This window comes from Soonwooa purpurea, assembly GCF_053891095.1.
The window spans coordinates 115,344-162,185 of record NZ_JBSSMA010000007.1; the positions used below are offsets into that span (position 1 = coordinate 115,344).

The following is a 46,842-nucleotide window of genomic DNA, read 5'->3' on the forward strand; positions in this document are numbered from 1 at the left end:
CGTAAGATAATGTACTACCAACCGCAGCATCATTAAAACCATTATATAAAGCTTTGTTGAACGATGTTCCGCCTAATAATGTCGCAGCATTGGCTTTCAAATAAGTATAATAATCATTAGCAGGACTTCCTTTACCGTTGATCCAAACTAATAATGATTCTTCAATTTGTCTTGATTTATAAATCTTTTGAATCGTTGGCTGCATTAGCGCGTAAGATCCAGTTTCTGGAGCGATGTCACCCCAAGATTCTAGCCAATGTGCTGCAGGGATAATTGCCTTCGAAGCTTTGAAGATTTCGTTCTTCTTATCTGTAATAGCAATTGTACAAGCTACTTTTGCCATAGCACTTTTGAAAGCTTCCGCTTTAGCAAAAGAGTATAAAGGATTCGTTCTATTTGAAATTAAAACCCCAACTTGACCAGCATTCATTGAAGCGATAAGCTCATTGAATTTTGCATTGTCATAATCCTTAAGAAGATTCGCTTTCCCAGTGAAAGCAACTGAACCTAATTTTTGATTGATTAAATGCGCTAAAACGTAAGCCGCTTTTGATCCATCAGCAAAAACAACCGCTTTGTTTCCTTTAGCTTGAAGTTCTTTAACGATTTCAGCAGCTACTTTATCAGAAGTACCGCCGTTAAGACCATTGTATACTTCAACTAAAGTTTTATTAACTGCACTTGGTTTAAGTCTAATTCTTGAGTCTGCGTTAGCACCTGTCAAAGACATGTTAGATTCCACTTGGATGTGTCTCAACATATTCTCTCCCGGTTTTCTTGCAGCGGCATAAGAGGTTTCTAAACTACCAGCATTATAATCTGCTAAAAAATCTGCTTGGAAAGACACTACCAATTCTGAACTTGAAAGATCATAAACTGGTAAAGCTCTTTGTCCAAATACTTCTGTTGCGGCATCCAAAGCTGCTGCATAAGGATAAGTATCATAAGTTACTAATTCCGCAGAAGGATATTTTGTTTTAAAATCAGCAAACAACTTTTTGAAAGTTGGGCTTGGCATTGAGTGTGACAAGATTACAATCTTTTTACCCGCTGCCTGTGCTTCGTTAAGACCTTTGATAGCATAGTCATCAAGCTGATCGAAAGAAACATCGCTTCCATTAAGTTTTGGCTGCTTTAGTTTATCATTGTCATAAAGGGACAATACATTTGCCTGTGCTCTAGCATTAGTTTTACCCAAGTTACCAGCAGCAGGATTTGGTTCAATTTTGATAGGGCGACCTTCTCTTGTTTTAACTAAAACACTTGAGAAATCGAAACCATCGAAATAAGCTGAAGCATAATAATTAGGAACTCCAGGAATGATGTCATGCGGTTTCACCACATAAGGAATCGTCTTAATAACTGGTGCCTCACAAGCTGCTAAAGTAACAGCTGCAGTCGAGAATCCTAATAATTTAAGGAAATCTCTTCTGGAAGTACCGGAATTATTCATTTTTTCCGCATCTCCTAAGAATTCATCAACTGGAATTTCATTCTGAAACTCCTTTTGAGCCAATTTCGCGTTAAGCGATTGGTCTTTTAGTTCGTGAATACTTCTGAATTGTATTTTATTTGAAGCCATTGATACTTCTAATTTTTGTTATTAATAATGACACTTACCACACTCTAGACCACCGATAGCATCTACCGTAATCTTTGTTCCTTCGCCGTATTGTTTTTTCAACTTATCGTGAAGGTTTTTGAAATACTCTTGGTTGTAACCGTTTGACATATCAACTTCTGTAGTACGGTGACATTCGATACACCATCCCATAGTAAAGTCGTTTGCCATCTGCACAACATTCATTGTATCTACTTTACCGTGACAAGCTTTACAAACAACATCGATTTGGTTGTTAGGATTCTTCTTGTTAAATGCTGAGATAATCGCTTTTTCACCAGCTACAACGTGTTGAGAGTGGTTAAAGTAAACGAAATCTGGCATATTGTGAATTCTTGTCCATTCGATTGGAGTGGTTTTCCCAGTGTACTGTTGCTTGGCTGGATCCCAACCTGCTGCAGCATAAATCTTCTGAATTTCTCCGTCGTAGAATGCCTTGTCTTTTCCTGGCTCCATGTAAGCACCATTGTATTCAGAGATACTTCTGTGACAGTTCATACAAACGTTAACAGATGGGATTTCTGACACTTTACCATACTTAGCTCCAGAGTGACAAAGTTGACAATCAATCTTGTTATCTCCAGCGTGGATTTTGTGAGAAAAATGAATTGGCTGCTCAGGCGCATAACCTTTGTAAACCCCAATCCACATTAATGAATTCCAAACACCATACAAAGCAAGCATCGCCAAAATTGCTATAACACCCTTACCAACATAGTTGTACTTTTTGTATAACTCGGAGAAAGAATTAATTCTTGTAGAATTAAGATCCGACAATTCTGGTGTCTGCTGAAGCTTCACCAACTGTCTTATCTTCACTAATAACCAAAGTAACAAACCTGCAATAACAACAAAAGCTGCTAAAATCGCCTGCGAGTTAAGTTGACTTTCTTGGGCTTTTTGCGCACCAGCAAGATCACCTCCCGTGGCTGCTGCCGCATCAGCCTTTGGTTCTTCTTTTGGCGGATCTGTCGTATAGGCTAAGATATCATCGATATCCTGATCTGACAAATTCGGGAATGCCAACATTTCTACTTTGTTGAATTCCTCATAGATTTGGTTAGCGTACTTATCACCAGAAGCTCTAAGTGCTTTGTTATCCTTAATCCATTTGTGTAACCAGTCTGTTTCCAGACCTTGCTCCTTTTTCAGTTTATCGACAACTCCTCCCAAAGCAGGTCCAATCATCTGTTTGTCTAAGGCGTGACAAGCCGTACAATTGGCCTTAAAAAGGTCAAGACCTTTCTTTGGATCTCCTTGTGCATTAATAGAAGCGCTAGTCAATAATAGCAAACCGAGTGCTATCAGACTTTTTTTGTAATGCTTTCTCCAACTAATCATTTAATTAATCTTGGGTTAGTAAAAAATATTGAGTATACATTCAATTGCGCAAAAATAAGACTTTAACATAAATTTATGAGAACCTTTATTCTGCTTTTTCTCATTTGTAAACAATTTGTAATGTTTCTAAATAAGAAAGTTTGGCATTTTTTTTATTTATCCTAAATTTGTGAAAAATAAAATAAATGAAAATCCTTTCAAAAGTTTTGTGCTTATTAGTTTTTATAACAGCTTACAACATTGATGCTCAATACATTGTTAAAAAAGACACCATTTCTGGAACTCCAGTTACGATAACTATGGATACGAGAATTGATAACCTTATAACTAAACAAGAAGAAACTTGTGCCCGTCCAAAAGAAAATATTTCTGACAACAACAAGCCAACAAAAATTGTTGTACCAAGCAGAGAACTAACAAATACTGAAATTTGTCGCCAAAATCCTAAAATCATGGGATACAAGATACAAGTTGCCGTTGTTAAAAGCAATGACGAAGCTCGAAAAATTGGCGCAGATTTTAGAAAAAACTTCCCTTCTCTTAAAGTAGAAATCGACGCTTCATTGAGACCGAATTACAAAATTTTAGCCGGAAGTTATTTTAACAAACAAAGTGCATCATCTGACCTCAGCCGCGTAAAATCCGTCTATAGTACGGCCACACCAGTGCAGTACAGAATTTTCTGTGTCGAGGCAAAATAGAAAAAACATCACTTTCAAGAACCATAAAATCCCGAAGCTTTTCGGGATTATTTTATTTGTAGAAAAGGTTTAAAAATTCTATAAATTCTCCTAAACGCCAAACATTATTAATGCCAATATACATCGTAAGAACAATCAAAACACTGGTTAACGCGGAAATTATTTTCGCTTGTTTTCGATAGGCATAAAAAAGCCAGCCGATCATCAATGGGAAAACAAAAACAAAATGTCCTCCATAAATGTAAGACGTATGCAAGCCAAATTTGAGAACACAATGTATTATAACATCGATCATTAAAGACCAAAACAGAATCTGAACAAGTCTGTTTCTAAAATTTTTAATAAAACTCCAAAAAATTAAAACAACAACAATTCCGACAATGATGTAGGAAAAAACACTCGAATACACATCCATGAAAATAGCTTTGTAGTCGAAGCCTTTTTTGTTGTGGTAATCACGTAAAATAAAAGATGGAAACATTATATTTCCTCCAAAAAACCAAGAATAAATCATATCCCAAAGCGGCGTAACTTTCGGGTTAGAAAACTTCTCGTATTGCTCTCCGGTTTTATCAAAAAAATTTTGAAATTTAAAATCAATTCGGTTTAAAAATAATAACGCAAAAACAGCGACGGAAACGAAAATTTTAGAAATTTCGATACTTATTTTTTTCAGATTCCAATACAGTTTTGGTTGGAAAAGCATTGGTAAATAGACTTTAACAATATTTGTAATCGTCAAACCGCCCACACCAACGCCAAATAATGTAATCGCTGTAAAAGACAAATCTTTGTCCGCCTGATATTGTCGCGCCACATAATAATTAAACAAACACAGCAAAAACAAGGTGTAGGTATAATTTTCTGGCGTGAAAGACAGCAAAATATTAGTTGTAAACAACGAAAAGAAAAGTGTTATCAGCAGAGCTAAAAACAAAGGAAGCTTGATAATTTCTTTTAAATATTTAAAAATCTGAACGATGCTAAGGCTAATGATAAAACTAGAGCATAACGCCAACACCACTCTAAAATCGGCATTCAGTTTTCCATTGGAAATCCAAAGTGCAAAATCCCGAATCATATCGAAGAAATAATTGGAAAGCGGATGCCTCTCAAACCCGCCGCCAGTCATAACAATCGCGCGATTATCGAAACTAAAATACGCATCCCAAGGAATTCGATCGTCAAAAACAATTCGGAAATTCTTAGCAATAAAATATGCAAAACTAGAATAACTAATAAACACGATAGAAAAAACAATCCACTCCCATTTTTGGGAAGGGAAAACTAACTTCAAAGTGTTAAAAAAAGTCGTTTTAAATTTCAACTGAAAATTTTTTGCAAAAATAAGAATTCAGAGTAGAAATTGCTTTAGAATTTTAAAAATTACGAACTACACGATAATTGCGAGCAGCCATAGACCATATTATATTTTTGCGGGCGTTTTGCCAAAAGCACATCATCATGATGTCCATAAGGCGTTTGCAAAGCTTTCCACAACGCATTGAATTTAGTATTATCGCCGTTTTCTAAATCCTGAATCGCTTCATACAACAAATAATTTCGAAGAATAAATTTAGGATTGTTCTGGGACATCAATTGTTGACTTTCTGGACGCGATATAAGATTTTGATTTAGTCGTTCTTGATAATTTTTAATAAAATCAGAAATTCGGGCGACATCTTCGACACTTGGTTGGTGATAAAAACAATTATTAAAATCTTTTGCATCAAGATTTTCTTTTAAAACCAAATCCGTTAAAGTGTTAAAAAATAAAGTATGATCCAATTTTAAATCCTGCATCATTTGTTGCCAAGTTGTAAAAAATGGCTCATCGATTTTTAATAAAGTATCAAAACCAAATTTTTTACACAACATCTCATCATGCAACTTCCAAAAATCAGAAGCGTAATGTTCTAAAATCTCTTGTAAAGCGGTTTCATTTTTAATTATTGGAAACAGCGCATTTGCGAGTTGCAAAAGATTCCAATGTGCGATTTGTCCTTGTTTTCCATAAGCGTATCGACGTCCTGGCAAATCTGTGGTATTGGGAGTGAATTCCAAATCATATTCGTCCAACATCGAGTATGGCCCGTAATCTATCGTTAAACCGAGAATCGACATATTATCGGTATTCATCACCCCATGCACAAATCCAACACGATACCATTCGATAATCATTCTGGCGGTGCGATCCGCGACAGCTTGGAAGAAATCCAAATTTTTTGTTTCTGAGTTGACATCCACTTCTTCAAAATAATTTTCGATGGCAAAATCAATTAATTTTTGAAGCGTATCAAACTCTTTTCGTGCAGCCAACAATTCAAAATGCCCAAACCTCAAAAAAGATTCCGCCACGCGAAGAACAGTAGCGCCTTGTTCTTGTTTTGGGTTTCCATCATAAGCAATATCTCGGGTTACCAATTCGCCAGTTTTCACAAGACTCAAAGCTCTCGTTGTTGGCACACCAAGATAATACATCGCTTCACTCATCAAAAACTCACGGACTGAAGATCTGAGAACTGCACGTCCATCAGCAAAACGGGAATAAGGCGTCGCGCCGACGCCTTTCCATTGCAATTCGGAAGTTTGGTTTTTTTCATTTTTAATTTCGCCTGCATAAATGGCGCGTCCATCACCTAATTGTCCAGCCCAATTTCCAAATTGATGTCCCGCGTAAGCTGTTGCATAAGTTTCGATATTTTTTGGTAAATCTTGGGCTGCAAGAAATTTTAAATCATAATCTAAATTCCCAAGTCCAATTTCTTGACTTAACTTTTCATTAAAAGCAATTAATTCTAAATTTTCAAAATGTGCTGCAGAAACTGTTGCAAACAAAAATCCTGGTGTTTGTCTTTGGTGTAAATCCCCTGAGAAATCTCCTGGAAACCTATCAACAAAGTTATGTGTAATGTTATGAATATTCATTGTTAAAAAAAGCCCACAAAAAGTGGGCTGTAATTATTTGTTAAAATCTATTTCGTCTCCAGAATTTAGTTTCTCGTTGAGATTCTCTTCTTTCTTGGGACTATTGTTGTTATTGCTTGGCGGTGGCGTTGGATTTTTAATTTCATCCATCGTTCGGAGTCCGCCTTCGTCACCGTAGCCGCCGCGCAAACCACTCAGATCCGAGCAGCTTCCTGTCCAATCTGTTGGTTTTATAAATTTATCTTCTGGTGAAATCCCTAAAGATTTATCAGCATAAACTTTCTTCATAAAAATCGCCCAAATAGGAAGCGCCATTTTGGCACCTTGGCCTTCGCCAGTACTTCTAAAGTGGGTGGCACGGTCTTCCCAACCAACCCATACTCCAGTTGCTAATTTAGGTGTAATACCCATAAACCAACCATCGGAGTTTTTCTGCGTTGTACCCGTTTTACCTGCAATTTCGGCAGCCACGACACCACGACGTTTCAGTTCTCCAGAAGCAGTACCAAATTCGGTTACACCTTTCATTAGGTCAATCATGGTGTAAGCATACATTTCGTTCATCACTTCTTTCACAAGAGGTTTCACTTCTTTAATAACGCGACCATTAGCATCTTCAATACGCCAAATCATCTCTGGTTTGGTATAATTACCGAAGTTAGCAAAAGTACTATAAGCGCCTAACATTTCGTAAATCGTAATATCTGATGTCCCTAATGCCATTGGCAAATGTGTATCAATAGGATCGGTTACACCCAAATCGCGAGCTGTCTGAATAACATTCTTGGTACCAACCATTTCGGCCAAACGAATAGCAACTGGGTTTTTGGAATGTGCAATGGCATCTCTCAAAGTTAACATTGCACCATTACCTGGTACAGACCAATTTCCTTTAGTATAAGTCGCATTAGAAACTTGCGAACAAGGCGTCATCCCCAAATGCATAATTGCTGTTGCATATACAAAAGGTTTAAAAGTTGATCCAACTTGACGTTTTCCTTGTTTTACGTGGTCGTATTGGAAATGTTGCCAATTGATACCACCAACCCAAGCTTTGATATCACCTGTTAATGGATCCATAGACATTAGTCCTGCTTGTGCAATTTGCTTATGATAACGGATAGAATCCCAAGGTGACATTTCTATTTCTTCTTCGCCACCCCAAGTGAAACGTGTCATCTTCGTTGGTGTTTTGAAATCCAGCATAATAGAATCTTCTGGCATACCTTCGGCTTTCATTTGCTTATAACGTCCTGTACGTCTTACTGCAGACATCATAAGGTCATTAATTTGCGTCTTGCTCAAGTTGTAATAGGGCCTATTCGCATTGTATTTCATTTCGTTATCGAAATTTTTCTGCAAACTTGTCAAATGTTCCTTAATGGCTTCTTCTGCATACACTTGCATTTTAGAATCTAAGGTTACATAGATTTTCAAACCATTTTTATAAAGATTTAGCTCTTTACCGGTTTGTTTTTCGTATTCGTCTAAATATTGCTGAATTTCTTTTCTTAAATAAAATTTATAATAAGCAGAATAACCTTCTTCCACCCTTTCAATTGGATGAAAGTCCACAACTATTGGTTCCTGAATTGCTTGCTCATAAGTTTGCTGATCCAGATAACCTGTATCCAGCATTTGTTTTAGAACAACGTTTCGTCTTTCTTTTGCTTTTTCAGGCTTGCGATAAGGATTATTTTTACGCGGGTTTTCTAGCATTGCTACAAAAGTCGCTGCTTCTGGAAGTGTTAAATCCTTTGTTGATTTATTAAAATAGACTTTAGAAGCCATCTCTACACCTTTTGCATTGAACAAGAAATCGAACTTATTAAAATACAAAGTCACGATTTCTTCTTTGGTATAGCGTTTTTCCAAACTAACAGCCACGCACCATTCTTTAAGTTTCTGGAAAGCACGCTGAAATTTGTTTTGAGAAGCCTGACCTGTGAACAAAAGTTTTGCTAACTGCTGAGAAATCGTAGAACCTCCACCTCTATCTCCACCGAAATATATGGCTCTTGCAACCGACTTAAGGTCTATCCCAGAATGTTCTTTAAAACGTTCATCTTCTTTAGCTTGCAATGCATAAACTAAATAAGGTGGCAATTGTTTATAAGTAACAGGAATTGTCTTTTCTTTCTCAAACTTTCCAAGCAACTGATTGTCAGAAGAATAAATTTCTGAAGCAACGTAGATATCTGGATTATCCAACTCTTTCACTTCGGGCATATCGCCCAAAAAACCTTGAGAAACTGCAAAAAACAAAGCAGAAATCCCTAAAACGACTGCAATAAGACCTATCCAAATAAATTTAATCCATTTTCTAGTTCCTGAAGAGTTTTTTTTCTTTTTTGGTGGCAATGGAAATCCAGTGGTAGGTTTTGATTTTTTATTGTTTTCCATATTATATTTATGGCTTTACATTTACAATTTTAACTCCGACGTCTTCAATTCCTGCGAGTTGGTCATTTCGCATAGCTTGTATTGCGCCAATGCTGTATTTGCCATCTTTTGGAAATTTGAAATCTGTTTTGTATTGGAACATGATTTCTTTAGTATCACCAAAACCACTTCCTAACCATTGTCCATTAGGTTTTGCCAAAACATAGTTAAGCGTATCTTTTGATAAGACTTTGTTGGTGTCATCAAAAATCGTCCCAATTAATCTCAAATTACTATAAGGATAGCTGTCGTTATTTCTAATAACAAAGATAATATTTTTCGGAGTTTGATGATTTTGAACATCAAAACTTAATTCGTACATTTTGTTTTTAGCCCAAGTAGCCTTATCTAAAGACTGCATTGCAATAACCTCATCCGGATTACTACAACTAAAGACAATAAGCACCAAAGTCATTATTCCTAAAAACTTACGCATTGTTGGAATTATTGGAATTAGGATTTGTTGGTTTTTTATTAAATTTTTTCTTATTGTTAAATGGCTTTCTCGGCTTTTTTTGTTCATTAGCGTTACCATCAACATTTTCTTGAGATTTAACTTCTTTTTTTACCTCTCCTTTAGGATTGTTTTGAGATGTTTTTTGATTATTAGCTCTTGCATTCTGCGGGTTAGGATGATTAGCATTTCTATTATCCTTTTTATTATCGCGCTCATTACGAGGTCGGTTGTTATTCTTTCTATTATTTGGTCTAGATTTTTTTTCAAATCGATCCAAACTACTTTCCTGAATCAAATCCACCTTAACACTTGGTGAGGTTTGTGCTTTAAAATCTTCAAGCGCTGGCGCAGGTTTTCCTTCGTTATTGATGGCAATCATCTTCTTGACATCGTCAATATCAATATCATACCACGCCATCGAATTTTCCACGTAAGCAAACCACATTTTGCGTTTGAAAACGTCAATTTTAATACAAAAAGCTTTTCCTTTTTCAGTATTTAAAACCGTGTTGGTTGCTGGAAAATCCTTCAAAGTATCCACATAACTGTCGAGCTCGTAATTAAGACAACATTTCAGTTTGCCACATTGTCCTGCTAATTTTTGAGGATTGATACTCAATTGCTGATAGCGCGCCGCATTGGTATTAACCGAGCGAAAATCTGTCAACCAAGTAGAACAACACAACTCTCGACCACATGATCCGATACCTCCAACTTTGGCAGATTCTTGACGGAAACCTATTTGTTTCATATCAATTTTGGTACGGAACGCGCCAGCAAAATCTTTAATCAATTGTCGAAAATCGACGCGACTATCTGCTGTGTAATAAAATGTGATTTTGGATCCGTCGCCTTGGTACTCAACATCTGTAATCTTCATTTCCAGATTAAGCGCATAAGCCAATTTTCGGGCTTGGACTTTTATATCGTTTTCTTTTTTACGAAGTTCTTGCCAAACTTCTACATCTTTTTGGGAAGCATGTCTATAGACTTTAAGAAGAACATCTGTAGGGACTTTTTTCTTTTTCATCTGGATTTTCACCAGTTCGCCTGTTAAACTAACTACGCCAATATCGTGACCGGGATTCGCTTCTAGTGTAACAATGTTGCCTACCGAAAGGGGCAAGTTATTTGTGTTTTTGAAAAAATATTTTCGGTCGTTTTTAAAACGCACTTCAACAAATTCGTTGGAAGTATTGCCAGGATTTTTAACATCTGACAACCAATCGAAAACACTTAATTTATAGCTATTTCCACAAGTATCTACACTGCTACATCCATTCGAGGATTTTGTTCCACATGAATGTCCTGAATCTCCGGATGTTTTACATCCACAACTCATATTAAAAAATATATTATTCTCGCAAAGTTAACATATTTTTGATTAAAGTCATCTTGAAGATTCTTTAAATGTAAAATATCTGTAATTTTTAAGATTTTACTAAAAAACAAACCCTTTTAATAAAGATAAAGCAAAATATCCATGAAAACACAAATGCAATTCACAGGTAATTATTATGGTTCGCATTGCAATGTTTAATATTAAACATTTTTAAAATAAAACTTTTAAAAGCTTAAAAAACAGCTATAAAATTAGATTTAAATACATTTATAAAAATTAAACAGATTAAATTATTAAATGATTGTTTAACAAAATTTACAAAATTTTAACATTGATAATAAAATTAATTTTATATTTGAGCATAATATAACATTACTTCTATGAAAAAATTACTTATAACAACGGCTTTAGCAGCAGGTGTTTTATCATACGCAGGTGGATTCCGTGTTTCTTTACAAGGAGTTAAACAACTTGCGATGGCACACACAAGTGCACATGCTGAAGACGCAAGTGTAACATTCTTCAACCCTGCGGGGATGTCTTTCATCCCGGCTAAACTAAGTGTTGTTGCAGGTGGTTTCGGAGCATCCAATAAAGTGACATTCCAAAACTTGTCAACCTTAGAATCTACACAAACTGACAATCCACTAGGAACGCCTCTGTACGCAGCGATCGCCTATAAAGTAACCAATGACTTTTCTGTTGGTTTCAATTTCTCAACGCCTTTTGGTAGTACAATCCAATGGCCTGAAACCTGGGAAGGCGCGGAGCTTGTGCAAAAGATGGAACTTAAGAGTTTCTATTTCCAACCTATGGTTTCTGTAAAACTTGCACCTTGGGCTTCATTCGGCGCTAGCTACATCTACGCTAAAGGAAAAGTTGATTGGGACAAAGCGGTTACACAATTTGGCGGAACGCTTAACATCAATGATGAAAAAGCTTCTGGACATGGATTTGGATTTGGTTTTTATTTCCAACCCAATGAAAAATTAGATGTAAGTGTTGCTTATCGCGCACCTATTGACATGAAAGCTAAAAATGGAACTGCTACCTTTAACATTCCTAAATCTCTATATCCAAATCTTGGAGTCGACGCAAATGGTCAGGATAAATTCAAAGCAACATTACCATTGGTTGACGAATACACCATTGGTGCAACTTTTAAAATTACGCCGAAATGGTTGGTATCTGCAGATTTCAACTACACCGGATGGTCTAGATACGAGCGTTTAACATTAGACTTCGAAAATGCGCCTGTCGGCAACCAACCAACAGACCCAACAATTTTGGTTACACCAAAGAACTTTAAAAACACTAAAACTTTCAGACTTGGTACGCAATATATGATTAACGATATGATTGCTGGTCGCCTAGGTGCATATTATGATGAGTCGCCTTATTCTAATGACTATTTTATCCCAGAAACACCATCATTTAACTCGTATGTTATTACTGCTGGTCTTGGATTCAAATTCAATAAATTGGGTGTAGACATCGCAGGTGCTTACGCAATGCCACAAAGTCGTCAGGTTAATAACACGTATTATAACTTTATTGGACAAGCTAAAGCTAAGGCTTATTACTTTGGACTTGGACTATCTTATAACGCGTTCTAAAATTTTAAACTATTATGAAAAAGATATTATTTTCAATATTTAGCATTTCAGCTTTATTTGTAACACAAAGTTGTAATACAGATTTCGACAACGATGTAACAGATATAAAAGTAACCAACGGAGAAGTAGATTTTACCAGATATGTTGCTTTAGGAAACTCGTTAACATCTGGCTACAGAGACAACGCACTCTATATAGATGGTCAAAACGAATCTTATCCATCGATGCTTGCCCAACAAATGAAATTAGCTGGTGGCGGCGAATTCTTACAACCATTAATGGCTGATAATAATGGTGGTCTTTTATTGGGACCTAACAAAATAGCGGATACAAAACAATACATTAGCGCAATGGTTAATGGTGTGCCTGATATTAAAAACGCTAACGACAACAAACCAACAACTAATGTTCTTAACAAATTAACAGGCAATTTCAATAACATGGGGGTTCCTGGTGCAAAAGTAGCACACCTATTAGCTCCTGGTTACGGAAACCCTTCTGGTATTGGAACAACCGCCAACCCCTATTTTGTAAGATTTGCATCTACTCCAGAAGCATCTGTTATCGGCGACTTCTTATCCCAAAAACCGACATTCTTTTCTTTGTGGATCGGAAACAACGACGCTTTATTATATGCATTGGCTGGAGCTGACAGCAACTTAGAAACACTAACACCGACCGACCAGTTCAAAACATATTACAACTTATTGGTTAGCCAAATTGCAACAACAAAAGCAAAAGGCGTTATTGCAAACATCCCAGATGTCACAACTATCCCTAACCTTACAACTGTACCTTACAATCCTTTAACTGCAGCAGTTTTAGGACAAGGCAATGCGACTATAGGGAATGCAACTATCGATCAATTGAATGCAAATCTTTACGGACCATTAACCCAAATTCTAAAAGCGGTTGGTGCTGGAGACAGAATTCAATTATTAAGCAAAACAGCAGCTAATCCACTTTTAATAAAAGACGAAAGCCTCACAGACCTAAAACAAGCTATTACTTTTGCTGCAGCTAATTCTGGCAATCCAACTTTAGCCGCACTAGCAAATTACCTAGGTGCAACCTATGGACAAGCGAGACAAGCCAAAAAGGGCGACCTTGTCCCATTAACAGCAAAAGCAGCAATTGGAACAATAGAAACTTTACCTCCTGGTGTTCCTGCTGAATTAGGCGCAAGAGGTATTGCCTATCCATTTGCTGACAGATATGTTTTGACAAGTACAGAAGTTACAGAGGTAAACTCAGCGATTGCCAGTTATAACGAAACGATAAAAGCTGCTGCTACTGCTAACGGCTATGCATTTGTAGATGCCAATGCAAAAATGAAAGAACTTGCGCAAAAATCTGGCATCCAATGGAATGGTGTAAAATATACCGCAACTTATGTGACAGGAGGCGCATTCTCATTGGACGGTGTCCACCTAACAGGTAGAGGTTACGCCATCGTAGCCAACGAATTCATGAAAGCCATAAACACCAAATACAAATCAACTTTACCAATGGTAGATGTCAACAAGTATTCTGGCGTAACATTTCCTTAATTAAAGAAACACCAATTATTCTTTATAAAAATAAACCACTTGAATTTCGAGTGGTTTATTTTTTATTAAATTTGCACAAAATAAAAAGTAAAATGCTAGATCAACAACCCAGCTATCTATTTTCAACTAGAACAAGTAGAGTTTTAGCTGAAAAAATTGCTGAAAACTACGGCCAAGAATTAGGGAAAATCATTATCCAAGATTTTAGTGATGGAGAATTCGAACCTATTTTAGAACAATCTGTCAGAGGTGGACGTGTATTTTTAATCGGGTCAACTTTCCCCCCTGCAGATAATCTTTTAGAATTACTTTTAATGATTGACGCAGCGAAAAGAGCTTCTGCCAAAAACATTACTGTTGTACTTCCTTATTATGGGCTTGCAAGACAAGACAGAAAAGACAAGCCAAGAGCACCAATTGGAGCAAAACTAGTGGCCAATCTTCTTACTGCCGCAGGCGCTACAAGAATTATGACAATGGATCTACATGCGGATCAGATACAAGGTTTCTTCGAAATTCCAGTAGATCATCTTTATGCTTCAACTATTTTTGTTGATTATATCCAACAACTTAATCTTGAAGATTTAACAATTGCCTCACCAGACATGGGAGGCGCCAAAAGAGCAAAAAATTATGCAAGCCACTTGGGTGCAGAAGTTGTAATCTGCTATAAAGAAAGAAAAAAAGCCAATGTTGTTGAGGAGATGCTTTTGATTGGCGATGTTACTAACAAAAATGTTATTCTTATCGATGATATGATAGACACAGCAGGAACATTGTGTAAAGCAGCTGACATTCTTGTGGAAAAAGGTGCAAAATCTGTAAGAGCTATTGCAACACACCCTGTATTATCAGGAAAAGCATACGATAATATTCAAAATTCTAAAATTTCTGAAGTTATCGTAACAGACTCTATCCCTATCAAAGAAGGGCTATCTCCAAAAATAAAAGTATTGACTTGTGCGCCTCTTTTTGCTGACGTTATGAAGAGCGTGCATGAACATCATTCTATAAGCGATAAGTTTATCATATAAATTAAATTTTACAGAACAAAATTTTTCTGTATATTTGCACACTTAAAATTTAAACATTTTTAAAATGAAATCTATTACAATTCAAGGTACAAAAAGAGAAAACGTGGGCAAAAAGTCTACTAAAGCTTTGCGTGATGCTGAATTAGTCCCTTGTGTTGTTTATGGAGGTGCTGAGACTTTGAACTTCTCTACTGAAGAGAAATCATTCAAAAACTTAGTATATACTCCTGAAGCACACACGGTATCTATTGAGGTTGATGGTCAAACAATTGCTGCTGTACTTCAGGACATCCAGTTCCACCCAATTACTGACAAAATCTTACACGTTGACTTCTATCAATTATCTGCTGACAAGCCAGTTATCATGGAAGTTCCTGTAAGAATTACAGGTCGTTCTAAAGGTGTTGTTGCTGGTGGTGTATTAAGACAAACTTACCGTAAGTTAAAAGTTAAAGCTATCCCAGCTAACTTACCAGACGAAATCGTTGTTGACGTTACGCCTCTTAGAATCGGTAACAAACTTTATGTTGGCGCATTGAAAAACGATAATTACACTTTCATGCACCCAGACAACGCAGTTATCGTAGCTGTTAAGATGTCTAGAAATGCAATGAAAGCTGGCGCATCTGCAGCGCAAGATGATGATGACGAAGAAACTTCTGAAGCAGCAGAATAATATTTGCATAACAATATTTATAAAACCTAGAGCATTAGCTTTAGGTTTTTTTGTTTTTAAAACTTAAAAATTGGCAAAACAACTTAGCACAATCTATTCAAAATTATTATATTTGTTGACATGGCAACCAAGGCATTGTTCAACACTGTAGTCAATTGGTTTATTCGACAACGAATAGACCAAATCACCAATTTCATAGACCATCCTATCGAAACCCAAGAAGGTGTTTTGTTTTCACAACTTTTTCATGCGGAAAACACAGTCTATGGAAAATGCCACGGCTTCAAAGATATCTCCAGCTATAGAGATTTCCAAAATAATGTTCCGATTGTTACCTATGAAGATTATGAGCCTTATATAGAAAAATCCCGTCAAGGGATGAAAGACATTATCTGGCCAGGGCAAATTCGACATTTCGCAAAATCTTCGGGAACAACCAATGCGAAAAGCAAATTCATTCCCATTTCTGATGAAAGCTTAGAAGAATGCCACTACAAAGCGGGAAAGGATTTAATTTCTATTTACGTTAATAATCATCCAGATAGCGGCTTATTTCAGCATAAAAACCTAAGACTCGGCGGCAGTGCAGAGATGTATGAAAATTTTAACACCAAATTCGGTGACCTTTCTGCAATATTAATTGAGAACCTTCCTTTTTGGGTAGAAATCATCAATACGCCTAGTAAAAAAGTGTCTTTGATGTCCGAGTGGGAAAGCAAACTAAAAGCAATTGTCGAAGAGGTTACAAAACAAGATGTTGGCAGTTTAACTGGTGTCCCAAGTTGGATGATGGTATTGCTACGCCGCGTTCTTCAAGAATCCAATAAAGAATTAATTACTGACCTTTGGCCTAACTTGGAAGTATTTTTCCATGGCGGAATTAGTTTTAAACCTTACCGCGATCAATACAACCAAATCACAGGAAACAAAATTCGTTACTACGAAATCTACAATGCGTCCGAAGGCTTTTTCGGCATCCAAGATCGTTCTGACAGCGACGAGATGTTGCTGATGTTGGACTATGGAATTTTCTATGAATTTATCCCGATGGACACTTTTGGAACAAGCCAACAAAAGGCTATTCCGCTTTCCGAAGTAGAACTCGGAAAAAGTTACGCCATGGTGATTACGACCAATGGTGGACTTTGGCGTTACATGATTGGCGATACCGTTAAATTCACTTCCCTAAGTCCATTCAGAATTAAAATTTCTGGAAGAACCAAACATTACATCAATGCTTTTGGAGAAGAATTAATGATTGATAATGTGGAGTTTGCGATTGCTAAGGCCTGTCGCGAAACCAATGCTTTTGTATCAGATTTTACAGGTGCCCCAGTTTTCATGACAGATAAAGAAACTGGCGCTCACGAATGGATTTTTGAATTTACATCAAAACCCGAATGTCTGGACAGCTTTGTCAATATTTTTGATGAAACGCTAAAAACACTAAACTCCGACTACGAAGCAAAACGCTACAACAACATCACGCTAAAACGACCTGTTGTTCATGTGGCTAAACCTAAATTGTTCTATCAATGGATGGCAAATCGTGGTAAATTGGGTGGCCAAAATAAAGTGCCACGACTTAGTAATGACCGAGAATATATTGATCCTTTGTTATTATTAAACCAAGAGATGTCATTATAAAAATTGGGCAATGCTATAAATGATTAACCCGACTAATCCACCAACAATTGTCCCGTTAATCCTGATAAACTGAAGATCTTTCCCCACTTCCAATTCTAGTTTTCGACTAAGCTCTTTACCTTCCCAATTTCCGACTGTGCTGGAGATAAGATTACCGGCTTCTTTGGTATTTTTCAAAATATATTTGTAAGCTGTCACACGTATCCAATGGTCAATTTTCTTCTGAAGGCCTTCATCATTTTGAAGATTGGTCGAAAGTTCATTAAGGTTTTTAAATATATATTTTTTAAGTGCCGAATTTTCTTCCATCAATTCGGTTTTCAAGGTTTCTTTTATAGAGAACCAAATATCGGCCGCATACTCATTAAGTTTATCAGCATTCAAAAACTCATTTTTTATTGTCTTAAATTCGTTTTCCCACTTAACTTCTGTTTTAATTTCGTCTGCAAAAACCAAGAGTTTCGAAGTAATTTCTTTACGCAAAGGATGATTAGCGTCTTGTTCTATTTCTTCAAAATAATGGCTCAAACCCGATACAATTTTTTCGGAAATTCGTTTATCAACAGATTTAGGAACAAAAAAATAACTTTCTTTTTCGACACGTTCTTCGACCATTTGCTGATTTTCAAGAATATAATTTTTTATTTGACCACTCAGATTTGTCATCAATTGCTGATGATCATTTTTCTCTATTAAATACTCGAGCCCATTTCCAAGAAACTTATTGACTTTAATATTCCCAGTCATTTCTTGAAGTTTTCGTGACACAAAATCAACAACTTCTTTGTCATCCAATTTCAACAAAATATCCAAAGCCATATTGGAAGCTTCGTTCACAAATAGGTTTTGATTTTTCTCTTTCCCAATCCATTCACCAACAAATCCCGATATTTTTAATTTCAAAATATAAGGCCGAATATTTTCTGGCGCTAGAAAATTATCAACTACAAAATTGCCAAGATTGTCCCCAATTTTTTCTTTACTTCTTTCAATAAGATTGGTATGTGGAATTTTTACACCCATCGGATGATGAAACAAAGCTGTAACCGCAAACCAATCTGCCAAAGCCCCAACCATAGCTGCTTCCGAGAACGCCCGAATGTAACCTACCCAATGTGAGGGATTCGTTTTTTGAACATAAGTCATGATTACAAATGTTATCGCCATCAAAATAAATAATCCTGTGGCAAGCATTTTATAGTTACGAAGTTGTATTTTTTTCTCAGAATCTGTCATAGTTTTGATGCATCAAATAGCTTTCCAAACAAATGTAAACCAATTTTCTATTACTATTTTTAAATATGATTTAAAACCAATTTTAAGTTCATTAATAATATTTGCCGTAACTTTGAAACATTCTAAATAAACAAAATGCTAGACATTCAAAATATACGTACACAGTTCCCAATTTTGGCTCAAGAAATCAACGGAAAACCCCTTGTCTATCTGGACAACGCCGCTTCATCACAAAAGCCGATTTCTGTTATAGAAACTTGGGAAAACTATTATAAAACAATTAATGCGAACGTACATCGCGGCATCCATACTTTAAGCCAATTGGCAACAGAAGAAATGGAATTGGCGCGAAAAAAGGTACAGAAATTCATTAATGCCAAACACGATTACGAAATCATTTTTACCAAAGGCACCACCGAAGGCATCAATCTTATCGCCTACGCCATTACGAATTTGATTAAAAAAGACGATGAAATCATCATTTCGTATCTTGAGCACCATTCGAATATCGTTCCGTGGCAAATGCTTTGTGAAAGAACTGGCGCGAAGCTTCGTGTGATTCCTATGGACGACCAAGGTATTTTGCAAACTGATGTTTTGAACACTTGGCTTAACGAAAAGACAAAAATTGTTTCGGTTAACCAAATATCTAATGCGTTGGGCGTTATAAATCCTATTGATGGGATTATTGCTAAAACACGTCAATTATCGAATGCTTTTGTGATGATAGACGCTGCACAATCTTCACCACATTTAAAACTAGATGTTCAAAAAATGGATTGTGACTTCTTAGTATTTTCAGGTCACAAAATGTATGCGCCGATGGGGACGGGCATTCTTTACGGAAAACAGGAATCTCTTAAACAATTACACCCCTTCCACGGCGGTGGCGAGATGATTGCGACTTGCAGTTTTGAAAAAACAACTTACGCCGACTTGCCATTTAAATTCGAAGCAGGAACACCAAATGTCGGTGGCAATATTGCTTTGGGAGCCGCTATAGATTTCATGGAAAATATTAGATTGGACAACATCCAGCAACACGAACATGCTTTGATGGAATATGCGACAAGACATCTTTCAGAGATTGAAGGATTAAAAATTTATGCTCAAAAAGCCAATCGTGCAGGTGCCATTTCATTTAATTTGGAAGGCGTTGGCATTGCATCTGATGTTGGAATGATCCTTGACAAAATGGGAGTTGCCGTGAGAACGGGTCATCATTGCACACAACCTATTATGGCTTATTTTGATATCGCAGGAACTGTCCGTGCGAGTTTTGCCATTTACAATACTTTTGAAGATATAGACAAATTGGTGGAAGCTGTGAAAAAAGCACAAAGAATGCTTTCTTAAAATTAAAAAATACTACAATTCAAGTCCTCTGATTTTTCAGGGGATTTTTCTTTTTCATGACAAAATTTCGTATGGCATAAGAATTGAGAATTCTAAAGCCACAACTTATAAAACGCTTGTTTTCTGCAATTTAATTCTAGAAAACATTTTTAAACTTAAATCAAATGACAATTTGTCATTCCTATACATTATGACAGAATTCGAAGATATAAATATTGACGCCATTTTAGAAGATGGATTTGGAATCGTTGCCGAAGAAATCAATCTTTCTGAGCCAGAAGAAAAGGATTTTGAACAACCAAGTTACCCCATCTTGCCCGTTCGCAATATGGTGATGTTTCCAAAAGTTGTAACGCCCATAACTGCAGGACGCGAAAAGTCTAAAAAACTTCTGGAAGATGCACAAAAAAACAACCAGTTAATCGGGATTATTGCACAAAAAAATCCTAACGAAGATAATCCAAAGGAAAAGGATCTATACAGCATCGGGACTTTGTCTAAGATTATTAAAATCATCAAACTACCAGAAGGTAATATTACAGCCATTACACGAGGCGTTGCAAGATTCAAGGTTAAAAACTTCCTTGATCATAACGCGTATCTTTCCGCTGAAATTACGATGCTAAAAGACACCAAAACGCGCAATAAAGAAGAATTTTCAGCTTTGATGGAGAACATCAAAGATCTTGCAGGAAAAATTATTGAACTAGATCCCAATATTCCAAATGCTGCAGGATTTGCGCTTAGCAACATTCCAGAAAACGAAGATTTATTAAACTTCATCGCGGCCAATGGCAACTTTTCATATAATCGCAAACAAAATCTTCTTGAGGAAAAAAGTTTGGGCAAACGCGCTGAGCTTCTGTATGAAATGATGCATGAGGATTTCCGTTTATTGGAGTTAAAAAATCAAATTCATCAAAAAACATCACGTGATCTTGACAAGCAACAACGTGAATATTTTTTAAATCAGCAAATCCGTACCATTCAGGAGGAATTAGGAGGTGGTCCAGATTCTGACGTTGACGAATTTAAGAAAAAAGCAACCAAACTGAAATGGCCTGCCGAAGTAGAAACGCATTTCCAAAAAGAATTGCAGCGTCTGCAACGTCAACATCCTAATTCACCAGATTACAATGTACAAAGAAATTATCTTGATTTCTTCACAGATTTACCTTGGCAGAATTATTCCAAAGATGTTTTTGACCTTAAAAAAGCTGAGAAAATTTTAGATAAAGAACATTTCGGATTAGAAGATATTAAAAAAAGAATTTTGGAACACATCGCTGTTCTCAAACTTAAAAGCGATATGAAATCGCCGATACTTTGTCTTTCTGGTCCTCCGGGAGTCGGCAAAACCTCTTTAGGGAAATCTATTGCTGATGCATTGGGAAGAAAATACGTTCGTGTATCTTTGGGCGGCCTTCATGACGAGTCCGAAATACGTGGCCATCGCAAAACCTACATCGGTGCCATGGCGGGACGAATTCTTCAATCTATCAAAAAATCTGGAACGTCAAACCCTGTAATTATTTTAGATGAAATCGACAAACTAGGAAAAGGCATGCATGGCGATCCGAGTTCTGCAATGCTTGAAGTTTTGGATCCAGAACAAAACAGCAATTTCTATGATAATTTCTTAGAAATGGGTTACGACTTATCCAAAGTGATGTTTATTGCTACAGCTAATAATCTCAGCGAAATCCAGCGTCCTTTGCTAGACCGTATGGAGCTTATCAGCATTGCTGGCTATACTTTAGAAGAAAAGATCGAAATCGCAAAACGTCATTTAATAAAAAAACAAATTTCGGAAACTGGTTTAGATGCAAAATCGTTTAAACTTGGAAACGCGGAAATAAAACATATCATCGATGCGCATACATCAGAAAGTGGCGTAAGAACTTTGGAAAAACGTATCGCTTCCATCGCGCGTTGGGTAGCATTACAAATCGCTATGGAGAACGATTATGATCCCAAAATTTCTATAGAAAAAATTGACGATATACTGGGCGTTCCACGACCAAGCACTTTATCAGAAGTCAGCAATGTTCCAGGTGTCGTAACGGGCTTGGCATGGACCAGCGTTGGTGGCGATATCTTGTTTATCGAAAGTATTTTATCGAAAGGTAAAGGCACATTAACCATGACTGGTAATCTTGGGAATGTGATGAAAGAGTCCGCCACAATTGCTCTGGAATACATCAAAGCGCATTACGAAGAACTGGGCATCAGTCTGGAAGATTTAGAAACTAAAAACATCCACGTACACGTACCAGAAGGCGCTACGCCAAAAGATGGCCCTTCTGCGGGGATCGCCATGTTAACATCAATGATTTCGAGTTACAAAAACAAAGCTGTAAAACCTCATTTGGCCATGACGGGCGAGATTACACTTCGGGGAAAAGTGCTTCCTGTTGGCGGTATCAAAGAGAAATTGCTGGCTGCTACACGTGCGGGGATCAAAGAAGTCATCCTTTGCGAAGCCAACCGAAAAGATGTTGAAGAAATCAACAAAGACTATCTCAAAAATCTAAAAGTTAACTATGTTTCCCAAATGAGTGAAGTCGTTAACATCGCATTAGATTAAATTTTTCACTATTATATTAAAGAAGGATTCTAAAATTTTTAGAGTCCTTTTTTCTAGGGCGCCATTTCCGCCTTCGTCTCCCACTCTTTTGCTCGGCATAGCCTCTCGCAAAAGGAGTTCCGCCTACGTCGGGGCGCACCCATTTTAGAGATTCTTAGCATTCAAAAGACAAATTGTCACTTTATCTTGGATGGTATTTTTTTTGAGTTTTTAAACCCAAACAAAAGATATGAGTCAACAACATTGGGAGAAGGTCTATGAAAACAAAACACCAGATCAAATGAGTTGGACACAAGATGAATATACAAGTTCATTACAACTCATCCAGTCGATTAATGCTGATAAGAATTCAAAAATAATTGATGTCGGTGGCGGCGATGGAAATTTTGTGAAAAGACTTTTAGAATTAGGATATCAAGACATTACTGTCCTTAACATTTCCAAAACGGCCATCGAAAATGCTAAAAAAAATTTGGGAAAAGATGCTTCAAAAATAAAATGGATAGTTTCAGACATCAAACAATTTCAGCCAACAGAAACTTATGACATCTGGCACGACCGAGCAACTTTTCATTTTTTAACAACAGAAAAAGATATACAGACTTATATTAATTTGCTAAAGAACAACCTCAAAGGCAATCTAATTATTGGAACTTTTTCTACCAATGGTCCATTAAAATGTAGTGGGCTAGACATCACACAATATAGTGAAAATAGCATGCAACATCTTTTGAAAAACCATTTCGAAAAAGTCGAATGTTTTACAGAAGACCATACCACACCGTTTGACTCAACTCAAAATTTTTTGTTTTACAACTTCAAAAAAATTAACTCATAAAATAAACACAATTATGTCAACAGGAAAGATTAATGTATCTGTGGAAAACATTTTCCCACTTATTAAAAAATTTCTTTATAGCGATCACGAAATATTTCTACGAGAACTTATTTCTAACGCAACAGACGCTACAACCAAACTAAAGCATCTTATTAACATTGGTGAAGCCAAAGTAGAATATGGCAATCCAAAGATTGAAGTTAAAATTGATAAGGATGCAAAAACTATTAGCATAAAAGATCAAGGTCTTGGGATGACAGCTGAGGAAGTGGAAAAATACATCAACCAAGTGGCTTTTTCTGGTGCAGAAGAATTCTTAGAAAAATATAAAGACGCTGCGAAAGACGCTGGAATTATTGGACATTTTGGACTCGGTTTTTATTCTGCTTTTATGGTTGCTGATAAAGTAGAAATTTTCACCAAATCTTTCAAAGACGAGCCTGCCGTACATTGGACTTGTGATGGAAGCCCAGAATTTACATTAGAACAAACCGACAAAACAGACCGCGGAACAGAAATTATTCTTCATATTGCTGAAGATTCAACAGAGTTTTTGGATGATTTCAAAATCCGTGAGTTGCTTTTAAAATACAATCGTTTCAACCAAATTCCAATTAAATTCGGTACAAAAACTGAAACTGTAGCTTTGCCTGAAGATGCTGCTGAAGATGCTAAACCAGAAACTGTAGAAGTTGACGACATCATTAACAATCCCAATCCAGCATGGACCAAAAGCCCATCTTCCTTAACGGATGAAGATTATAAAAAGTTCTACAGCGAGTTGTATCCAATGCAATTCGAAGAGCCATTGTTCAATATCCATCTTAATGTTGATTATCCTTTCAATTTGACGGGCATATTGTTCTTCCCAAAACTGTCGAACAATCTTAATATCGAAAAAGATAAAATTCAGTTATACCAAAATCAAGTTTTCGTAACCGATGAAGTTAAAGGAATTGTTCCCGATTTCTTGATGTTATTGAGAGGCGTCATTGATTCTCCAGACATTCCGTTGAATGTATCAAGATCCTATCTTCAAGCAGATGGTGCTGTTAAGAAAATCTCATCTTATATCACCAAAAAAGTTGGGGACAAGATGGTGGAACTTATCCGTGATAATCGTGAAGATTACGAACAAAAATGGAACGACATCAAAGTTGTTATCGAATACGGAATGGTTACAGAAGATAAGTTTTATGAAAAATCGGATAAGTTTATGCTATATCCAACAACGGATGGCAAGTATCTACTTTGGGACGAACTCATCGAAAATATCAAGGATAAACAAACCGACAAAAACGGAAAAAGGGTTATTCTTTATGCTTCCAATACAGATTTGCAAGACGCATACATTCAAACAGCAAAAGCCAAAGATTATGAAGTATTGTTATTAGATTCTCCATTGGTTCCGCATTTAATTCAAAAAATAGAAAGCTCAAAAGAGAATATTTCGTTGGCAAGAGTGGATGCGGATCATATTAATAAATTAATCGAAAAAGACGAGCCGATCATTTCAAAATTAAATGATGGCGAAAAAGAAAATCTCAAGAAATCTATTGAAGAAGCTGTTAATTCGCAAACTTACACAGTGCAATTAGAAGATTTGGATAGCGAAGATGCGCCGTTTAGCATAACGCAGCCAGAATTTATGCGCCGTATGAAAGATATGCAACAAATGGGTGGACCATCGATGTTTGGAAACTTTCCAGAGATGTACAATCTCGTGGTTAATGCCAATAGCCATCTTGCTTCTGACATTTTAAAAACAGAAAACTCTGACGCTAAAAACGCAAAAATCCAGCAAGCCTTAGATCTTGCAAAACTCTCTCAAAACCTCTTAAAAGGTAAAGACCTTACTGATTTTATCAAACGTAGTTTTGAGCAGTTAAAATAAATTTTCACTTCATATCAACAAAACACCACTTTGGATTTTCAAAGTGGTGTTTTATATTATTTTTTAAATATAATATTTTAAATAATCAATCTCTCAATCTTGCAATAACGTCAAGACCGCCTTTGGTTTTGTCGCCAATTTTACAAAGAATCTCGGTATCGAGTGGCAAGAATACGTCCATTCTGGATCCGAATTTTATGAAACCAAACTCATGTCCTGCTTTGGCTTTATCTTCGATATTACAATAGAAAACGATTCTTCTAGCAACATAACCCGCAATCTGGCGGAATACCACAAGATGATTGGTTTCTGACTTAACAGCAACGGTCGTTCTTTCGTTTTCTGTAGAAGATTTTTCATGCCAAGCTACCAAATATTTTCCTGGATGATACTTTTTGTAAGTGACATCACCAGAAACTGGATAACGACAAATATGAACGTTAAGTGGCGACATAAATATCGAAACTTGAATACACTTTTCTCTAAGAACTTCGTCTTCAAAAACTTCTTTTATCATAACCACTTTCCCGTCAACTGGGGCTATCACATTTTCGACATGATCCAGAATATTTCTGTTTGGTACGCGGAAAAACCAAAATACCAAGCCCAAAATAACCAACAACGGAATGATGATGATCAACGACCAGATTTTTAAAAAGTAAATAGAAATACCTCCTATAATAAGGATTGCAAGCAAAGCTACCGTTAAAGTGCCTTTAGATTCTTTGTGAAGTTTCATAGTATTTGGAACTAAAAGTTCTTAAATAAATTTTTCTAAAATAAAATACAAATATACAACAGGCGCGCAAATAATAAAACTGTCTAATCTGTCTAGTACACCGCCGTGTCCTGGAATTATATTGCCGCTATCTTTAACCCCAAAACTTCGCTTAAGCTGGCTTTCCACCAAATCGCCTAAAGGTGCAAATACAGACACCAAAAAGCCTACAATAATCCAATTGCCTCTTAGCTCTGGAAAATATTTCTCAACGAAAAAACCAAGAATCAAAGTAAAAAATACGCCACCAGCAAAACCTTCCCATGTTTTTTTGGGACTAATTTTGGGTGCCATTTTATGTTTTCCAAAAAACTTCCCTGTGAAATAGGCGAAACTATCGCTGCTCCATATTAAAATAAAAAGCATCATAATTTCTAAAGTGAAAGGCTTATTCTCGGGATCTAAGGTGCTAAAACTCGGTAATCCTAATGCAAAACCAAACGGCAAAGCCGTATAAATTACAGTGAAAATAAATTTTCCATTTTCTTGATAAAGTTCTTTTGGGAATTTGAACAGGGTAATGCACGCAATGAGAATTAAACTCAATGCTAAAATCTCTGATAAATTAAAATTAAAGAAAAAACCGTGATAGAAAAAACGTTTTGAAAATTGATAATAAATAAAAACCACCAAAGGCAATACCAACCATTTGAAAATTCCATTCTCGAATTTCATAATACGTATACATTCCCAAACTCCGACTAATAAAAAGAAAGACATCAAGCCATAAAACAAATATTTTTGCTGAACTTGTGGAATAATAGGTTTTAACCAAGATTCGCCCAAAGGTGTTGTGCACAAAATAATTACTAAGCCGTAGATAGCTCCAGAAATTAAACGCTGAATGAGATTTTTATCCAAAATTTGAATTTATAAAATTAATCTTCCAGCAAAAGTAAGAAAAGTTTGGTATTGTCTTTATTAGGCGTATCCAATTTGGAACTACTTCCGCTAATTGACGTAAGATTTTTAAGATTTCCGGCACGTTTCACCTTCATCATGGCTTCCCCTAGATTATTAACAATCTGGGAAACATTCGCAATAATAATAATTTTCTCAGGCAAACGTGACGAGTGATAATGCTGGATATTATTGTGAGATAACATTATTCTACCATCGAAAGCGATAAGATATTCGCAAGTGATAAAAGCGGCATCGTTGGATTCTAACAGTTGTGGTGTGTATGTCGTTTTCACAACATCTAAAAACTTCTGGAGTTGTTCGTCACAACAAAAAACTGAATGAATGCCTTCGATTTTGAGAATCTGATTTAAAGTTTGTAGTGCTTCGCTCTCGTCCGCACAATAATTAAAATACCCACCAGAATGCGTGAATAGCTGGGCAAATTTGTAGTCCAAATCCGCATCGCGCAATTCATCAGCCAACTTCGTAATATTAGAGTTTTCGTCCTCTTCGGGCTGATTAAGTATTTTATTTACAATTCTCTTAAAAAGACTCAATTTTTATCAAAATTTTGATACAAATACAAATGTAAAAAATTAATGTAATATTTAAAATTTTACATACTAAAAAATATGAAAAATCCTGTTTAAAACACAATCTGCATATTTAATCAGGATTAATTCATTCAATTATTTTAAAAACTCAGAAATTAATGTTGCACTTCTGGAGTTTCGTTGGTTGTATTAACTTCTTCTTCAACCTGTGTTGCTGGCAGTTCTTCTGCATTGCTAACAGGCTTCTCGGTTAATTCAGGATCCCAAGCTCTTTTCCCAAAAATATCTTCAAGATCTTCCCGGAAAATAACTTCTTTTTCCAATAGTTTTTGCGCTAAAGCTTCTAGTTTATCTCTATTGGCACTCAAAATGTCGATAGCTCGTTGATATTGTGTTTCTATCAAAGTAGAAATCTCTTCGTCAACTACTTTCGCAGTTTGCTCAGAATATGGTTTTCCAAAGTTATACTCTTGTTGACCAGAGCTGTCGTAATAAGAAATATTTCCTAATTTTTCGCTCAAACCATAGATTGTAACCATCGCTTGTGCACGTTTTGTAACTTTTTCAAGATCAGATAACGCACCTGTAGAAATGTTATTAAAAATAACCTGTTCTGCTGCACGGCCACCCAAAGTTGCACACATCTCATCCAACATCTGTTCGGTTGTTGTCAACTGTCTTTCTTCTGGAAGATACCAGGCTGCCCCCAAAGAACGTCCTCTCGGGACAATCGTTACTTTTAATAATGGCGAAGCGTGTTCCACCAACCAAGAAATCGTTGCATGTCCTGCTTCGTGGTAAGCCACTCTTTTTTTCTCAGATGGTTTGATGGCCATATTTTTCTTCTCAAGACCGCCGATAATTCTATCAACTGCATCCAAGAAATCTTGCTTGGTTACCGTTTCGTGGTTATTTCTTGCTGCAATAAGTGCGGCTTCGTTACAAACATTGGCGATATCTGCACCACTAAATCCTGGTGTTTGTTTTGCTAGGAAATCTCGGTCAACACTCGGATCCAATTTGATTTTAGCTAAATGAACATCAAAAATTTGACGTCTTTCATGAAGTTCTGGAAGGTCAACATAAATCGATCTGTCAAAACGTCCCGCTCTCATCAAGGCTTTATCCAAAATATCTGCGCGGTTGGTTGCTGCCATTACGATAACATTGGTATCTGTGCCAAAGCCATCCATTTCTGTCAAGAGCTGATTAAGTGTATTTTCTCTTTCATCATTACCACCAGAGAAATTATTTTTCCCTCTTGCGCGGCCAATAGCATCAATCTCATCGATGAAGATAATTGCGGGTGATTTTGCTTTAGCCTGAGCAAACAAATCTCTCACTCTAGAAGCGCCAACACCTACAAACATCTCAACGAAATCCGAACCAGACAACGAAAAGAAAGGCACTTTGGCTTCACCTGCAACGGCTTTTGCCAATAAAGTTTTACCAGTTCCTGGAGGACCAACAAGCAATACACCTTTCGGGATTTTTCCGCCCAGTTTGGTATATTTTTCAGAATTTTTAAGGAAATCCACAACCTCCTGTACTTCTTCTTTGGCACCTTCTAATCCAGCAACATCTTTAAAAGTCACATTGATTTTATCTTTATCATCAAAAACTTTGGCTTTTGATTTTCCAATGCTAAAAATTTGTCCTCCTGGACCGCCACCGCCGCCCATTCTTCTGAATAAGAAAAAATAGAAAAGCGCCATAATTGCTATCCAGAATAAAGCTGTTACCAATAAATCTGAGAAAGGACTTTTGCTCGTCCCAAATTCCATTTTTGCTTTTTTATCGGACGGAGCCTCAGCATTGATTTGGTTAAATCTTTCTTGAAAATATCTAAGATCTCCATAGGTCAAAGAATAGTCTGGACCGGGTTTCATGTCCAACATTGACAATGGATTTTCATCTTTTTTTGCAGTGGTTTTCAATTCTGATTTTGCGGCTTTATTCAAAAAAACCTCAGCTTTATAAGAATCTCTAAACACCATAACTTCTCCAACTTTACCAGACTGGACAAGCTTGTAGAAGTCATTCTCATCAATATTTTTAGCATTAGAATCTCCGAAAAGACCAGGTACCAAAAATAGCACCATCACCAAAATTATAATGGGAATAAACCAATTAAAACCTTTATTGTTATTCATTTAATTTAATTTGAAAAATTTGGAAATAATATCTTAGAAGTTGGGCTGTGCATCTTCTATTCTTGTAACTTTTGCATCACCCCAAAGTGTTTCGATATCGTAGTATTCTCTAACTTCTTTTTGGAAAACGTGGACAACCACAGAAACATAATCTAATAACACCCACATATTGTTTTCGCTACCTTCTACGTGCCAAGGACGATCTTTCAATTCGTTTCTGACTTTTTTTTCAACATTACCTGCAATAGAAGAAACTTGCGTGTTTGAACTTCCACTGCAAATGATGAACGTCTCTGCAACAGCATTTTCAATATTGGAAAGGTCGAACACTAAAACGTCTTCGCCTTTTGTATCTTGGATTGCTTCTATTATTTTCTCTACTAATAGTTGTTTTTCTGTATTTTTACTCATTCAAAAATTATATATCTGCAAATTTATTGATTTTAATCTATTTAAGCTTTGTCTTATGAGCTTAGGATGTCTTAAAGTTTTCTTAAATGACCGATTTAATATACAAATCTGAAGTTACCTCAACCAATGAATCGATTTTGGAACTTCTAAATACCAAACCCGAAATCTTGGCTCTCTACAGTTTTAATCAAACTAAAGGTCGAGGCCAATACGGAAATGTATGGAACATACACGCCGACCAAAATCTCGCCTACACCATCGCTATAAAAGCTGGGATAATCAATCTTGACGATGTGAGCTTCAATTATCATACCGCGTTAATAACACGTAGTTTTATAGCCAAAATGACCCAAAATGATGTCAAAATAAAATGGCCGAACGATCTTATTATTAATCAAAAAAAAATATGCGGCATTCTTCTCGAGAAGAAAAAAATAAATAACGAAAACTACTACATTATTGGCATCGGTATTAATATTTTACAAGAAAATTACGCCGACCTACCAAAGGCTGGATCTATCCTAACAACGACTGGACAAGCTTTTGACCTAAAAAACTTCGTTCTAGAATTTCATAGTTATTTTAAAAATGAAATTTTAAAATGTATTTCTAAAAATGAAATTTTGAAACAGTTCAATGACAATTTATTTAGAAAGAACGAAATTTCTGTGTTTGTAAAATCCGACACAAGACAAAATGGCATAATAAAGCAGGCCGATGACGAAGGTTATCTTTGGATAGATTTTGAAAACGACGGCTTACAACGTGTTTTCCACAAGCAAGCTGAATTACTTTACTAAAATTATTGATTCGCTCTTTTGAGGTACAAATAAATGGCAATTGGCCCAAACACGATATTCGGCAACCACATCGCAAGAAGTGGTGACATGGTTTTGTTCTCGGAAACCACGCTTAAAGCTTGGAACGAAAACACGAAAACAAACGCCAAAGCAATACCAATGGCCAAGTTAATTCCCAAACCGCCACGTTTTTTTTCAGAAGAAAGTGACAGTGCTAAAAATGTTAAAATAACAATGGATATAGGCATCGAAGTTCTCTGATGGAGCTCGTTATAAAAAGTGTTCACATTGCTATTCCCTTTTATCTTTTCGCGTTCAATAAGCTTGATAAGTTCTGGCGTCATTTTATTTTGTCCCACCAATTTATCTGGAAAAAGTTCTTCGGGAGGCAAGCCAAAACTTTGTTTCTTTTGCTCGCCGTTCGCTATTTTTTCTGAGTCATCTTTTTGAGGCCAACGTTCTACATAACTTGTTAACAAGAATGATTTTGATTTTGGTTCCCACACAACATCATTCGCAATAATCTGATAAGTCAGCTTTTTGTCTTTATCAAATTTTTGATACATATAGCCAAAACCTTTTTTTTGCTCTCGGTTATAATTATTTATAAAAATATATTCAAAAGGATTAAGATTGGTCGCAATCGTCGTATTACCCAGAAGCGCTTCTTTATTAACTTGATTATAAGTATAGGCTTCGAGTTTATTCTTTTTGATATTAGCCCAAGGCAGAACAAAATGGTTGGTCAACAGCGCAAATCCCGCAATAATAAGCGACGCTATTAAATATGGTTTTGCAAATCTATGAAAACTAGCACCACTACTGACAATAGCAACGATTTCGGTATTATTAGCAAGTCTCGATGTGAAGAAAATCACCGATATAAAGACCAAAATGGACATAAAAGTGATGACAAGGTTAAGAATCCAAAATGGATAAAAATTGACTAAAAAATAACCCACCGTAAAACCATTGTTCTCAATACGAGGCGTTTTACTTTGCACATCAATCACCAAGACAATTATCGACAAAAGCCCTAACATAAAGAAAAGGGTTCCCAAATATTTTTTGATGATATATTTGTCAATAATCTTCATAAATCCAACCGAAGTTTTAAAGTCTTTGTTTCAATTGCGGAATGACAGAATCTTTCCATTCGTAAAAATCACCCGCAATAATATGTTCGCGTGCAACTTTCACTAAATCTAAATAAAATGCTAAGTTATGAATTGATGCAATTTGTTTTGCCAAATATTCTTTTGCTACAAACAAATGTCGAACATAAGCTTTGCTGTATTCTTGATCTACAAAACTCGTCCCGAATTCGTCCAAAACAGAAAAATCATTTTTCCATTTTTCATTTTTCATATTGATAACACCTTGCCAAGTGAACAACATGGCATTACGTGCATTTCTGGTTGGCATAACGCAATCCATCATATCCACACCAAGACCAATACTTTCCAAAATATTCCAAGGGGTACCAACACCCATTAAATATCGAGGCTTATCGGTTGGTAGTATGTCGGTAACTTCGTTAGTAATACGATACATTTCTTCCTCTGGTTCCCCAACAGAAAGTCCGCCAATAGCATTACCTTCGGCTCCAGCTTCTGAAATAACTTCAGCCGAAATTTTTCTTAAATCCGAATAAGTAGAGCCTTGAACAATTGGAAACAAACGTTGCTTGTGTCCGTACAATTCTTCGTTCTCTTTGGTATAATCCACACAACGTTTTAGCCAACGATGCGTCAGCTCCATAGACAATTTGGCTTGATTATAATCGCAAGGATAAGGCGTACATTCATCAAAAGCCATAAAAATATCTGCGCCTATTTGGCGTTGAATTTCCATTGATTTTTCAGGAGAAATAAAATGATAACTCCCATCGATATGCGACTTGAATTTAACACCTTCTTCGTTCATTTTTCTACTTTTAGAAAGCGAAAAAACCTGATAACCGCCGCTATCTGTCAAGATCGGAAGTTCCCAGTTCATGAATTTATGAAGACCGCCCGCCTGTTGCATAACCTCCATACCTGGACGCAACATCAAGTGGTATGTATTTCCTAAAATAATTTGGGCTTTTATATCGTCGCGTAATTCGCGTTGATGTACTGTTTTGACACTGGCCACTGTACCAACAGGCATGAAAATAGGTGTCTGAATATCACCATGATCTGTATGTAAAACACCTGCTCTAGCTTTGCTTTGGGATGTTTTTTCGATTTCAAAAAACTTCGACATTGTATTTCTTCTAATTCGTCTTTTCTGGTTGCGTTACAGGCTGTTCTTTTTTCTTAATATAAGCTTCTAATTTAGGATCTTTAGAAAGTAAAACTTTTTGTGCACGGTCAATAATATTGTCTAGCTCGCCTGTCGCCGTGTAATATGTATAACTATTGTTAAAAGTCTTTGCTGAGACTTTATACTTTTGTAGAATAAATTTGGTTTCGCCTTCTTTATTATCTTTATGATTAACCATATAGCTTTGGTCATTAACGGCAAAGTCTGCCATGATAGCCGCCATATTGTCTTTAGAAATAATATCTTCGGGCTTATCTATTAATTTAGAACAAGCCATCAAAGTCAACAATAAAAAAAACGCCCATTTTTTCATAAGATTATAACTTATTGAAAATGCTTTTTAATTTTAAATCCAAAACCCCGAAAATGGCTTCTTTGATAATACCACCATTCATTTTGCTTTCGCCTTCGGTACGATCTGTGAAAATAATGGGAACTTCTTTGATTTTGAATCCTTTTTTGAAAGCACGGAATTTCATTTCTACCTGAAAGCCATAGCCTTTTAATTTCACATTATCTAAACCAATACCTTCCAAAACGCGTCTTGAAAAACAAACAAATCCCGCTGTGGTATCATGCACGGGAATTCCTAAAATAAACCGGACATATTTTGACGCAAAATAAGAGAGCAACACGCGTGACATTGGCCAATTAACCACATTAACACCTTTGCTATAACGCGAACCTATCGTCATATCGGCCTCGAGGCAAGCTTCATATAAATGCGGTAAATCCTTTGGATTGTGTGAGAAATCGGCATCCATCTCAAAGATATAATCGTAGCCATTTTCTAATGCCCATCGAAAACCATGTATGTAGGCTTTGCCTAAGCCATCTTTAACTTTTCTAACACTAAGATGTAATCTATCAAGATATTGCACTTGTAAAGATTTAACAATATCCGCCGTTGCATCTGGTGAAGAATCGTCCACAACCAAAACTTCAAAATCGCCTTCCAAAGCCATAACTGCCGCAATGATGCGCGCTATATTTTCTTTCTCGTTATAAGTTGGGATGATGACAAGTTTCTTCATTAAAAAAAATCAATGTGCAAAGATAGTATTTTCGACGCATACAATAATCTTATGCGACCAAAATCAATTAGCAGTATTTGGCTTTGATTATTTCCTTATTTTTGCAAAAAATCTGCTGTGGTAAGATTGTATGAACAACATGACTGGGTTATATTTTGCATTTTAGGTTGTGTTTTTATCTTCATTTTCAGTTTTATATTCCTGCATCGCGATGCTACGATTAAGGAGTTTTTGCTTTTGAAACAAGATGAAAGCAGCAATATTGTATTGTCTTGGCTGATGACTTCTGTTGCTTTTTCGATAATGGTAAGTGTGACGCTTTCGCAGTTTCTACCTGTTATTCCACAATTTATCGCGGATTTACAACTTGGCGGTTATACTTTAAATAAATTCGGGCTTACACTAATAAGTATATGTTTGTTTTTTACTACTAAAAGTATTCTGACTTACTTTTTCTACACCAGTTTGGGCTACAACAAGTTGTTAGTTAACCTTTATATGTTAGCAAATAAGTTCTATTTTTTGGGAACAATAATCCTAATTATCACCTCTTTTACATTTTTTTATTTCCCAATTGACGGCTTAAAATTTCTTTATATCACAATTATTTCTGGAATATTTTTATTTATTTTAAAATTATTCTTGTATTGGTTTAACAAACCTCAAATAATGCCAAACGAATGGTATTATAAAATTTTGTATATTTGCACCCTCCAAATTGCACCCCTAGTTGTGCTTTGGAAATTTCTTTTTAACTAATTATTAAAAGACTTCAAAAACACATGAAAATTAAGTCTATTTTGGTTTCGCAGCCAGCTCCAAAAGAATCATCCCCTTATTTGGAAATTGCGAAAAAAGAGAAAATAAAAATTGATTTTCGTCCATTTATTCACATTGAAGGCGTAGATGCTAAAGATTTACGAACTCAAAAAATTGACCTTTCTCAATATACGGGTGTTATTTTCACGAGTAAAAATGCGATTGACAACTATTTTCGTCTAGCACAAGATATGCGTTTCACAGTACCAGACAGCATGCGTTACATTTGCCAATCAGAGGCAATTGCTAATTTTATGCAAAAACATATTGTCTATAGAAAACGAAAAATCAGCTTTGGCGAGAAAACATTCTCTGATCTTTTACCATTACTTAAAAAACACAGTACAGAAAAATACCTTCTTCCTTCTTCAGACGTTCTTAACGACGACATCCCAAGAACATTGGACAGCGCAGGTGTAGAATGGACACGTGCTATTATGTACAGAACTGTGTGTAGTGATTTGACAGATATTGATATTAACGACTACGATATGTTGGTGTTTTTCAGCCCACAAGGTATAAAGTCTTTGAAGCAAAATTTCCCCAACTACAAGCAAGGCGACAAAAAGATCGCGGTTTTTGGAACAACCACACAAGCTTCTGCGGAAGAGCACGGCTTTAGAGTAGACGTTATGGCCCCTACGAAGGAAGCACCTTCAATGACGATGGCTATTGAAAAATATATTAGAAGTTTGAATAAATAACAACAAACTTATTTTGAAATCTATAACCACTTGTCCTATTTTGGAAGGTGGTTTTTTTATTAATTTAGAACTTTATTTTCTCTATGAAAGCACCTATAGCAAAGAAAATTAATCATAACATCGAAAAACATCAAGACCAACGTAATGACGTTTATTACTGGATGAATCAGCGTGAAAATCCCGAAGTCATACAATATTTGGAGGACGAAAACAAATATGCGGATTTCATAATGGACGATACGCAGAGCTTCCAAACTGAATTATTCGAAGAGATGAAGGCGCGCTACAAAAAAGATGATGAGTCTTTGCCATATTTTTTCAATGACTATTGGTATATTGTCCGATATGAAGAAGGCAAAGAGTATCCTATTTTCACAAGAAAAAAAGACAGCCTGGACAATGCCGAAGAAATTCTTTTGGATGCTAATCTTCTTGCAGAAGGTTTAGAATATTTTGAAATCGCAAGCTTAACAGTTAGTCCAAACAACAAAATCCTCGCTTATTCTTTTGATAAAGTTGGTCGCAGAATTTATGAGATTAATTTTAAAAATCTTGAAACTGGTGAAACTTTCGTTGATAAAATTGATAACAATACAGGGAAAATCGTTTGGGCAAACGACAACCAACATGTTTTTTACATCACCAAAGATGAAAGCCTAAGAGCCGATAAAGTTTTCCGTCATCAATTAGGCAACAACAATGATGTTTTGGTTTATCATGAACAAGATGACACTTTTGATGTTGGCTTGTTCAAGACCAAATCTTTAGACTATATTTTCATAGCAACCTCTAGCACCAACGAGGACGAACAACGCTTTATCCCAGCAAACAATGTACACGCAGAATGGACCATCGTACAGCCAAGAACAGAGGATTTAGAATACTCGGTGGAGCATTATGGCGATTTGTTTTACATTATAACCAATGCTGATGATGCTACCAATTTTAAAATCGTAACAACCCCAGTTACAAAACCCAGTATCGAAAATTGGGAAGATTACATTCCGCATCGTGAAGAAGTTTTATTGGAGGGTTTTGAAATTTTTAAAAACTTTTTCGTTATTGAGGAAAGGGAGCAAGGTCTTTTACAAATCAAAATCATCGATCATAGCAATAACACATCCCATTATTTAGAATTTTCGGATCCCACATATACGGCTTACATCGGAATCAACCTTGAGTTTGATACCAAAATTTTAAGATATGGTTATACCTCTTTGACCAAGCCCAATTCCACATTCGAATATAATATGGAAACGCAAAATTCGACTTTACTAAAGCAACAAGAAGTTTTGGGCGGAACATTTAATTCTGAAAATTATATTTCTGAAAGACTTTGGGCAACCGCGCGCGACGGCAAGAAAATTCCAATCTCGCTAGTATATCATAAAGACACCAAAAAATCCGAAAAAACCCCTCTATTATTATACGGTTATGGAAGTTACGGCGTAACCATCGATGCTAGTTTTTCAAATGTAAGATTATCGCTTTTGGACAGAGGTTTCATCTATGCAATTGCCCATATCCGCGGTGGCGAATATCTTGGTCGCGAATGGTACGAAGACGGAAAAATGCTCCAAAAGATGAACACCTTCACCGACTTTATCGATGCTGGACAATATTTAACCAATATTAATTACACTTCTCCAAAACATCTATATGCCATGGGCGGAAGTGCTGGAGGACTTTTGATTGGCGCTGTGATTAACATGCAAAGCGATCTTTTCCACGGTATTGTGGCGCAAGTACCTTTTGTTGACGTGGTTACCACCATGTTGGACGACAGCATTCCTTTAACAACGGGAGAATATGACGAATGGGGTAATCCAAACGATGAAAAATATTACCAGTATATGAAGTCTTATTCGCCTTATGATAATGTTGCGGCACAAGATTATCCGCATTGCCTTATCACCACAGGATTTCACGACTCGCAAGTACAATATTGGGAACCTGCAAAATGGACAGCCAAACTGCGCGACATGAAAACCGACAACAATATTTTAATCTTCAAAACCGATATGTCGTCTGGTCATGGCGGCGCCAGTGGAAGATTCGAAAGCTTAAAGGAAATTGCATTAGAATATGCTTTTTTACTAAAAATTGATAAAATGAACTAATATGAATGAAGCAGAATATTGGAAAAAAATAGAATCATTTTTCGAGACCCAATTTGATACCGAAAAACATCCACCTATAGAAACCATGCTTTTTTTAATTGGCGTGCAAGAACTTGGCAGTGGGCAACAGAAGTACACCAAAGACGACAAGCTTAACCTTATCCATATCGCGGTTTGCAGACTTTTGGAACCTTTTGGTTATTTTAAGTTCACGCATTACGTAGATGGTTGGCCACAATATGACATTTTGGATGATCTTCCAGAGTTAAAACCCAATGAGCAAAGCATTTTAATGAAAAAAGCAATCATACAATATTTCCAAGATGAGGAAATTTTGAATGACTAAGTCACAGTTTTTCAACTCATTCTAATTCGATACATTTACAATTCACGAAAAAATGTTAAAAAAATAAGATTTAAGAAACAAAATTTATTTTTTTAGCACAATATTTGTTATGTCTGTATGGAATCGTTTAATTTTAACTTTTCAAAAACAATTCAATGAACAATAAATTCATTCCGATTATCTCTGTATTTATGACGATTTCTTTAATAGTTTTCGTCTCTTTACAATTGTATTGGATTAAAGAATTATATGGTGCTTTAGAGCAAGATTTTTCCAACAAAGTATATTCGGCTTTAGAAACCTCTTCACAAAAAGTACAAGAAATCGAGGTTGACAAATATTACAACCAGAATTTCGCCAACTTAAAAAGCGAGATTGTAAGCAGCAACCAACCCACGCAGACCTACATCCAACAGACCAAAGACTCAGCTAACAGAACCTCTATATTGTTCCAAAAAAGCATTATCGAAAAACAGCAAATTCCGATTTCGAAACACGGTGACTCACTTAATATCACCAAGTTGTACAAAGACGAAGGACTTTATAAAATTAAAAAACAAACGCCAGAACCACTGACTTCACAAATTAGTAAAGACCTGGACAACAGCACTTTTCAATTAAAAGAATTTGCAAAACTCAATGGTAATAATCTTCCGATTGAAAAACGAGTTGATAACAAAACAATAGATTCTGTCCTGACAAAAGAACTGAAATTAAAAGGTATCGACACCAAATTTGGTTTCGGTATTATTGACAAAACCAACAAGTTAACAAGCCTTAGCAACAACACCTATCTGGATCAAAAGGACAAAACCAATTACACTTATCCACTTTTTACAGACAGCAAAGATCATACGTTGTACACCTTGGCATTGGTATTTCCAAGAAAAGATTACTCTTTGGTAAGACATAATCTACCGATGTTGGTGGGGACTTTTGTTTCGCTATTAACAATTTTGGGCATTTATATTATTTCCATTAATTATATGATGCGTCAGAAAAAAATTGCAGACATCAAAACAGATTTTATCAACAATATGTCGCATGAGTTCAAAACCCCATTAGCAACGATTTCTGTGGCAACAGACTCTTTATCAAACGACAAAATAGCAACGGATGCCGACAAAGTTAAATACTATGCAGGCTTGATAAAGCAGGAAAATCTAAGAATGAAAAAGCAAGTAGAAAACGTTCTAAACATGTCAAAACTAGAACGCAACGAAATGCAATTGTTTTTAAAAGAAACCAATGTCCGTGAGTTGATAAAAAAAATCACAGAATCTTTTAGGCTAATTGTTGAAGAGAGAAACGGAATTTTGAGCACCAACTTTACCGCCGAACAATATAATTTTAAAATTGATGAATTCCATATTTCTAATGCTTTGATTAATCTCCTAGACAACGCGAACAAATATTCGCCAGATACTCCGGAAATCAACATCAAAACCAGAAACGAAGGCAACTGGTATGTTATCGAAATTTCCGACAAAGGCATGGGAATGGATGCGGAAAATAAAGCTCGAATTTTTGAAAAATTCTTCCGCGAAGAAACCGGAAATATCCACAACGTAAAAGGACAAGGTCTTGGTTTGTCCTATGTTAAAAAGATTATAGAAATCCACAAAGGACAAATCCTAGTGGATTCGCAAAAAGATAAAGGCAGCACTTTCACCGTAAAACTGCCAATGGGTTAAAGAAATAAACAATACAATAAAGGAATTAGTATTCCAATAACCATTAAATAATAAAGCTATGAGCAACAGAATATTATTAGTAGAAGACGATCAAAGTTTTGGTGCAGTATTAAAAGATTATCTTAGCATCAATAACTTCGAAGTTACATTAGCCACAGACGGCGAGATGGGCCTAAAAGAATTCACAGAAAAAGAATTCGACATTTGCATCTTTGATGTGATGATGCCTAAAAAAGATGGTTTCTCATTAGCAGAAGATGTCAAAAAAATAGATAAAAACACACCAATTATTTTCTTAACGGCGCGTAATATGCGCGAAGACATCCTGAAAGGTTATCAGATTGGGGCGGATGATTATATCACAAAACCTTTTGATACGGAGCTTCTTTTATACAAGATTAAAGCAATTCTGCAACGCAGTGCTGTTTTGGAAAACGAAGATCAGGAACAGTTCAAAATCAGTGATATTTTCTTCGATTCTATGTTAAGACAATTGCGTGTAGGCGATAAAGAATACAAACTTTCTCCAAAAGAAAATGAACTTCTCAAACTACTTTGTCTTCACAGAAACGACTTTATGCCCAGAGATTTAGCACTTCGTAAAATTTGGAAAAAGGAAAACTATTTCACCGCCAGAAGTATGGATGTGTATATCGCTAAACTGAGAAAACTTCTTAAAGATGATGAAGGTTTAGAAATCATCAACGTGCATGGTGAAGGTTTCCGATTGCTAGTTAAAAACTAGATATTTTTAGAGAATAAAAGAGGCTGCCTCAAAAGGCAAACCGATGCTCTGCGAATCTTCTAAATGACAAAAGTTGTCAGACAGGAGTCCGAGAGAGGGAGTGCTTTTGAGACAGCCTCTTTTTTATGCTTGTGGTTGTTTTAATCCAAATGTTATGGTTCTTTTTGTAATATAACAAAAGCTGGGAAGTGGTCACTAAATCCTCCCGTAAACTTATCCCCACTCCAAGACCTAAAAGGGTAGCCTTTATAATTTCCTTCTTTATTAATTAAATAATCTGGGGCATAGATTTCTGTTCTTAAAACAGTATAATCTTTTTTAACTTCATTTGTAGGAGCATAAAGATTTCCAGAAACTATTATCTGATCGAATAAGTTAGGTGCATCTTGATAAGCTAAAGAAGCAACACCTTTTTTATATAAAGGATACATTAAGTTAAGATATGGCATAGACTCCGACAAATCTTTTGGAGATGCAACTGCTTTTAAAACATTTTTCAGACTTGAGCTTACAGGATCATCGTTAAAATCTCCCATTGCAATAAGTTTTGTATCTGGTGCTTTAATTCTAATGCTGTCCATTTGTTGTTTTAATACTGCTGCGGCCGCATTCCTTTTAGGCAAAGAGACAGCTTCTCCTCCTCTTCTTGATGGCCAGTGATTAAGAAATAATGCCACTCGCTCATTGTCTAACATCCCAGTAACGACTAATATATGACGTGTATATTCTCTTTTACCGTCTTCACCATAAATTTTAACTTCTTTCTTTAAAGAATTAGTAGGTGTAAATCTTCTTTTTTGATAAATAAAGGCAGGATCAATACCTCTATAATCATAAGAATTATAATGAATAATTCCATAATCATATTTTGCAAGTTTCGGTTGCTTAACCAGATCTTCAACAACTTGACGGTTTTCTACTTCCAAAAGTCCAACAATTGCAGGAGCCGTTCCTGTTTGCTTTAACCCCAACTCAGAAATAACTCTTGCTGCATTTTCCAGTTTTTGCTTATATATTTTATGATTATAATTCTTAGCACTTTTAGGCGTAAACTCTTCAGAACCTCCTTGATATTTAACAACACGTTTGCCTTTTAGTGCTTCATCACTCCATTCCCCTTTATAGCTTTCATCAACCTGTAGATATTTAATAGAATCTATAGGAATGCTTCTATGAAAAGATGGATTACTCTTATCTTTTGTCCCGTCGATATAATCAGCAGACTGAATAGTATCCCAAAGGTTTTCAACATTTAGAAAACCAACGGTTGCTACTTTTCTTAATTGCCCTTTTTGTTGAGCAAAAATTAAACATCCAAGAGCTAAAGTAAAAATACTTAGATATTTTTTCATTGATATAAGTTTTAATAAATTTTAAAGGACGACAAATGTACTATATTATTTTATAGCTTGTTAGCAAATCTAAAAATTTTATAAGATTAAAAAATCTTTATTAACTAAAATTAATCATAAAATGATATTAATAATTATTAAATATATTTTTTTTAAGTACATTTGTGCCCCCGATTCATAATGTATTGAAAATTAAGTATTAAAAAGAGAATATAAATAGTTCAAAGTATGATTAAAAAATTATCATTAATCTCCTTGTTCTCATTGATGCCCGCATCATTTTACTATGCGCAAACAACTGTGTTTGCGTATCTTAAAGACTCTGAAGGCAAACCAGTAGAAAGGGCTAATGTAGACCTAAAAGGAGAAGGCAATGATGTAACGGCTGATAAAATTGGATATTTCCAATTTGTTGATCTTAAGCCAGGTCATTATCAGATTGTTGTTTCAAAATCCAATTATGAATCCAAAGTATTGGAATTTGACGTTACGACTGAGAAAAGAAAAGATCTAGGTGTGATTACCCTGTATTCATCCCTAACTGGTGCAGACCAGGGACTTGCAATTATTGAAAACTCTGGAGACGAAGAAAACTCAAGCCAAGGTTCAACTGTTGGTTTATTACAATCATCTCAAGATGTTTTTAGCAGGTTAGCAAGTTATGACTTAGGAGCTTATTGGTTCCGCCCAAGAGGAATTGATGGAAGAACTGGCGAAACTATGCTAAATGGTGTAAGCATGGTAAAAGCTGACAATGGGAATGTGGACTTTTCTAACTGGGGGGGGCTTAATGAGATTACCCGTTATCCAGAAATCGCAGCAAATCACGCGCCTTCCGAATATACATTTGGCGGGGCTAGTTCTGTTCTTAATAAATACACAAATGCTTCTGAATATAGAAAAGGTTTCCAAGCGACCTATTCTTTAACGAACAGAAACTATCGTCATAGAGCTTCTTTAAGATATTCTTCCGGTATGTCAAAAAATGGCTGGGCAATTACAGCAATGGCAGCGAGACGTTGGGCACAAGAAGGCATACAAGAAGGAACTTTCTATGATGCTTGGGGAGGCTATTTAGGAATTGAAAAAAAACTATCTGATAAGCACACTATTACTTTCAATGCTATTGGCGCCCCCTACAGAAGATCTACAGCGAGTCCAAGTACTCAAGAAGTTTTTGATTTAAGAGGTGTCCATTACAACTCTTATTGGGGATGGCAAAATGGAGAAAAAAGAAGTGAAAGGGTTCGTTCTGGCTTCCAGCCAATTCTACAATTAACTGATTTCTGGAAAATCAATAAGAACTCTAGCTTAACAACAACTTTATCTTACCAATTTGGAAAGGATAAGAGTGCTAGACTTGATTGGCAAAATGTAAGCAATCCTTCTCCAACATATTATAGAAGACTGCCTAGTTACTTCTTATCAATGGATCCATCTATGGAAGTTATTGATCCTAATGATCCTACTAAATGGGCAACAGCAAGAGATGCTTACAACACAGCTACACAACTTTGGCAAAATGGAGATCCTACATACACTCAACTTAATTGGGATGCGATGTATCAGGCCAACATGAACCAAGCTCCCGTTTCACAATACGGAACAACTGGTCGTAGAGCATTATACTTCCAAGTCAGTGATGTGAGCGATGATAAAATCTGGAATGCTAATACTCATTACACATACAACTTTAATGACAAAACTAGGTTTATTCTAAACTTGTCATATCAAAATTATAAATCTGAACTATATCGTGAAGTAAAAGATCTATTAGGCGCAGACTTTGCTTGGAACAAAGACTCTTTTGCTGCAACCAACCAACCTGGGACATCTGGTTTATTAAACGAATTAGATTTAGAAAACGGTTCTGTTGCTAAAAAAGTAGGTGATAGAATTGGGTACAATTATATTTTTAGTCGACAAGATATTAAAGTTAATCCTGGATTAAAATTCTCACCAGGAAATTTTGATGTATTTGTTTCTGCAATGGCAGGATACACTACTTCTAGCAGAGAGGGCTTATTTAAGCATTATTTATATAAAGACTCTTATGGAAAGAGTGGCGATCAAAACTTTTGGAGTTTCGGAATAAAAGGACAAGCTATTTATAAAATTGATGGTCGTAACTTCATAGTGTATAATGGCTCTTATTTTTCGCAAGCACCATTCTTAGAAGACCTATACATCAACCCAAGGCTAAATGCATCTACTGCCCCGAATATCAAAAACACAATTGTAAATGCAAATGACTTAAGTTATGTTATGTCAACTCCCTTCCTGAAGCTAAGACTTACAGGCTATTGGGTTGACACACAAAACGAAACTAACATCCAGAGATTCTTTGCAGATGGATTGCAATTTGATAGCGAAGATGCATCAAAACCAATCCAGAGCGCATTCTTAACACAAGTTATGTCAAATGTTGAAAAGAGAAACATTGGACTAGAGCTAGGTGTTGATTATAAAATTACACCAACTTTATCTTTACAAGGTTTGGCTAGTGTGGGACAGTATACGTATCAAAACGATCCAACAATCTATTTTGCATCAGACGCAATCGGAGAGTTTTCTAATGGCCAACCATATATTGATTTTGGAAAGGCAAACCTTAAGGATTACAAATTAGGAGGAACCCCTCAACAAGCCTACTCTTTAGGATTTAGATATAATTCTCCAAAATATTGGTGGTTTGGTGCTAATTGGAACTATTTAGATCAAAATTTCTTAGATCCTTCTGCAATATTGAGATCAGAAAACTTTGTACAAAATAGTACATCACATACACCTGATACAGATGTTACACCAGAAGGCTTGCGCAGGTTAATGGCTCCTACAAAACTACCTTCTTCTTTCTTTATTAATGCGAATGCTGGCAAATCTTGGATGATAGGTAAATACTATGTCTTAATTTCTGCAACAGTTAATAATATCTTAGATAACAAAAAATATATTACTGGAGGATTTGAGCAGAGTAGAAACATTAAATATGATGGATATGTTAAGGATTATGATAGAGCACAATCTCTATTCTCACCTAAATATTGGTATACACAAGGACGTTCATATTTTGTAAATGTACAATTCAGATTCTAATCTATTTAAAAATATCGTAATGAAAATAAATTCACTTTTAAAAACCGTAATTTTTTCTGTTTTTACAGCAACAGCACTTACATCTTGTGTAAAGAATGATGACTGGGAAACACCACCGATTGTTTGTAATAACAAATTCGATGCACCTACTATGTCTATGGCTGATTTTGCAGCTTTAGCTCCATCTGGAACATACAAAATCCCTGTAGATGGACCTGCTGTGATTTTTGATGCTTATATCGTATCATCTGACGAATATGGTAACTTCTATAAAACAATTTCTATTCAGGATAAGCCGGAAAATCCAACAGTTGGACTTTCTATCGAGGTAGACAAGTCTTCCAACTATGCTGACTTCCCAATTGGAGCACACGTTAGAATCAAGGCAAACGGTCTAGTATTAGGAGTAGATAGAGGTACCAAAAAAATAGGATCTGTAGATCCACAATATGCAATTGGTCGTATACCTAGCATATTATTCTCTCGATATATTGCTGGTGTATGTAATGGTAATGGGCTAGACATTGCAAAGCTAGTTCCCACAAAGGTAAAAAATCTAACTGATGCTAAAGCCGATAAATATCTTAATACACTTGTAACTGTACCAAAAGTACAATTTGCAGATACTAACACAACATTTATAGACTATTCTGCTGGTATTGGTATAGATACAGATCGCAAAATTGTTGATGCTACTGGAGGCTCTACAGTATTAAGAAATTCTGGATATTGTACTTTTGGATCTCAAATAATTCCTTCAAAGAGTGGAGATGTAACATTTGTTGTTAGCCGTTATAACGCTAACTTCCAAATGTATATTAGAGGTCTTAATGACATTAACTTTACTGAAGATCGTTTCGTTCCAACTGAAGGTGGAGGCAACGAAGAAGGAGGTAATACAGAAGCCGCTAATTTCCTCTTCAAAGGTGCGGATTTTGAAAGCTGGTCAGAATTTATTTCTTCTATTAATAGCGGATTTGGCATCAAGCCCTATGCTACACAAGGTGTTGGCCTTGGAAGAGAGAACTCAAATGCTTTGCAAATTAAAGGTACTCCTGCAGGCAACGACTATGTATTTACAGCGATTGTTAATAATCCTATTCCTGCTAACGCGAAAAAAATTACATTCTACGTTAAAGGTACATCTGGAAAATCCCTTTCTTTAAATGTTAATAAACCTTCAGGAACACCCGCTTACACTCCATTTAATGTTGGGGCACTTACAGATAAAAATGTTATTCTTAAACCAGCTATTGCCGATGGAAACCAATATAATGGTGCTATTGACACTAAAGGCAAATGGGTTTTAATTACGTTAAATATTGAAGGACTAGAAATACAAACAGCCGCAGGTAAAGATCTTTTCTCTCTTAAAACAGGTAAAGATGCTGCTTATGATTTAGTAATCGATAACATCAAAATCGATTAATTATATTGAATACTTAAATTTGTAACGTCCTGAAAAAATGATACAGGATTAGACCAATAAAACTTTATTTTAAACAGTACATATATTCGTATTTGTACTGTTTTTCTTTTTGTACGTTTTTGGTATTAATTCTTGTTGTTGGTGCATTTGCATCGGCGTTAAATAATGGTTTGACAAGTGTGGTCTGAACTCATTATAAATCTCTACGGTTTGTTTGACCAAAATCTTTCTTGTATTCAAATCTACATTAGATTTATCAATATCATACTCTTGTTTTAAAATTCCATTAATTCTTTCGGCTATGGCATTCTCATAAGGATCTGATTCTTGT

Annotated in this window: 38 protein-coding genes (1 of these 38 cut by a window edge); 19 read left to right on the forward strand and 19 right to left on the reverse strand. The window is 35.9% G+C overall.

All coding sequences use genetic code 11. From position 1 onward, the window contains the following. Window positions 1-1,582, reverse strand: partial view of a TAT-variant-translocated molybdopterin oxidoreductase gene (locus ACVFVN_RS08515; protein WP_456234935.1) — the 5' portion only. 1,481 nt of this gene lie to the left of the window's left edge; only the first 1,582 of its 3,063 coding nucleotides appear in the window; the start codon lies at window positions 1,580-1,582; the stop codon falls past the left edge of the window. Window positions 1,583-1,603: 21 nt separating this feature from the next. After that, window positions 1,604-2,962, reverse strand: a complete 1,359-nt coding sequence (locus ACVFVN_RS08520) for a c-type cytochrome (RefSeq protein WP_165134654.1) — start codon at window positions 2,960-2,962, stop codon at window positions 1,604-1,606. Between the two features lie 185 nt (window positions 2,963-3,147). Between ACVFVN_RS08520 and ACVFVN_RS08525 the strand changes: the two genes are divergently transcribed. Then, window positions 3,148-3,663 (forward strand): SPOR domain-containing protein, encoded by a 516-nt coding sequence (locus ACVFVN_RS08525; protein ID WP_165134657.1) that lies wholly within the window; start codon window positions 3,148-3,150, stop codon window positions 3,661-3,663. A gap of 52 nt (window positions 3,664-3,715) precedes the next feature. Here ACVFVN_RS08525 and ACVFVN_RS08530 read toward each other — a convergent pair whose 3' ends face one another. The 5 genes from ACVFVN_RS08530 to ACVFVN_RS08550 are packed head-to-tail and all read right to left on the reverse strand — an operon-like array spanning window position 3,716 to window position 10,832. Continuing rightward, window positions 3,716-4,990 (reverse strand): DUF6080 domain-containing protein, encoded by a 1,275-nt coding sequence (locus ACVFVN_RS08530; protein WP_456234936.1) that lies wholly within the window; start codon window positions 4,988-4,990, stop codon window positions 3,716-3,718. A 59-nt stretch (window positions 4,991-5,049) separates the two neighbouring features. Then, the gene (locus ACVFVN_RS08535) at window positions 5,050-6,591 is read right to left on the reverse strand and encodes a protein adenylyltransferase SelO (protein ID WP_456234937.1); all 1,542 of its coding nucleotides are present in this window, start codon (window positions 6,589-6,591) and stop codon (window positions 5,050-5,052) included. Between the two features lie 33 nt (window positions 6,592-6,624). Continuing rightward, window positions 6,625-8,994, reverse strand: a complete 2,370-nt coding sequence (locus ACVFVN_RS08540) for a penicillin-binding protein 1A (protein ID WP_456234938.1) — start codon at window positions 8,992-8,994, stop codon at window positions 6,625-6,627. 7 nt (window positions 8,995-9,001) lie between these two features. After that, the gene (locus ACVFVN_RS08545; RefSeq protein WP_456234939.1) at window positions 9,002-9,469 is read right to left on the reverse strand and encodes a gliding motility lipoprotein GldH; all 468 of its coding nucleotides are present in this window, start codon (window positions 9,467-9,469) and stop codon (window positions 9,002-9,004) included. Continuing rightward, window positions 9,462-10,832, reverse strand: coding sequence for a PSP1 domain-containing protein (locus ACVFVN_RS08550; protein ID WP_456234940.1), 1,371 nt, complete (start codon window positions 10,830-10,832; stop codon window positions 9,462-9,464). The genes ACVFVN_RS08545 and ACVFVN_RS08550 overlap by 8 nt, the downstream gene beginning before the upstream one ends. A gap of 380 nt (window positions 10,833-11,212) precedes the next feature. Between ACVFVN_RS08550 and ACVFVN_RS08555 the strand changes: the two genes are divergently transcribed. The 5 genes from ACVFVN_RS08555 (at window position 11,213) to ACVFVN_RS08575 (ending at window position 17,355) form a co-directional block, all read left to right on the forward strand. Further along, window positions 11,213-12,448 (forward strand): OmpP1/FadL family transporter, encoded by a 1,236-nt coding sequence (locus ACVFVN_RS08555; protein ID WP_456234941.1) that lies wholly within the window; start codon window positions 11,213-11,215, stop codon window positions 12,446-12,448. 14 nt (window positions 12,449-12,462) lie between these two features. Beyond that, complete coding sequence (locus ACVFVN_RS08560) at window positions 12,463-13,998, forward strand: SGNH/GDSL hydrolase family protein (RefSeq protein WP_456234942.1); 1,536 nt, start codon at window positions 12,463-12,465, stop codon at window positions 13,996-13,998. Between the two features lie 92 nt (window positions 13,999-14,090). Next, on the forward strand, window positions 14,091-15,032 hold the full coding sequence (locus ACVFVN_RS08565; RefSeq protein ID WP_456234943.1) for a ribose-phosphate pyrophosphokinase: 942 nt from the start codon (window positions 14,091-14,093) through the stop codon (window positions 15,030-15,032). 64 nt (window positions 15,033-15,096) lie between these two features. Beyond that, window positions 15,097-15,708 (forward strand): 50S ribosomal protein L25/general stress protein Ctc, encoded by a 612-nt coding sequence (locus ACVFVN_RS08570; RefSeq protein ID WP_456234944.1) that lies wholly within the window; start codon window positions 15,097-15,099, stop codon window positions 15,706-15,708. A 120-nt stretch (window positions 15,709-15,828) separates the two neighbouring features. Then, window positions 15,829-17,355 (forward strand): GH3 auxin-responsive promoter family protein, encoded by a 1,527-nt coding sequence (locus ACVFVN_RS08575; protein WP_456234945.1) that lies wholly within the window; start codon window positions 15,829-15,831, stop codon window positions 17,353-17,355. Here ACVFVN_RS08575 and ACVFVN_RS08580 read toward each other — a convergent pair. Next, window positions 17,350-18,591, reverse strand: coding sequence for a DUF445 domain-containing protein (locus ACVFVN_RS08580; protein ID WP_456234946.1), 1,242 nt, complete (start codon window positions 18,589-18,591; stop codon window positions 17,350-17,352). The two genes, ACVFVN_RS08575 and ACVFVN_RS08580, sit on opposite strands and share 6 nt — an antisense overlap. A gap of 135 nt (window positions 18,592-18,726) precedes the next feature. Here ACVFVN_RS08580 and ACVFVN_RS08585 point away from each other — a divergent pair, with 135 nt between their 5' ends. The 4 genes from ACVFVN_RS08585 (at window position 18,727) to htpG (ending at window position 25,266) form a co-directional block, all read left to right on the forward strand. Beyond that, window positions 18,727-19,947 carry an aminotransferase class V-fold PLP-dependent enzyme gene (locus ACVFVN_RS08585; RefSeq protein WP_456234947.1) on the forward strand — a complete coding sequence of 407 codons (1,221 nt, stop codon included), beginning with the start codon at window positions 18,727-18,729 and terminating at the stop codon, window positions 19,945-19,947. Between the two features lie 190 nt (window positions 19,948-20,137). After that, window positions 20,138-22,534 carry an endopeptidase La gene (lon, locus tag ACVFVN_RS08590; protein WP_165134693.1) on the forward strand — a complete coding sequence of 799 codons (2,397 nt, stop codon included), beginning with the start codon at window positions 20,138-20,140 and terminating at the stop codon, window positions 22,532-22,534. Between the two features lie 229 nt (window positions 22,535-22,763). Next, window positions 22,764-23,372: a class I SAM-dependent methyltransferase gene (locus ACVFVN_RS08595; RefSeq protein WP_456234948.1), complete on the forward strand. Its 609-nt coding sequence runs from the start codon at window positions 22,764-22,766 to the stop codon at window positions 23,370-23,372. Window positions 23,373-23,385: 13 nt separating this feature from the next. Beyond that, window positions 23,386-25,266: a molecular chaperone HtpG gene (htpG, locus tag ACVFVN_RS08600; RefSeq protein ID WP_456234949.1), complete on the forward strand. Its 1,881-nt coding sequence runs from the start codon at window positions 23,386-23,388 to the stop codon at window positions 25,264-25,266. Window positions 25,267-25,351: 85 nt separating this feature from the next. Here the strand turns inward: htpG and ACVFVN_RS08605 are convergent, their stop codons facing one another. From ACVFVN_RS08605 to rsfS, 5 genes are all read right to left on the reverse strand, one after another. Next, window positions 25,352-26,005, reverse strand: a complete 654-nt coding sequence (locus ACVFVN_RS08605; RefSeq protein ID WP_165134702.1) for a phosphatidylserine decarboxylase family protein — start codon at window positions 26,003-26,005, stop codon at window positions 25,352-25,354. Window positions 26,006-26,026: 21 nt separating this feature from the next. Next, a complete protein-coding gene (locus tag ACVFVN_RS08610) occupies window positions 26,027-26,905 on the reverse strand; it encodes a phosphatidate cytidylyltransferase (protein ID WP_456234950.1) in 879 nt (292 codons plus the stop codon). 17 nt (window positions 26,906-26,922) lie between these two features. Further along, window positions 26,923-27,504, reverse strand: coding sequence for an LUD domain-containing protein (locus tag ACVFVN_RS08615; protein WP_456234951.1), 582 nt, complete (start codon window positions 27,502-27,504; stop codon window positions 26,923-26,925). 152 nt (window positions 27,505-27,656) lie between these two features. Then, complete coding sequence (ftsH, locus tag ACVFVN_RS08620) at window positions 27,657-29,654, reverse strand: ATP-dependent zinc metalloprotease FtsH (RefSeq protein ID WP_456234952.1); 1,998 nt, start codon at window positions 29,652-29,654, stop codon at window positions 27,657-27,659. Between the two features lie 33 nt (window positions 29,655-29,687). After that, a complete protein-coding gene (gene rsfS / locus ACVFVN_RS08625; RefSeq protein WP_165134714.1) occupies window positions 29,688-30,065 on the reverse strand; it encodes a ribosome silencing factor in 378 nt (125 codons plus the stop codon). Window positions 30,066-30,151: 86 nt separating this feature from the next. Between rsfS and ACVFVN_RS08630 the strand changes: the two genes are divergently transcribed. Then, complete coding sequence (locus ACVFVN_RS08630) at window positions 30,152-30,865, forward strand: biotin--[acetyl-CoA-carboxylase] ligase (RefSeq protein ID WP_456234953.1); 714 nt, start codon at window positions 30,152-30,154, stop codon at window positions 30,863-30,865. A gap of 2 nt (window positions 30,866-30,867) precedes the next feature. Here the strand turns inward: ACVFVN_RS08630 and ACVFVN_RS08635 are convergent, their stop codons facing one another. From ACVFVN_RS08635 to ACVFVN_RS08650, 4 genes are read right to left on the reverse strand one after another with little or no spacing between them, the layout of a single operon-like run. Beyond that, entirely contained in the window at window positions 30,868-31,962 is a 1,095-nt protein-coding gene (locus ACVFVN_RS08635) for an LptF/LptG family permease (protein ID WP_165134719.1), read from the reverse strand. A 16-nt stretch (window positions 31,963-31,978) separates the two neighbouring features. Next, complete coding sequence (gene tgt / locus ACVFVN_RS08640; RefSeq protein WP_456234954.1) at window positions 31,979-33,112, reverse strand: tRNA guanosine(34) transglycosylase Tgt; 1,134 nt, start codon at window positions 33,110-33,112, stop codon at window positions 31,979-31,981. 10 nt (window positions 33,113-33,122) lie between these two features. Then, window positions 33,123-33,485 carry a DUF4296 domain-containing protein gene (locus tag ACVFVN_RS08645; RefSeq protein WP_456234955.1) on the reverse strand — a complete coding sequence of 121 codons (363 nt, stop codon included), beginning with the start codon at window positions 33,483-33,485 and terminating at the stop codon, window positions 33,123-33,125. Window positions 33,486-33,489: 4 nt separating this feature from the next. Next, window positions 33,490-34,206, reverse strand: a complete 717-nt coding sequence (locus tag ACVFVN_RS08650; protein ID WP_456234956.1) for a polyprenol monophosphomannose synthase — start codon at window positions 34,204-34,206, stop codon at window positions 33,490-33,492. Between the two features lie 117 nt (window positions 34,207-34,323). Here ACVFVN_RS08650 and ACVFVN_RS08655 point away from each other — a divergent pair, with 117 nt between their 5' ends. From ACVFVN_RS08655 to ACVFVN_RS08680, 6 genes are all read left to right on the forward strand, one after another. After that, window positions 34,324-34,965 (forward strand): DUF4271 domain-containing protein, encoded by a 642-nt coding sequence (locus ACVFVN_RS08655; RefSeq protein ID WP_228455838.1) that lies wholly within the window; start codon window positions 34,324-34,326, stop codon window positions 34,963-34,965. A gap of 23 nt (window positions 34,966-34,988) precedes the next feature. Further along, window positions 34,989-35,729, forward strand: coding sequence for a uroporphyrinogen-III synthase (locus ACVFVN_RS08660; RefSeq protein WP_456234957.1), 741 nt, complete (start codon window positions 34,989-34,991; stop codon window positions 35,727-35,729). A gap of 83 nt (window positions 35,730-35,812) precedes the next feature. Next, window positions 35,813-37,849: a S9 family peptidase gene (locus ACVFVN_RS08665; RefSeq protein WP_456234958.1), complete on the forward strand. Its 2,037-nt coding sequence runs from the start codon at window positions 35,813-35,815 to the stop codon at window positions 37,847-37,849. 1 nt (window position 37,850) lies between these two features. After that, window positions 37,851-38,195, forward strand: coding sequence for a hypothetical protein (locus ACVFVN_RS08670; protein ID WP_456234959.1), 345 nt, complete (start codon window positions 37,851-37,853; stop codon window positions 38,193-38,195). Between the two features lie 155 nt (window positions 38,196-38,350). Continuing rightward, a complete protein-coding gene (locus ACVFVN_RS08675) occupies window positions 38,351-39,889 on the forward strand; it encodes a sensor histidine kinase (RefSeq protein WP_456234960.1) in 1,539 nt (512 codons plus the stop codon). Window positions 39,890-39,947: 58 nt separating this feature from the next. Next, window positions 39,948-40,634, forward strand: coding sequence for a response regulator transcription factor (locus tag ACVFVN_RS08680; protein WP_165134735.1), 687 nt, complete (start codon window positions 39,948-39,950; stop codon window positions 40,632-40,634). 152 nt (window positions 40,635-40,786) lie between these two features. Here ACVFVN_RS08680 and ACVFVN_RS08685 read toward each other — a convergent pair whose 3' ends face one another. Continuing rightward, window positions 40,787-41,986: an endonuclease/exonuclease/phosphatase family protein gene (locus ACVFVN_RS08685; RefSeq protein ID WP_456234961.1), complete on the reverse strand. Its 1,200-nt coding sequence runs from the start codon at window positions 41,984-41,986 to the stop codon at window positions 40,787-40,789. A 228-nt stretch (window positions 41,987-42,214) separates the two neighbouring features. Here ACVFVN_RS08685 and ACVFVN_RS08690 point away from each other — a divergent pair, with 228 nt between their 5' ends. Continuing rightward, window positions 42,215-45,082, forward strand: a complete 2,868-nt coding sequence (locus tag ACVFVN_RS08690; protein WP_456234962.1) for a carboxypeptidase regulatory-like domain-containing protein — start codon at window positions 42,215-42,217, stop codon at window positions 45,080-45,082. A gap of 19 nt (window positions 45,083-45,101) precedes the next feature. Then, window positions 45,102-46,511, forward strand: coding sequence for a DUF5689 domain-containing protein (locus tag ACVFVN_RS08695; protein WP_456234963.1), 1,410 nt, complete (start codon window positions 45,102-45,104; stop codon window positions 46,509-46,511). 69 nt (window positions 46,512-46,580) lie between these two features. Here the strand turns inward: ACVFVN_RS08695 and ACVFVN_RS08700 are convergent. Further along, window positions 46,581-46,842, reverse strand: a 262-nt coding sequence (locus ACVFVN_RS08700) for an integrase core domain-containing protein (protein WP_456234964.1), incomplete at its 5' end; no start/stop codon positions are given.

What these genes read in the sequence shown, in the direction of transcription:
- ACVFVN_RS08520 (WP_165134654.1), bottom strand. Translation starts at nt 2,962, where the DNA reads ATGATTAGTTGGAGAAAGCATTACAAAAAAAGTCTGATAGCACTCGGT.
- ACVFVN_RS08525 (WP_165134657.1), top strand. Translation starts at nt 3,148, where the DNA reads ATGAAAATCCTTTCAAAAGTTTTGTGCTTATTAGTTTTTATAACAGCT.
- ACVFVN_RS08535 (WP_456234937.1), bottom strand. Translation starts at nt 6,591, where the DNA reads ATGAATATTCATAACATTACACATAACTTTGTTGATAGGTTTCCAGGA.
- ACVFVN_RS08540 (WP_456234938.1), bottom strand. Translation starts at nt 8,994, where the DNA reads ATGGAAAACAATAAAAAATCAAAACCTACCACTGGATTTCCATTGCCA.
- ACVFVN_RS08545 (WP_456234939.1), bottom strand. Translation starts at nt 9,469, where the DNA reads ATGCGTAAGTTTTTAGGAATAATGACTTTGGTGCTTATTGTCTTTAGT.
- ACVFVN_RS08550 (WP_456234940.1), bottom strand. Translation starts at nt 10,832, where the DNA reads ATGAGTTGTGGATGTAAAACATCCGGAGATTCAGGACATTCATGTGGA.
- ACVFVN_RS08555 (WP_456234941.1), top strand. Translation starts at nt 11,213, where the DNA reads ATGAAAAAATTACTTATAACAACGGCTTTAGCAGCAGGTGTTTTATCA.
- ACVFVN_RS08560 (WP_456234942.1), top strand. Translation starts at nt 12,463, where the DNA reads ATGAAAAAGATATTATTTTCAATATTTAGCATTTCAGCTTTATTTGTA.
- ACVFVN_RS08565 (WP_456234943.1), top strand. Translation starts at nt 14,091, where the DNA reads ATGCTAGATCAACAACCCAGCTATCTATTTTCAACTAGAACAAGTAGA.
- ACVFVN_RS08570 (WP_456234944.1), top strand. Translation starts at nt 15,097, where the DNA reads ATGAAATCTATTACAATTCAAGGTACAAAAAGAGAAAACGTGGGCAAA.
- ACVFVN_RS08575 (WP_456234945.1), top strand. Translation starts at nt 15,829, where the DNA reads ATGGCAACCAAGGCATTGTTCAACACTGTAGTCAATTGGTTTATTCGA.
- ACVFVN_RS08580 (WP_456234946.1), bottom strand. Translation starts at nt 18,591, where the DNA reads ATGACAGATTCTGAGAAAAAAATACAACTTCGTAACTATAAAATGCTT.
- ACVFVN_RS08585 (WP_456234947.1), top strand. Translation starts at nt 18,727, where the DNA reads ATGCTAGACATTCAAAATATACGTACACAGTTCCCAATTTTGGCTCAA.
- lon (WP_165134693.1), top strand. Translation starts at nt 20,138, where the DNA reads ATGACAGAATTCGAAGATATAAATATTGACGCCATTTTAGAAGATGGA.
- ACVFVN_RS08595 (WP_456234948.1), top strand. Translation starts at nt 22,764, where the DNA reads ATGAGTCAACAACATTGGGAGAAGGTCTATGAAAACAAAACACCAGAT.
- htpG (WP_456234949.1), top strand. Translation starts at nt 23,386, where the DNA reads ATGTCAACAGGAAAGATTAATGTATCTGTGGAAAACATTTTCCCACTT.
- ACVFVN_RS08605 (WP_165134702.1), bottom strand. Translation starts at nt 26,005, where the DNA reads ATGAAACTTCACAAAGAATCTAAAGGCACTTTAACGGTAGCTTTGCTT.
- ftsH (WP_456234952.1), bottom strand. Translation starts at nt 29,654, where the DNA reads ATGAATAACAATAAAGGTTTTAATTGGTTTATTCCCATTATAATTTTG.
- rsfS (WP_165134714.1), bottom strand. Translation starts at nt 30,065, where the DNA reads ATGAGTAAAAATACAGAAAAACAACTATTAGTAGAGAAAATAATAGAA.
- ACVFVN_RS08630 (WP_456234953.1), top strand. Translation starts at nt 30,152, where the DNA reads ATGACCGATTTAATATACAAATCTGAAGTTACCTCAACCAATGAATCG.
- ACVFVN_RS08635 (WP_165134719.1), bottom strand. Translation starts at nt 31,962, where the DNA reads ATGAAGATTATTGACAAATATATCATCAAAAAATATTTGGGAACCCTT.
- tgt (WP_456234954.1), bottom strand. Translation starts at nt 33,112, where the DNA reads ATGTCGAAGTTTTTTGAAATCGAAAAAACATCCCAAAGCAAAGCTAGA.
- ACVFVN_RS08645 (WP_456234955.1), bottom strand. Translation starts at nt 33,485, where the DNA reads ATGAAAAAATGGGCGTTTTTTTTATTGTTGACTTTGATGGCTTGTTCT.
- ACVFVN_RS08650 (WP_456234956.1), bottom strand. Translation starts at nt 34,206, where the DNA reads ATGAAGAAACTTGTCATCATCCCAACTTATAACGAGAAAGAAAATATA.
- ACVFVN_RS08660 (WP_456234957.1), top strand. Translation starts at nt 34,989, where the DNA reads ATGAAAATTAAGTCTATTTTGGTTTCGCAGCCAGCTCCAAAAGAATCA.
- ACVFVN_RS08665 (WP_456234958.1), top strand. Translation starts at nt 35,813, where the DNA reads ATGAAAGCACCTATAGCAAAGAAAATTAATCATAACATCGAAAAACAT.
- ACVFVN_RS08670 (WP_456234959.1), top strand. Translation starts at nt 37,851, where the DNA reads ATGAATGAAGCAGAATATTGGAAAAAAATAGAATCATTTTTCGAGACC.
- ACVFVN_RS08675 (WP_456234960.1), top strand. Translation starts at nt 38,351, where the DNA reads ATGAACAATAAATTCATTCCGATTATCTCTGTATTTATGACGATTTCT.
- ACVFVN_RS08680 (WP_165134735.1), top strand. Translation starts at nt 39,948, where the DNA reads ATGAGCAACAGAATATTATTAGTAGAAGACGATCAAAGTTTTGGTGCA.
- ACVFVN_RS08685 (WP_456234961.1), bottom strand. Translation starts at nt 41,986, where the DNA reads ATGAAAAAATATCTAAGTATTTTTACTTTAGCTCTTGGATGTTTAATT.
- ACVFVN_RS08690 (WP_456234962.1), top strand. Translation starts at nt 42,215, where the DNA reads ATGATTAAAAAATTATCATTAATCTCCTTGTTCTCATTGATGCCCGCA.
- ACVFVN_RS08695 (WP_456234963.1), top strand. Translation starts at nt 45,102, where the DNA reads ATGAAAATAAATTCACTTTTAAAAACCGTAATTTTTTCTGTTTTTACA.